Genomic DNA, 57225 nt, shown 5'->3' with positions numbered 1-57225 from the left:
CTCTGCGGCAGATCGCGGAAGCAACCTTCCGGCTTGAAAATCCAACGGTTGCCGATTACTGCGAAAAGTGGCTGACAATGAAGACGGCCAACATTAGGGCAACGACCCTCGCGGATTACCGCTCCAAGGTGAAACAGCATATTATCAAGCCGCTGGGGGATAAGCTCATGGCAGATGTGACGCCGGATGATATCAATCTGGCCATTCTCCCGGCATCGAAGCTGTCGCAGTCGGTCTATCAATCTGTTCAGATGCTCTACAAGCTGATTTTCGAGGCCGCGGTCAAAAACCGCATCATCCAGGACAACCCTGCCGCAGATTTAAACCCCAAAGGTGGAAAACCACCGAAGGAAACGACAGCTTTGACAGACGAGCAGGTAAAAATCCTGCTGGATGCGATTCGCGGCCTGCCTCCCTATCCGTTTGTCATGATTGGTCTATATGCCGGCCTGCGCCGGGAGGAAACACTTGCTTTGAAATGGGACAGCATCGATCTTGACGGGAAGACGCCAACGATTAAGGTCTGCCGCGCATGGCATACCGAGCACAACCGCCCCGTCATATCAGATCAGCTAAAGACAAAGGCTGCACGCCGGAATATCCCCATACCGCCGCAGCTCGTCGAGTGCCTGAAAGAAGTCAAGTTGAAATCGACCTCCGAGTATGTTTTCGCCAGCAGCATCGACGGAGGCCCGCTGTCCTACACGCAATTTGCACGCCTGTGGAAGTACGTCACGGTTCGCTCCACCAAGCCGCGCACCTATACCCGTTATCTTGAAAACGGAGAGAAGCTGAAGCGCACCGTCACCCCTGTTTTGGGTCAGCGCGCCACCCATAACAATACAGTCATCTACAGCATGGATTTTCAAGTCAAGACACACCAGCTGCGCCGTACCTACATCACCAATTTGATTTATGCCAATGTAGACCCGAAGACGGTGCAGTATCTGGCTGGACATGAAAATATCAAGGAGACGCTTGATATCTACGCAAAGGTCAAATATAATCGTCCCGAGGATATTGCGGCAACGATCAACAGTGCCTTTGCCCCGAAGCGGCAGGATGTCTCACCATAGAAAACTCTTCATAAAAGGGCTAAACAAAGGGCTAAATATCAAGATAAATGTGCATAGTCCTTGAAAACAAAGGGCAATTCATCGAAGGAAAATCAGCAGTACGGTCTGAAGGCCGCCCGCCGCGCTCCCCAGTTCTCCAAGCGCTGATTTTACAGTTATCGCATTCAAAAAGCCCGAAACTGCATCAGTTTCGGGCTTTTCTTTTTCGTCCTGGATCCTGCAATCTGCACAGGCAACTTATCTTAATATCTATCCGGCAGTCCCATTGCGCACCGCTCTTTTATTCTCGTAAAAGTTTTGTCCATGTGCATCCAAACAACGCCGAAGGTTCCTCAGGTGAAGAAAGATTGTGATTGACAGATTGACACAGTGCGTGTATAATTTGAAAAAAATGAATAGAAATCTTCAGGGCGAGGTGCGATTCCTCACCGGTGGTAAAGCCCACGAGCCGAAAGGCATGATTCGGTGCAATTCCGAAGCCGACAGTATAGTCTGGATGAAAGAAGATAATTGAGATGCAGGGACTGTTGTTTCTGTGCTCCCATGTCGCTCTGGAATGGTATCATTCCGGAGTTTTGTTTTGCCAGGGGGACGCAGAGACCCATAGCCGTTTCTTTCTCACTTTGATGCCTTGAACAATTCTGTTCAAGGCATTTTTCTTTGGAGGGAATCCCAATGGAGGAACAGGAATACATGCGCCGCTGCGTTGCGCTGGCGAAACAGGGCATCGGCTGGACGTCACCGAATCCGATGGTAGGTGCCGTGATCGTGAAAAATGGCCGAATCATCGGCGAGGGGTGGCATGTTCGCCGCGGTGAACTTCACGCCGAGCGGCACGCGCTGTCCCGCTGCACAGAATCGCCCGACGGCGCAGATCTGTACGTCACGCTGGAGCCGTGCTGTCACCACGGCCGTCAACCCCCCTGTACAGATGCCATTTTGGCGGCGGGGATCAGGCGGGTGCATGTCGGCTCCGACGACCCCAATCCCCTGGCAGCGGGAAAAGGTCTGGAGATCCTGCGCAGCAAGGGCGTGGAAGTGAAAACCGGGATCCTAAAAGAAGAATGTGACGGCCTGAATCAGGTATTTTTCCACTTTATCCGAACCGGCACCCCCTATGTGGTGATGAAGTACGCCATGACTCTGGACGGAAAAATAGCCGCCTACACCGGGAAGTCTCAGTGGATTACCGGCAAAGATGCCCGCAGCCGGGTACATCAGGAGAGGCACCGCCTCCGCGGTATCCTTGTGGGTGTGGGCACGGTACTGGCGGATGATCCCATGCTCAACTGCCGTATGGAAGGGGGGCGCGATCCCGTTCGCATCGTCTGCGACACCCATCTGCGGACCCCGGCGGACAGCCGGCTGGTAAAGTCTGCCGGCCGCATTGAAACCATCCTGGCAACCTGCTGTACGGATCCGGCGCGGCAGCGGCCCTATCTGGAAGCGGGATGTCGGGTTTGGCAGCTCCCCGCAGTCCAGGGCCGGGTCAACCTGTCCGCCCTGATGCAACGCTTGGGACAGGCCGAAATCGACAGCGTTTTGCTGGAGGGCGGCGCGGAGCTGAACTGGTCCATGCTGGAGGCAGGGCTGGTCCAAAAGGTTCAGGTATATCTGGCTCCTAAGCTGCTGGGCGGACTGACCGCCCGATCCCCGATCGGCGGGCAAGGCGTGCCGGAGCCCGGCAGGGGCTGGCGGTTGGAAAACAGTGTGATCCACCCCATCGGGGAGGACTTTTTGATTGAAAGTGAGGTGGCGTATTGTGTTCACGGGACTTGTTGAAGAAATCGGAACCGTTCGTTCCATCCGGCATGGAAGGACTTCAGCGGTGCTTTCTGTCCGTGCCGAGACGATTTTGTCGGATCTGAAGACCGGCGACAGTGTGGCGGTCAACGGCGTATGTCTCACCGCGGCCTCGGTAGACGCCGGAGGATTTACCGCAGACGTCATGCCGGAAACCATAGACCGGTCTTCTCTTGGGACACTGGGCACAGGCAGTCTTGTAAATCTGGAGCGGGCCATGTCTGCGCAGGGGCGCTTTGGCGGACATATCGTATCCGGTCACATAGATGGAACCGGCACCATCACCCGGCTCAGGCGGGATGAAAGCGCAGTCTGGTATACGGTTGCCTCTCCGCCGGAAGTTCTGCGCTACGTGGTGGAAAAGGGCTCCATCACCATTGACGGGATCAGCCTCACCGTGGCAAAAGTGACGGATATCGACTTTTCCGTGTCTCTCATTCCCCACACCTCAGCCGTCACGGTGCTGGGAAAGAAAAAAGAAGGGGCTGTGGTGAATCTGGAAGCGGATATCATTGGGAAATATGTGGAAAAACTGTTGAATTACCGGGAGAGATCACCCCGCTCCGCCACCGGCCTGACTATGGATTTTTTGACAGAAAACGGTTTTTAAGGAGGTACTTATGTTTCAATACAACACGATCGAAGAGGCGCTGGAGGCACTGCGCCAGGGAAAAATCATCATGTGCACAGACGATCCCGACCGGGAGAATGAGGGCGATCTGATCTGTGCGGCGGAGTTTGCCACCACGGAAAACGTCAACTTTATGGCTTGCAATGCCAAGGGCCTGATCTGTATGCCCATGAGCGAGAACTACATCCGCCGCCTGCAGTTTCCCCAGATGGTCTCACACAACACCGACAACCACGAAACAGCCTTCACCGTCTCCATCGACCACATGGATACTTCCACGGGCATCTCTGCCGCTGAACGCTCCATCACCGCCATGAGATGTGTGGCCGATGACGCAAAGCCTTCCGATTTCCGCCGCCCGGGGCACATGTTCCCCCTGCTGGCCAAGCCCCACGGCGTTCTGGAGCGCAGCGGCCATACCGAGGCTACGGTAGACCTGCTTCGCCTGGCCGGGCTGAGGACCTGCGGCCTGTGCTGCGAGATCATGCGGGAGGATGGCACCATGATGCGCACGGCTGAATTGCAGGCGAAATCGCAGGAATGGGGCATGGTTTTCATCACCATCAAGGATCTGCAGAATTACCGGAAACGCCACGAGAAATTGGTGGAGCAGGAGGCCGCCGCCAAAATGCCTACAAGGTACGGCGATTTTGTGGCGTACGGATACCGGAACTTGCTCAACGGCGAACATCACGTCGCACTGGTCAAGGGGGATATTGGAGACGGAAAAGATCTGCTGGTCCGGGTCCACTCCGAGTGTCTGACCGGCGACACCTTCGGCTCCCGCCGCTGCGACTGCGGCCAGCAGCTGGCGGCGGCCATGACCATGATCGAAAGCGAGGGCCGGGGCATCCTGCTGTATATGCGCCAGGAAGGACGCGGCATCGGTTTGCTGAACAAGCTGAAAGCCTACGCCCTGCAGGAACAGGGCATGGATACGCTGGACGCCAATCTGGCATTGGGCTTTGCGGGCGATCTGAGAGAGTATTTCATCGGCGCCCAGATCCTGCGTGATTTGGGTGCAAAGACCCTGCGCCTGCTGACCAACAATCCCGACAAGGTGTATCAGCTGTCCGATTTTGGTCTTGACATCATCGAGCGAGTCCCTATTCAGATGACGGCCACGGCAGAAGATCTGTTTTATCTGCAGACAAAGAAAAATCGCATGGGACATATTCTAGATTATTAATGACTGAAACGGGAGGAAATTGACATGAAAAAATTTGAAGGCAGATTGGTATCCGAGGGTATCAAAATTGGAATCGTCTGCGCGCGGTTTAATGATTTCATCGTTTCAAAGCTGCTGTCCGGCTGTGAGGACACCCTGCTGCGCCACGGCGTGCAGCCTGACGAGATTGCGGTCGCCTGGGTCCCCGGCGCATTTGAGATCCCGCTGATTGCGTCCAAGATGGCCAAAAGCGGCAGGTTCGACGCAGTCATTGCGCTGGGCGCCGTGATTCGCGGCAGCACCACCCACTATGATTATGTCTGCAGCGAGGTATCCAAAGGCATTGCCAATGTGGCGCTGAACAGCGGCATCCCCGTGATGTTCGGCGTAATCACTACCGAAAACATTGAGCAGGCGATCGAACGCGCGGGCAGCAAGGCCGGCAACAAGGGATCTGAATGTGCTCAGGGCGCCATCGAAATGGTGAACCTGATCCGGGCGCTGGACAGTTGATGACCAACCTGCTCTTTGACTACGACGGAACGATCCATGACAGTCTGCATATCTACGTCCCCGCCGTACAGTCCGCTTACGACCGTCTGGCGTCACTGGGATACGCGGCTCCCCGGCGCTGGACCGGCCCGCAGCTGCAAAGGTGGATCGGGTACCCCCCATTGGAAATGTGGAATCAGTTTCAGCCCCGCCTGCCGGAGAATGAAAAACAGTTCTCCGCGGAATTTGTGGGGGAGGAGATATACCGTCTGATCGAAAATGGACAGGCACGCCTGTACCCCCATATTACGCAGGTGCTGGAAACTCTCCATCGGAGGGGATATCGCCTGCTTCTGCTCAGCACCTGTCCCCGGCGCTATCTGGATACCCACGTCGAACACTTTGGGCTGCATCGATGGTTTGATGCCATGTACTGTGGCGAGGCATATTCCTACCGCCCGAAACACGAGATCTGCCGCTTGTTGATGGAGCAATACGATGGCCGCTTTCTTGCGATCGGTGATCGAAAAGGAGATATTGAGATCGGCCGGCAAAATCAATTCCCTGCGATTGGCTGCTGCTACGGGTACGGCGCCAGCGAAGAATTTTGTGGAGCAGCCCGGCTGGTCCGCACTCCGGCAGAACTGGCCGATGCCGTCTGCAGCCTGTGAAAAACAACGGCAGGGCAGATCATTTGATCCACGAGCGGGTTTTAAAAGCGTTGGAGCGCCTGGATCCTGGTTTGAGAAACGCCCCTTCTTTGTCTGTTTTTTTGATTTTCTTAATTTTTCTTAACTTTTTTTCACGCTCCTTGTGTTTTCATCCCATTAGAAGTATAATAATTTTAACCTGAACCACTGAGAGGAGTTTTCTGCCATGAAAAAATTACCACGCCGCGTTCTGGCCATGGGGACTGCCGCCGTTCTGCTGGGCTGTACCCCCGCCGCTCTGGCCGCCGACACCAACTCCGCCATTTCCGTCCAGCTGGACGGTCAGAACCTGACCTTCACCGACGCCGTTCCCCAGGTGAAGGATCAGCGCACCTTCCTGCCCTTCCGCGCCGTTCTGGAGGCCATGGGCGCCCAGGTTTCCAACGAGGGCGACGTCATCACCGCCGTCCGGGGCGGCAAGACCCTGACCATGACCATCGGCTCGGCCGAGGCCAAGGTGACCGAGGGCGGAAAAGAGACCACCCTCACCATGGATGTGGCCCCCTATGTGGACGCCGCCACCTGGCGCACGTACGTACCCGTTCGCTTCGCCGCCGAGGCCTTTGACTGCGCCGTGGGCTGGGATCAGGACGACATGACCGCCGTCATCGTGGACACCGGCAAGCTCCTGGACCAGGCCAAGGAGGGCAAGACCTTCACCTACCTGGAGAAATATCTGGACTACGCCCAGAAGTATCATACCGGCATCTGGGACACCACACTGGCTTTGGACGGCTCCGTGACCCTGATGGGCGCTCCCATCGCCATCAAGGGCTCCGCTTCCGGCACCATGGCCGACACCACCAAGCTGTCCATGGGGATGAACATGACCATGGATATGAGCAAGTTCATTGCTGAGATGAATGCGCTGACCAAGGGTCAGAACGCGGCCTCCACTCCCATCTCCGCCGAGGATCAGGCTATGATCGACGCCCTGGCCAAAGATGGGATCAGCATGCAGATGCGGGGCGACATGGCCGGCGGCAAGCTGTATATGAATATGAGCGGCAAGGCCCTGGAGGCCGCCGGAATGTCTCCCGACGTGTGGTACTCCATGGATCTGGCCGCCCTCACTCAGACTGCCGGCATCGACTTCACCGCTTTGATGGATGCCTCCAAGACCATGAACTATGAGTCTCTGGTAAAAATGGCCCTTCAGAGCGCCGATCTCTCCGACAGCACTACCGCCTATACTGAGGCGCTGAACGCCGCCAAGCAGGTCGCCTCCTTCCTCTCCGACAGCTCCTTTGTGAAAAACGGCAGCGACTACACCACCACCGCCTCCATCACCGAGGACGGTGCCAAGGTGGATCTCTCCCTCACCCTGACCACCAGCGGTGACAAGGTCGTGGGCTACAGCATGAACATGGGGATGAGCGCGGCCGCCGATGCCGAGGACGCCTCTGCCGGCAGTGTCACCATGAACATGACCGCCTCTATGGACGCCAAGGACCAGATGAAGTCTCACGTGACCATGGATATGATGGGCTTCCTGGGCATGGATCTCACAATGACCGGCGGCTACACCAAGGGCGACAAGGCCCCTGAGACCGAGCCTCCCGCCGGCGCCACCGTGGTCCCCTACGAGACGCTCCTCGCCCCCCAGGCTTAAATTTCAGAGCGCGCCTTCAAACAAGCAAAAGGGCGCCCCATTTGCGGGACAGCGCAAGCTGCCGAACGCAAATGGGGCGTCCTTTTGTTCCGCATCATGATGGCTGCCGATACACCGTCTCCCCGCCCTTGACGGTCTCCAGCACCCGGAGATCCCGGATGCGCTCCGGGGCCACGGCGGTGGGATCTCCATCCAGAATCACCAGGTCGGCCCTCTTTCCGGGGGCAATGCTCCCCCGCTCGGCCTCCATGAAATACTGTCGGGCGGCATGGGTGGTGACTCCCCTGAGGGCCGCCTCGGCGGACACCGCCAGTTCGTGTCCCAGCGTTTTCCCCTTCCGGGTCAGGCGGTTCACGGCGCACCACACGCTCTCCAGCGCGTCGGGCGGGATCACGGGGCTGTCCTGGTGAAGCGTGAAGGGAATCCCCAGTTCCTCGGCCCATTTCAGGGGGCTGATGAGAGCGGCCCTGCGGGGGCCGAAGTTGCGCAGATGGGTGTCCCCCCAGTACCAAAGGTGGGCTGCGAAAAAGGAGGGGATCATCTCCAGCTTCCCCATCCGCTCCAGCTGATCCCGACGGACCAGTTGGGCGTGGATCATCACCGGACGGTGGGGATCCTTCGCCCCGGCGGCTGTCAGGGCGGCGTCAAAGCAGCGCAGATATTGTTCGGCGGCGGCGTCCCCGTTGCAGTGGGCCAACAGCTGCCGTCCGTCCCGAAGGGCGGTGGAAATAAACTCGGTCACCTGCTTATCCTCCCAGATGGGATAGCCCCGGTAGGCGGACTCTCCGGCGTAGGGCTCGCTCATCCAGGCGGTACGTCCCTGAGGGGAGCCGTCCAGAAAAATTTTATAGCCTCCCATGGAGAAGTTCCCCACCGGCGGCTCCCCCGCCAGTTCGGGGGCGGCACAGAGATCGGCGTAGCCCACCACGTCCAGCCTCATCCCCGCCCGGGCCCCGGCGGAGAGAAGGGCGTACTCCCGTTTTCCCGTCATACCGTCCTGGGCCAGCACATACCCGTGAGAGAGGTAGCACTCCTCCGCCGCCCGCAGATCCCCCAGCTCCTGTTCAGGGGTCGGCCGGGGCATCGCTCCGGCCGCCAGGCGGGTGAAGGCGGTCTCCTCCAGATAGCCGCTGGGCGTACCGTCAGCCTCTTTGACGATCCTGCCTCCCTCCGGATCCCGGGTGTCCGGTCCGATGCCCATACGGCGCAGGGCCTCGCTATTGGCCACTCCCATATGGCCCGAGGCGTGGGCGATGAGGCAGGGGTTCTCCGGCAGAGCGGTGTCGAGCAGATGTCGGCTCGGGTGGACTCCCTCATTCAGAAGATTATGGTCGTACCCCGTACCGATGACCCACTCCCCCGCCGGGATGCGTCTGCTCTGCCGGAACTGCCGCAGGAGCGCCGTCAAGGTATCAAAATTCTCCGCCGTCCCCAACTGGGCCAGGGAGAGCGTGGAGGCCACGGCGGAGATGTGGCTGTGGGGATCCAGGAATGCGGGCAAAAGGGCACGCCCTTCCAGATCCACAGCCCGGGCGCCGGGATCCAGCGCCTTGAGTTCCTCCTCTGTCCCCACCGCGGTGATCCGGCCCCCGGACACCAGCACCGCCTCGGGGCGGGGTCCGCCCTCCATGGTCAGGATGGGGCCGCCGAAATAACGTATTGACATGTCATCTTCCCTCACTTGCGCATGCGCGCGTAGCGCTCCGGTCTGATCTTAGAATACACGATTTCCTGTGCGCTATACAGCCCTCCGTAGCCGGAGACCAGATAGGACACCGCGCACACCACCGCATACATCCCCAGCCCCCGTCCGCCGAAGAGCTCATAGGCCAGAATCAGGGAAGCCATGGGGCAGTTGGTGACTCCGCAGAATACCGCGGCCATCCCCGCCGCGGCGGAAAAGGAGGCGGGCAGGCCCAGGAAGGGCCCCACCAGACAGCCGAAGGTGGCGCCGGTGAAAAACACCGGGACGATCTCGCCCCCCTTGAACCCTGCGCCCAGGGTAAGGGCGGTGAAGAGCATTTTCAGCAGAAAAGCCGGAGGGACGGCGGAACCGGACACGGCGGCGGCGATGACCTCGCCTCCCGCGCCGTTGTAGTCCCGGGTGCCCACCAGCAGGGTGAGCAGGATAATGATCGCCCCGCCCGCCGCCGCCCGGAGATAGGGATTTGGGAGAAAGCGCTGATAGAAGTCATGAGACACGTGCATGCACTGGCAGAACAGGATGGCCACCAGGGCGCACAGGACCCCCAGCGCCGCGGTCTGCGCCAGGCTCAGAGGGGACAGCTCCGGCACCTGTGCCACGGCGTAGGCGGTGGGGACCAGCCCCAGTCCGCCCGCCAACAGGGCGGCGATCAGGGCGGAGAGGGTGGCGGGGACCAGGGCGGCATAGTGCATCACCCCCACATGGACCACCTCCATGGCGAACACGGCGGCGGTGAGAGGGGTGCCGAAGAGGGCGGAGAAGGCGGAGGCCATGCCGCACACCACCAGGATCCGCCGATCCTCCAGGGCAAACCCCAGCCGCCGTCCCGCGCTGGAGGCAATGGCGCCCCCAAGCTGGAGAGCGGCCCCCTCCCGCCCGGAGGACCCGCCGCACAGGTGGGTCAGCGTGGAGGCCAAAAAGATGAGCGGGGCGGTGCGGAAGGCCATGGGGGTCTCGCCCCGGACGGCGTTGAGCACCAGGTTGGTCCCCTTGTCCTCGTGGATGCCCCCCAGGTGGTAGAGCCCCACAATGGCCATACCGGCCAGGGGCAGCAGATACAAGAGCCACCCGTGGGCCAGCCGCAGCTCGGTGGCCCAGCCGATTGCCATGTGAAAAGCCACCCCCACGATGCCCACCCCAAGGCCCACCGCACAGGCGATCACAGCCCATTTCACCAAAGCCTTCAGGTGGGCGCCCAGATGCTCCACCTCTCCTGAAACAATATCTTTCCACTCTTCCATGTCACACACCAACCTTGTTTGAGGTCAAATCTTCTGTTTTTAAAGCTTCGCCGGAAGTTATTATACCACAGCATGCCCCTGCCGTCACAGGATTTCTCCCCTGACGCCCAAAAATCGACAATTCCCTCTGAAACCGCACTTTTAAAGTCCTCCCATTCCTGTTTCTTGAGTGTTTATTCTTTTTACGTGCATTTTTATCTTCGCTGTGCTATACTGATTTTAAACATACGGTCATTGAAGGAGGAATTCCCCGTGGGCGATCCCACACTGCCCCGATTGTTTCTGGAACTGATCCTGCTCCTGCTGGGTGGAGCGTGCGCCGCCGGAGAGACGGCGCTGAAGGAACTGTCGGGCGAGCCTCTCATCCGCTCCGAGCACGACCCGCTGGCCCGTTTGGCCCGCTCTCCCGCCCACGCGCTGGCGGCCTGCCGCATCGGGCTGACCGCCGAGTCCTTCGCCGCCGCGGTCACCTGTTCCGCCTGGTTCGCCTTTCCCTTCGCCTGGGCCAGGGCTTACCCGGCGCTGAATGCCGCCGTGGTGCTGGCTGTTCTGGGCCTGGCCCACCTGGTGCTGGTGAGCTATCTCCCCCGGTGTCTGGCCGTCCACGCTCCGGAAAAGACGGGGCGCAGCCTGCTGGGCTTTCTCACCCTTCTCTCCGCCCTTCTGCGCCCCCTGTCCTGGCTGGTGAGCGGTCTCACCGGACTGCTGCTGCGGCTGCTGGGGATCGATCCCCGCACAGAGAGCGAAGAGGTCTCTGAAGAAGATATCCGCCTCATGGTGGACATGGGCGAGGAAAAGGGGGCCATCGAGAAGGAGGAAAAAGAGCTCATTGAGAACGTCTTTGAGTTCAACAACTCCACCGCCGGCGACGTGATGGTCCACCGCACCGATGTGGTGATGATCTGGGCGGACGATCCCGACGGCGAGATCCTGGACACCATCCGCGCCTCCGGCCTCACCCGCTTCCCCGTGTACGAGGAGGATCAGGACGACATCATCGGCATCCTCAACACCCGGGACTATCTGCTCAACGCCCGCCGGGAGCCTCCTCTGCCTCTGCGTCAGCTGCTGCGCAAGGCCTACTTCGTCCCCGAGACGGTGCGCACCGACGTGCTGTTCCGGGATATGCAGAGCAAAAAGATCCACCTGGCAGTGGTGGTGGATGAATACGGCGGCACCAGCGGCATCATCACCATGGAGGACCTCATCGAGGAACTGGTAGGCAACATCTACGACGAATTCGACCCCCAGGACGAGCAGGAGATCGTCTCCCTGGGCGACAATCTCTGGCGCATCGCGGGTTCTGCCGACCTGGAGGACGTCTCCGACGCTTTGGGAGTGACCTTCCCCGACGACGAGGAGGCCGAGACCCTGGGCGGGCTGGTCTTTGCCCGGCTGGACGTGATCCCCGCCGACGGCAGCCGCCCCACGGTGGAGGCCGACGGCCTGCGCATCGAGGTGGAGGAGCTCACCGACCGGCGGGTGGAGTGGGCCAGAGTCTCCAAGCTCTCCTCCGCCCCGGCCCAGCCGGAGCACCCCTGAGCGATCGTATTCCCAGCCCCGGTCCGTCCGGGATACATGATACTGGAATCTGGAGGGAACGATATGAAACTCACTTTCTTCGGCGCAGCCCGCGCGGTCACGGGCAGCTGTCACTGCGTGGAATGCGCGGGCCGCAAGTACCTCATCGACTGCGGACTGCAGCAGGGCCGGGACGAAAAGGACAACAGCGCGCTGGACTTCAGCCCCGGCATGGTGGACGCCGTCATTGTCACCCATGCCCACATCGACCACTCCGGACGCCTGCCCCTGCTGGTGAAGCAGGGCTTCTCCGGCAGCATCTACTGCACCCGGCTCACCGCCAAGCTGCTGGGCATCATGCTGCTGGACTCCGCCCACATCCAGGAGAGCGACGCCCAGTGGGAAAACCAGAAGGGCAAGCGGGCGGGCAAGGCCCCGGTGGAGCCTCTCTACACCGTGCAGGACGCCCAGGCCACCCTTGACCTGCTGGTGCCGGTGGAGTACGGACAGCGGGTCAAACTCGCCGACGGCGCGGCGCTGGAGTTTGTGGACGCGGGGCATCTCCTCGGATCGGCCGAGGCCCAGCTCTGGCTCACGGAAGAGGGCGTCACCAGGAAGATCGTCTTTTCCGGCGACCTGGGCAACCTGGATCAGCCCATCATCCGGGACCCCCAGCCCATTCAGGGCTCGGCCGACTATGTGGTCACCGAGAGCACCTACGGCGACCGGCTCCACGCCAAGACCGGCTCCTACAAGGAGGAGCTGGCGGCCATCATCGACGAGACCATGGCCAAGGGCGGCAACGTCATCATCCCCTCCTTTGCCGTGGGCCGTACCCAGGAGCTTCTGTATTTCATGCGGGAGATCAAGGAAGAGGGGCTGGTAAAGAGCGACCCCAACTTCGAGGTCGTGGTGGACTCCCCCCTGGCCAAAGAGGCCACCGAGATCTTCTCAGGCGACCTCAACGGCTACCTGGACGCCGACGCCATCGCCGCCATCCGGCGGGGCCACCTCTTCCAGTTCGACAACCTGACCCTCACCGAGACGGTGGATGAGTCCAAGGCCCTCAACGCCGACCGGAAGAGCCGGGTCATCCTCTCGGCCTCCGGCATGTGCGACGCCGGGCGCATCCGCCACCACCTCAAGCACAACCTCTGGCGGCCGGAGTGCACCGTCGTCTTTGTGGGCTATCAGGCTGAGGGCAGCCTGGGCCGCCGCCTGCTGGAGGGCGCGGATTCCGTCAAGCTCTTCGGCGAGGAGATCGCTGTCCGGGCCCGGATCACCCGGGTGGAAGGCCTCAGCTCTCACGCCGACCAGAATGGGCTTCTGGACTGGATGAGCCACTTTGAACCCAAGCCCCAGCAGGTCTTCGTGGTCCACGGGGACAAAGACGTGACCGTCACCTACGCAGACCTTTTGAAGGAGCGGGGCTTTGCCGCCCACGCCCCCGACTACGAGGAGGTCTACGACCTCTTGGAAAACCGCCTGCTGGCCCCGGGCATCCCCCCCGCAGTCAAGGAGTCTCTCCCCTCCTCCCCCGCGGGCACGCCCGCCTATCGGAGGCTGGAGGAGGCCGGGCAGCAGCTGCTCACCGTCATCCGCCGGAACAAGGGCGGGGCCAACAAGGACCTGGCCCGCTTCGCCGATCAGCTTCTGTCCCTCATTCAGAAATGGGACCGGTAATCATTTTTCTCTCCCCGATCAACGAGGGGCGGAAGGCGCAAACCGCCTTCCGCCCCTCGTTTTTCTCCCCTGTGCGTCAAGGGCAGTAGTACTCCTTCAGCACCCCCAGCAGGCTCACCACCCGGGGGTCGTCAATACGGTAAAACACATGCATTCCCCGCTTTTCCGCCTCCAGGATGCCACCCAGCTTCAGCTGGGACAGGTGCTGGGAGAGGGCGGAGCCGGTGATCCCTGGGAGGAAGGCGTGGATCTCACCCACCGTGCGCTCCCCCTCCGCCAGCGCGCACAGGATGAGCAGACGGTGCTCATTGGCCAGAAGCTTGAGCAGCTGGGCCACTGTTTTCGCATTCTCTTCCATTCTTTCGTATCTCCTTTTGATTTCTCAGTCCGCAGATCCCCTGGGTCATGGTTCCCATGGGGCAGTATACACACCAGGAACGGGGCCGGAACAGGACCATGGTGGCCAGCCCCAGCACGGCGGAAGTGAGCATCACGCCAAAAAAGCCGAACGCGAACTGGGCCGCCCAGGGGCTGGCCATCCCAACCTCCGCCCACTGCCAGGGCAGGCGGAAGGTCCAGAGCAGGGTGACCGTCTGGGACAGAGGCGCGCCCGCGAACACCCGGTAGGTGCCGTACAGCATCCGCCCGAACATGATCAGGAAGAAGGTCAAAAATCCGTATCGAAACCACCGGCTCCGTAAAAACCGGGGAGGCGACGCATTGCGGGAGAGCTTCCACTTCGTCCCCAAAAGGGAGAGGAGCTGCCCCCGGCCGCAGTAGCGGCTGCAGTAAGCCTTGCTCCCGCCAAAGACAGCCACCAGCAGCGGGATGGTGAAAACAGCATCCCCAGCCAGGCAAAGAGGATGTTGAACAGCCCCAGGATCAAATAGAGCAGCTCCCCGATCCACAGGTAGTCGTACCAGTGCTTACGCATGGCTCTCCCCCCTCTCCTCCATCCGAATGACAGCGGCGGGACAGACGGCGGCACACATGCCGCAGCCCACGCAGCGCGCCCCGTCCACCTTCGCCCGCACCCCGTGCAAAACGGCGACCGCTTGCCGGGGGCAGACCCGTTCGCAGCAGCCGCAGGCCACGCACTCTTCCCCCACCAGGGCAATTCTTCTCACAGCAGCCATAATTCCTCCATCAAGTATTTAAGATTTTTCTAATATACTTTATAGTCAGGCCTTTTGTCAAGTCCGTTTTTTATTTTTGCAAACAGCCTGTCTCCCCTTTGGGTCATACTCCCACAGCTCGTCTCATATAGTGGTTCCAAGAACACAAACGGGAGTGTGACACACATGCAGACAAGCAAAAACCTGGCCTCCCTGCGGGGGCGGGCGGGGGCGGAGCCCCGCTATTCCCACACCAACCACGGCCAGAGCTATCTCACCTTCCCTCTGGAGGTGGAACGGCTGAGCGGAGCAGTGGACATTTTGAACGTGGTGGTCTCTCCCCAGCTGCTGGAGCAGTGCCCCGTGGAGCCGGGGCAGGAGTATGAGACCGTGGGCGAGGTCCGCTCCTTCAACAACCGCAGCGGTGTGGGCAGCCGCCTGGTCATCACTTTCTTTGCCCGTACTCTCTCCCCCGCCCAGGGCGAACACGACAACCGTCTGGAGCTCACCGGAGTGCTGTGCAAGGAACCGGTGGTCCGGCGGACTCCCCTGGGACGGGAGATCTGCGACCTGCTGCTGGCGGTCAACCGCCGCTACGGCCGGGCGGATTATCTCCCCTGCATCGCCTGGGGCTCCCTGGCCCGTTCCTGCGGACACCTGGACGTGGGAGACACCGTGCATATGACCGGGCGGCTCCAGAGCCGAAAGTACCGGAAGGTGGAGGGGCTCCGGGAGGAGGAACGCATCGCCTACGAGGTGTCGGTGATGTCCCTGGATCCGGAGACCACCCCGGCCTGACCGTCCGCACCCGCATCAAATGTAAAAGTCGCCCGCATCTTCCGATGCGGGCGACTCCATTCGTTTTAACGGGCCTGTTCCTTGACCCCGTTGGCGTAGACGGAGTAGTCGATGACAGCCTCGTCCAGGCGGCCCAGGTCCTCGGAGGTGATGGCGTAATTTCCGTCCCTGTCCCGCTCCAGCTGCACCGTAACGGTCTGTGCGGCCAGATTGCCCGTCTCGGGCAGCTTCTCCTGATAGAGATCCACCACCAGTCGGGCCCACTGGGCGTCCATGGCCCGGTACGCCTCCTCTTCCATGGCGCTCTGCACCTCATAGGGGTATTCGTCATAGAAAGGCTGCACCGTCTCCGCCCAGTCGGCATCCACCAGCCGGACGATGTCGATGGGTTCCACGTTCACCTTGACGGAAAAGGAGCCGTCGTCCTGCTCCGCAGCCGAGACCACCTCAAACCTGGCGTGCGCATAGATCTCGGCATACATCGCCCTGACCTCCTGCCGAAGCTCCTCGGTGGGGTACTCGATGTTATAAAGGCCCATAAAAAACTCTGTCTCGGCGTCCAGTCCGGAACCGTAGGTCTTGCGGGCCTCTTCCTCGCTGAGATCCACCATCCGGAGGTAATCGGCGTCAAATTCCCCCAGATAGGTCTCCCGCAGCAGGCCGTCCACATAGGTCTCCGCCTCCCGCTTGCTCAGGCCGCTGCTCTCGCCGCAGGCGGCCAGGGTCAGCCCCAGGCCGAGGGCCAGGGCAAGGGCGCCGAGGCGCCGGGTCAGCTCTTTCATCTCACGTATCCTTTTCCCTCATTTGCACAGCCGCGCGATGGCCAGCGTGAAGATCTTGGCGGCCAGCAGCAGGTTGTCCACACTGGCCTGCTCGTTGGCCGAGTGCATCTTGGGGTCGAAGCCGGGAAAGTCGCAGCCGAAGGCCACGCCGCCGGGAATGTCGTGAACGTAAGTTCCGCCGCCGATGGCAATGGGCTTGGCGTTTTCCACTCCGGTGTAGGTCTCATAACACTCCAGCAGGGTCCTGACCAGGGGCGAGTCGGCCTCCACCACATGAACATGGGTCATCTCACCGCCCTTGGTGACGGTGATGCCGTACCGCTCCAGTGCGGCCTCGCAGGCCCCGGCGCAGTTCTCCCGGTCGGCACACAGCGGCACCCGGGCGTCAAACTGGGCGGAAAAGCCCGTCTCGCTGAGGGTGATCAGCGCCAGATTCAGGGTCAGCTCCCCAGACTGCTCGTCAGACTGGGCGATGCCCAGGGCCCGGCCCCGGTTGTCGCCGTAAGGGAAGAGAGTGTGCAGGCCCCCGATGATCCGGGTGCTGTCGCAGTCAGCCAGGGGAAGGGCCGCCAGCACCTCCAGCAGGGCGGCGATGGCGTTGATGCCGTCGTCGGGGCTGGCGGCGTGGGCGTTGCGCCCGGCGCAGTGGATGCGCACACCCCCCACCATGTCGGTGACGGTGAACACTGCCCCGGAGCGATTCTCCACGGCGGGGCACAGGGGGGCGACGTCGGCGGCCCGCAGACCCAGGACCTCGGCCCGGGCCTCAGGGGGCACCACGTTGCGGCGGAAGCCGCCCGTCATGCCGGACACCCGGGGCAGGGCTGCCGTCCGATCCCAGGACGCGCCGAACTCAGGGCAGTAGTGGCCCTTTTCGATGTGGATGACGGGGAAGTCGGCGTCGGGTGTGAAGGTCTGGGGGGCATAGGGCTCCCGGGCGTAGTAGTAGGCGATGTCCTCAGAGCCGGACTCCTCGTCGGTCCCAAGGATGAGCCGGGCGTTCTTGCTCACCGGCAGGCCCAGGTCCCGCACCGCTTTCATGGCCAGCAGGGCGGCGCACACCGGGCCCTTGTCGTCGCTGACGCCCCGGCCGTAGAGCATGCCGTCCTTTTCCACACAGGTGTAGGGATCGGTGGCCCAGCCGGTGCCCTCCCCCACCACGTCCAGGTGGCCCAGGATGTGGAGCTGGGTGGGCTTGTCGTTGAGGTCGCACAGGCCCACATAGTGGTCGTAGTCCTGAACGGCAAAGCCCAGCTCGGCGCACAGCTTCAGGGCCTCGTCCAGGGCGGTGCGGGGGCCGGGGCCGAAGGGCGCGCCGGGCTCGGCGTCCCCCCTGACGCTCTTCACCCCCACCAGCCGGGAGACGGCGGAGATCATCTCGGCCCGGCGGGCGGGGTCGTCAAAATAGGCGCTGATCTTTTCCTGATCCATACGAAATCACTCTTTCCGGGCGCCGGACTTCTCTTCGGCCAGCTCCCCCAAATATTTGTAGACGGTGTATCGGGACACCTTCAGCCTTCCGGCCACGAAGGGCACCGACTTGCGGAAGGAAAAGGCGTTTTTCTGGTCCATGAGCGCCACCAGCTTCATCCGCTCCTTCTTGTTCAGCTCGGCCACCGGCTTCCCCAGGGAGGTGAGACACTCCTCGAAGATCTGGTTGAGCTGGCTCTCCCCTCCCTGCCACATGGCGCTTTGGAGGTCGGCGTCCGCCCTCATCAGGCCCACCAGAGTGCGGTTGGCATAGGCCAGGGAGGTGAAGTCGAAGTTGATGCCCAGGGCCAGGTTGTACTCCTCCGTAATCAGATGGAACGTAGAGGATTTGATCTGTTCCCCCGAGGGTGTGGTGGCGTACAGGTTGACAAAGTCGGTGGTGAGCGCCGTGGTGTCCAGGCTCTTGTCCGAGCCCAGAATATCCAGGGTGGAACCCACCTCCCGGCCGGAGACCTGTCCGTTGTAGATGGACAAAATGGGGTGCTTGGGATTGCCCATATCATGGACCAGAGTCTCGCAGGAGGTGCCGAACATCTCGGCGATCCCACGGGCGGTCCGGTCCAAAAATTCAAAAGCCTCGTCCTTGGTCACGGCGGCTGTCCTCCTTCTGTCTTTGGGAATCAATGTGATTTTAACATCCACGCCATGGGAAATCAAGTAATTTCCCCCTTTCCTTTGCACAGCGCGCCCGGACATGCTATACTCATGTCAAGTCCGATTCGATTCATCAGGAGGAATGACCCATGGACAGCATGGATGGACAGGCTCGCCGGGAGGAGATCCTCCGCCGGCTGGGAGAGGGCTCCGCCCCCGTGAGCGCGGCGTCCCTGGCACGGACACTGGGGGTCAGCCGTCAGGTCATCGTGGGGGATGTGGCGCTGCTCCGGGCGGCGGGACACCCCATCTCCGCCACCCCCAGGGGGTATGTGAAAGAGCGCGCCCCCGGACTCACCCGCACGCTTGCCTGTATCCACCCTCCCCAGGGGATGGAGGCCGAGCTCAACGCCCTGGTGGACACGGGCTGTGAGGTGGTGGACGTGGTGGTGGAGCATCCCCTCTACGGCCAGCTCACCGGAGTCCTGCGGCTGCGCTCCCGCTACGACGTGGGGCAGTTTTTGGAGCAGGCCCGCAGAAGCGACGCCAAGCCCCTCTCCGACCTCACCGGAGGGATCCACCTCCACACCGTCCGCTCCCCCGACCCGGCCGCTCTGGACCGGGCCGCCCAGGCCCTTCGGGCCCTGGGCTATCTTCTGGAGTGAGCTTTCCCCCGCGCCGCCCAAAACATACCGGCGCGGGGCCGCCCTCCGGTATCCCCTTCAGGTAAAAACCGCCCCGGCAGCCATGTGGCTGCCGGGGCGATCTGCGTTTTTATTTGGCGTAATCCACCGCTTTGGTCTCCCGGATAATGTTGACCTTGATCTGGCCGGGATATTCCATCTCGTCCTCGATCTTCTTGGCCACATCCCGGGCCAGGATCACCATCTGATCCTCGGTGATCTTCTCCGGCTCCACCATGATGCGGATCTCCCGGCCGGCCTGGATGGCAAAACACTTTTCCACGCCGGGGAAGGAGGAGCCGATGCCCTCCAGCGTCTCCAAGCGCTTGATGTAGTTCTCCAGGTTTTCCCTCCGGGCGCCGGGACGGGCGGCGGAGACGGCGTCGGCCGCCTGCACCAGCACCGCCACCAAGGTCTTGGGCTCCACGTCGCCGTGGTGGGCCTCGATGGCGTTGATGATCTCTTCGCTCTCATGGTACTTCCGGGCCAGTTCCACGCCGATGGCCACATGGGAGCCCTCCACCTCGTGGTCGATGGCCTTGCCCAGGTCGTGAAGCAGGCCGGAGCGCTTGGCAGCCGTGACGTCGCCGCCCAGCTCGGCGGCCATGAGGCCCGCCAGATGGGAGACCTCGATGGAGTGGCTGAGCACGTTCTGACCGTAACTGGTACGGTACTTCATCCGGCCCAGGAGCTTGACCAGCTCCGGGTGCAGGCCGTGGACGTTGGTCTCAAAGACAGCCCGCTCGCCCTCGGCCTTGATGGTGGCATCCACCTCACGCTTGGCTTTCTCCACCATTTCCTCGATGCGTGCGGGGTGGATACGGCCGTCCTGGATGAGCTTCTCCAGGGCAATGCGGGCAATTTCCCGGCGGACCGGGTCGAAGCAGGAGACCGTGATGGCCTCCGGGGTGTCGTCGATGATGAGATCCACGCCGGTAAGCGTCTCCAGGGTGCGGATGTTCCGGCCCTCCCGGCCGATGATGCGTCCCTTCATCTCATCGTTGGGCAGGGGCACCACAGACACGGTGGCCTCGGCCACATGGTCGGCGGCGCAGCGCTGGATGGCCAGACCGATGATCTCCCGGGCCAGGGAGTCGGACTCCTCTTTATAGTGCAGCTCCGCCTCCTTGATCTTGGCGGCCGATTCATGGGTCACCTCGGCCTCCAGCTGACTGATGAGCAGATCCTTGGCCTCTTCAGCGGTCATGCCGGAAATGCGCTCCAGTTCGGTGCGCTTGCGGTTCTCAATGGCCTCGATCTCTTCCCGGGTATGCTCCAGGTCGGCCAGCTTGTTCTGCAGGGTCTCCTCTTTTTTCTCGATGTTGTCGGTCTTGCGGTCGAGGTTCTCTTCCTTCTGCTGCAGGCGGTGCTCCTGCTTCTGGAGATCTGCCCGACGCTCTTTTTCTTCCTTTTCCCACTCATTACGGGCGGTGAGGATGGCCTCCTTGGCCTCCACCATGGCCTCCCGCTGCTTGTTTTCCGCGTTCTTGATCGCCTCGTTGAGGATGCGCTTGGCCTCCTCCTCCGCGCCGAAGATCTTCTTCTCGGCCACGCTCTTTCGGATGGCAATGCCCACAAAAACGCCAATGACCAGGGTGACGATACCCACGATCACACAGAGCAAATTAAATTCCATACTGTTCTTGTCACACCTCCGTATCGGTTCTTTTTTCATTTCAATTTCAATCGCGGGGGAATGGGTGAGCCGCTGTCGCGGCCCGCGAAAACAAAGAAAAGCGCCCATACTGGCGCTTTTCCAAAAATGCACCTAACATATTTTAAGTCCCAACCGCTTTTCTGTCAAGGAATTTCCTATGCGAAACGCAAATCCGCTTCCTCCGGTCTCGGGTTTCCCCGCAGATCGGGCAGAATGGCGGAGGAGCAAAACCCGCCGGAGCGATGCTCCGGCGGGTTTTGTTCAATCGATGCGCACTGCGGCGGGGTAAATCTCATTCATCCGCTCGTCCGGGTAATGGTCGTCCAGGTACTCCTCCCAGGCCGACTGTGGGGCCTCCCCCCGGGCCCGGGCGTCACAGCGGGCCAGCGCCCCGGCGCTGACGGCGATGTCGCAGAGGAAGAACGCCGCCAGGGCCCAGGTCAAAATCTGCCCCGGCCGTTTGGGCAGCCGCTCGATGAGTGCAGAGAGCTTAGGGTAGAAAATGCGGAACCAGGCCACCGCGGCAAACCCCCAGAAAAAGCAGTAGAGCAGGTTCACCCGTCCGCCCAGGTTGAAGGGGATGTGGCTGTAATCCCAGAACACCGTGCCGAACACCACTTCCGTAAAGACGCTGCACAGATATTCGTAAGCGCCGCCCAGCAGGGTCCCGGCCACAAAGAGGAAGCTGACGGGCCTGTCCTTGTACTGATAGAGCAGCAGGGTGGCCAGCGCCATGGCGAGGCCCCAGACGATGGAGAAGGGCCCCCACACCACACTGCTCCGGCTCATCCACACGCCCACGGTGACGCGGCAGAAAATCGTCTCGGTCACGTCCCCCAGAAACGCGCCGATGAGAAACAGCCAGAAAAGCTTGTAAAAGCCGCAGCCCTGGGCGAACACCGCCGATCTCTCCCGGGGCCCGGCCCGGAAGGTGGCCTCCGGATGGGCCTTCCGGATACGGCCCTCGGTCTTGCCCAGCACCCAGGTCCCCATCCGCACGGTGAGGGCGGCCAGGCGGTTCCCCGCAGCCTCCACCCGGGGCAGCTTGCCGGACACGCCGCCCAAGGTCAGGCCGGTGGCCAGAATGTCCAGCGCCAGGACCGCCAGCAGCACCCAGAGGAGGATCCGCCCCGCCAGCGGGGGCAGCAGCTCGTACAGGCCCGCCAGGAGGGGATTCCCCCACCGGACCAGTGCCAAGCCCAGAAGGCCCCAGAGGGCGGAGGAACGCAGGCTGATATAGCCGTCCAGATTCCAGCGGTGGCCCGAGTAGTCCCACCAGCGGGTGTGGGTCAGCTTTTCCAGCATGTGGCCCGCCAGCCACTCCACCACCGTGGCGTAGATGGCGCTGCCCAGGAAGAGGAAGAACCAGCTTCCGGACAGCTCCCCCAGGCTGGCCGAGATGAGCAGCCCCGCCGCGCCGTACACCACGCAGACCGGCCCGAAAAGCAGGCTGCGGTCCACGTATTTCCGGGTGCGCACGGCGGCCAGAGCGGTCTCCGCCAGCCAGCCCAGGAAGGAATAACAGAAAAACAGCCACAGGGCCAGATCGAAAACATGCATCCGATTTTCTCCTCTCTCTGCTGCCCGGACTGCCGCCGGGCGTTCAAAAAGCAGATGGGACGGCATTGCTGCCGTCCCATAATTTACTCCTGCGTTGCCGGTTCAGGCAGGGAGTCGTCCTCCCGCACCCAGTCCTCCACATGGACCACATCATACTCCCGCTCGCTGCGGCGGATCACCACCCGCTGGATCCCGGCGTTGATGACCAGCCGGCGGCACATGGAGCAGGAGGTGGCGTCCCCCAGAAGGTCCCCGGTCTTGGCGTCCCTCCCCACAAGGTAGAGGGTCCCGCCCAGAATGTCGCTGCGGGCGGCGGAGATGATGGCGTTGGCCTCCGCGTGGACCGAACGGCACAACTCATAGCGCTCCCCGGAGGGGATGCCCATAGCCTCCCGGGTGCAGAAGTTCAGATCCACACAGTTTCTCCGGCCCCTGGGGGCGCCGTTATAGCCGGTGGCCACGATCTCATCGGATTTGACGATGATGGCCCCATAGCAGCGCCGCAGACAGGTGGACCGCTCCAGCACCGTCTCGGCAATATCCAAATAGTAGTTTTCCTTGTCGATCCGCTTCATAGTCGGCCCTCCCGATTTTTTTCAACAGTATATCTGCTTTTTCCCCCCGGCGCAAGCCCTTCCGTTTAAAATGGTCCTGTGTCGGCACACAATTCACATTTTGTTTACGTTTCCATTCTTGACGTTGCCCGGAGAAACCGCTATCATGAATTTTGTAAAATAAGATGTAAATGCAAAGGCGGCGGATAGAATGAACTGGCTGAGACGGGTGATGTATGGGAGATACGGAACAGATTCCCTCAATTATGCCCTGATTGCCGTCTACTTTGTGCTCTATCTCCTCTCCTCCCTGCTTCGCAGCCACCTGATGAGCCTTCTCTCCACCGTCTGTCTGATTCTGGCCTTTTACCGGATGTTCTCCCGGCAGATCGACCGGCGGCAGGCGGAAAACGCCCGCTTTCTGGACGCGGTGCAGCCCATCGTACGGTGGTACAACGTAAACAAGTGCCGCCGCCGGGACCGGGACCACGCCTACTTCCGCTGCCCCAACTGCGGCCAGCAGCTCCGGGTGCCCAAGGGAAAGGGGAAAATCTCCATCACCTGCCGCAACTGCGGCGCATCCTTTGAGGAAAAAACCTAAAGCTTTTTTGAGCCCCGCACAAGGTGTGATACCTTGTGCGGGGCTTTTTTTGCCTTCATGGGCGGCATTTTTTCGGCGCTCTGTCCAAATTTTCAATGGCCTTTTTTGCCGCTTTTAACAAACTGATCCGTGTTGTGCAGGTTTCTCTTGACTCCTCCGTTCTTCGCACTATACTGTTTATTAGTAAAACTGTTTATCTATTAAACTTTATAGACAAAAAGGAGGAAATGACATTGGCCTACGATTTTGACCGCCTGGTGGACCGGCACGGCACCAACTGCGGCAAATGGGAGTTTCAGCCTGTGCAGAACCCCAACGCCGGGCTGTCCACCCTGCCCTTCTGGGTGGCAGACATGGACTTTCCCTGCCCCGACGGGGTCATCGAAGCCCTGCACCGGCGGGTGGACCGGAAGATCTTCGGATACAGCGCCAACTTTACCGGGGAGTTCTTCCGCAGCGTGTGCGGCTGGTTCTGGCACCGCTTCGGCTGGTATGTGAATTCCAGCGACATCTTCTATTGCAACGGCATTGTCCCTGCCATCAGCTATCTCATCCAGCTCATGACCCACGAGGGGGATCAGGTGGTGATCCAGCCCCCCATTTACCGCCCCTTCTATAAAAAGATCGAGTGCAACCACCGCACCGCCGTGTCCAGCCAGTTGGTGCTGAAGGGCGATCGGTATGAGGTCGACTTTGCCGACTTCGAGCGGAAGGTCAAGGACCCCAGGACCACCCTCTTTATCCTCTGCTCTCCCCACAACCCCACCGGCCGGGTCTGGTCCGAGGACGAGCTGCGCCGGATGGCCGAGCTGTGCTTTGCCAACGGTGTGCGCATCATCGCCGACGAGATCCACCACGACATCGTGGCCCCCGGCGTGAAGCACACCCCCCTGGAAAAGCTCTTCCCCGACCACAAAAACGAGATCATTACCTGCGCCTCAGTCTCCAAGACCTTCAATCTGGCGGGCATGGCCTACTCCAATATCATCATCCACGACCCCCATCTCAAGGCGCTCTGGGCCCAAAAGGTACAGGGGGACTGCGGCGTGATGTATCCAAACCCCCTCTCCATCACCGCCATCCAGTCGGCCTACGCCACCGGCGAGCCCTGGCTGGACCAGCTCAACGTCTACCTCCACGACAACCTGGTCTTTACCCGGGACTACCTGGCCGAGCACCTGCCCAAGGCCCGGATGACCGTCCCCGAGGGGACCTACTTCGCCTGGGTGGACGTAGCCCCCTACCTCCAGGGCGCGGCCCGGGCCGACGTGGACAGCTATCTGGTCAAGACCGCCGACATCCTCATCGAAAGCGGACCCGAGGGCTCTCCCACCTTCGGCCCCGGCGGTGAGACCCGCCTGCGGATCAACGTGGCCTGCCCCCGCTCTCTGCTGGAGGAGGGCCTGCGCCGGATGTGCACCGCTCTGGACCGGCTCTTCCCCGGCGCGGCACTGGACGACACGCTGTGTGTCACTCCCTGGCGGAGCGCCCGGCTCTCCGAGCTGGTGGACCGCCCCACCGTACTTCTCTTCCTGCGCTACTACGGCTGCACCATCTGCCAGCTGGATCTGCGCCGCCTGAAGGAACACTACGATGCCATCACCGCCGCCGGTGCCAAAGCCCTGGTGGTCCTCCAGAGCGACCCCGCCGGGATCCGGGAGCAGATCGACGAGCATTTCTACCCCTTCGAGATCCTCTGCGATCCCGGGCAGAAGCTCTATGAGCGCTATCACATCGCCCCCGCGCTGTCCATGGAGAAGATGGCCAACGCCGCGGTCCTTCAGAAGATCGGTGCGGCCCGTCAGGCCGGCCTGACCCACGGCGCCTACGAAGGCAACGAGCTCCAGCTTCCCGCCGCCTTCCTGGTGGAGCCCGGGCTCACGGTCCGCAAGGCGCACTACGCCGCCCATCCCGCCGATCTGCCCGCCCCGGACGAGCTGGCGGAATGGTGCAAAGAAACGGAGGTACACTGAGATGGAGATCAAACGTGTCGTCACCCTCACCTTCAGCCCCACCGGCGGCACCCGCAAGGCGGCGGACGCCGTGGCACGCGGGGTAAACGCCCCGGAGCGTCTGGACCTGGACCGGACCTCTTTTGAGAGCCGCTGGGCCGGAGCGGAGCTGCGGGAGGGAGATTTTGCCGTCATCGGCATGCCCGTCTACTACGGCCGGGTGCCCGCGCTCCTGACAGAATTTTTCCGGCTCATTGAGGCCCGGGACATCCCCGCCGCCCTGGTGGTCACCTACGGCAACCAGAACCTGGGCGACGCCCTGCTGGAGCTCTCCGATGAGAGCGCTGCCCACGGCTTCCGCCCGGTGGCCGGCGCCGCCTTCATCGCCCGGCACAGCTTCACCGACAAGCTGGGCACCGGGCGGCCCAACGACAGTGACCTGGCTCTGGCCGTCCAATTCGGCCAGACGGCCGCCCAGCTGGTCCGCTCCACCGCCGACCTCTCCGCCCTCTCTCTGACGGTGCCCGGCAGCTTCCCCTACCGCCCGGCCATGGATCTGCCCATCGCCCCCGCCACCGACCGGAGCAAGTGCACCGGCTGCATGCTCTGCCAGCAGCAGTGCCCCGTGCAGGCCATCAATCCCCTGGACCCCGCCGAGATCGATGCCTGGCGGTGCCTGGACTGCGCCCGGTGCATTCAGAACTGCCCGGCCGGAGCCAAGGCCATCGCCGTCCCCGCCCTGCGGGAGAAGATCGCCGTGATGGAAGCGGTGGCCGCGGCCCCCAAAGCTCCCGAGCTCTTCTACGCCAACTGACCTGGCTTGGCAAACAGCCCCGCACAAATTGAATGGAGGTATTTCCCATGAGTGAGAAAGTGACCCCCGCAGCCGGCGAACTCAAGCGCAACATGGGCCGGATGGACCTGGTGTCCATCGCCGTGGGCCAGATCATCGGCGCCGGCATCATGGCCATGACCGGCACCGCCATCGGCATGACCGGCCGCAGCGTCAACCTGGCCTTCGTCATCGCAGGCATTCTCTGCATCCTCACCGCCATCCCCCAGATCCTGGTGGGCGGCACCGCCCGGTTCAAGGGCGGCCAGTATACCCAGATCGCCGCCTTCGGCGGTCAGCGCCTGGCGGGCATCTTCATCATCATCAACTTCTTCACCGGCCTCGGCATCTCCATGTACGTCCTCTCCTTTACCGAGTACCTGCTGGCCCTGGTCCCCGGCGCTCCCGACAAGCTCATCTCGGTGGCGGTGCTCACTATTCTGTTCCTGATGAACATTCTGGGCGCCAAGCAGGCCGCCGTGCTCCAGACCGCCATGTGCGCCGTCATGGCCGCCGCTATCGCCCTCTTCATCGCCTTCGGCATCCCCAACATTCAGCCGGGCTATCTGGATCCTCCCGACTTCATGACCAAGGGCGTCACCGGCGTGCTGATGGCCTCCGCCTACCTCTCCTTTGCCGCGGGCGGAGCCACTTATGTCATCAACTTCTCCGGCGAAGCCAAGAACCCCACCCGGGACATTCCCTTCGCCATCATTGTTCCCACGGTGGGCATTTCCATCATCTACGCCGTCATGGGCACCATCGCCGCCGGCGTGCTTCCCGTGGCCGGCGTGGCCAACAAAAGCCTGGCTCTGGTGGCCGAGGCCATCATGCCCCACCCGGTGTATGTGTTCTTCATCGTGGGCGGCGCCATGTTTGCCCTGCTCACCACGCTGAACGCCTCCATCGGCTGGATGTGCCGCCCCTTCATCCAGGCCTCCAAGGACGGCTGGCTGCCCTCCCTCTTTGCCAGGGTCCACCCCAAGTTCGGCACCCCCGTGGCCGTGCTCCTCATGTTCTACATCCTGGGTCTGGTGCCCATTCTCCTGGGTCTGGACATCTCCACCGTCTCCAGCTCCACCGTCATCCTCACCGCCGTGGTGAAGATCATGCTCTGCTTCACCGCCATGCGCCTGCCCAGTGTGATGCCTGAGCTGTGGAACAAATCCAAGTTCCATATGGGCAAGGGCGGGCTCTACTTCTTCTGCATCCTGGGCGGCGCGGTGGCCACCCTGCAGGTGGTCCTCCTGCTGGTCACCTCCTCCGCCCCCGAGCTCATCGGCAACGTGGTCATTCTGGCCGTATCCGTCATCTACGCCCTCATCGCCAACAGGCGGGTAAGAATGGAAGTCAGCTACGAGGACTGCGACTGAGAAAGGACCGTCTTTATGGCGCTTTACAAGCTGTTCTTCAGTCCTACGGGCGGGACACACCGGGTCGCAGATCTCCTGTGCGGCGCGTGGGACTGTCCCAAAATCGAAGTAGATCTCTCCGATCCGGAACAGGATCTCTCTGCACTCTGCTTCCGTCCGGAAGATCTCTGCGTGGTGGCCGTTCCCAGCTTTGAAGGCCGCGTTCCGCCCGTGGCACTGCCGTGGCTGAAAGCGCTCCGGGGCAACGGTGCGCGAACGATTGCCGCAGCAGTATTCGGCAATCGGGCTTACGACGACACGCTGGTGGAGTTGACCGATTTACTGCGGAGGCAGGGCTTCCGATGCTGTGCGGCGACCGCCGCCGTCGCGCAGCACTCGGTCCTGTCCGCCTATGGCGCCGGACGTCCGGATGCACAGGATGCGGCGGAGCTGGCCGCCTTTTCCAGCCGTTGCCGGGAGGCTTTTCAGTCCCCTGCACTTCCCGAGGTCTCCGTTCCCGGCAATCATCCCTACCGGGCCCCCGGCGGCCTGCCCGGCCTGATCCATCCTGTGGGCGGGCCGGGGTGCACCGCCTGCGGCCTATGCGTCCGAAGCTGCCCTGTGGGGGCCATTCCTGCAACCAGGCCCCGGCAGGTGGATCGGAGCAGGTGCATCGCCTGTATGCGCTGCGTCTGCGTCTGTCCCCTCCATGTCCGTCATGCCAACGGCGCACTTCTCGCCATTGGAACCCTCCTTTTGAAAAAAAAGTGCAAAGAACGAAAAGAAAACGAATTTTTCCTTTCTGAATCCTTTTGATGTTAGGTTGGCATTTCCGGCAGATTTGTGATACAATGTCTCCATCAGTGGCCGCGGTACGGGATAGCCGCAACCCGCCCCGGGGCGTATCTCTCAAGAATTGCCGGAAGGAAATTTACTATGCCCACCGTTGAAGAGATCTCCAAAATGATCGAGCAGCTCTATACCATGGATCGGATCATCTCCGCCATGCAGAAAAAGCCCCACGACTACGGCGGCGAGCTGCTCTATGCCAACGAGGCCCACACGCTGAAAGCCATCGCCCAGAGCGAGGGCATCAGCCAGGCTGAGCTCAGCGGGCAGATGTTCCGCACCAAGGGAGCCACCTCTGTGGTGGTGGACAAACTGGTGGAAAAGGGATTGGTGGTTCGGACCCGGGAGGACGGCAACCAGCGCCGCTATCTCCTTACCCTCACTGAGCGGGGCTGGGCCGTCCATCAGGCCCACCTGGCCTATGACGAGGCCCACGCCGCCTGGGCCGCCCAGCATCTGGGCCTGAGCGAGGCCGACCTGGCAGGAGTGAACCGCTCTTTGGAACAGGTGATCCAATTCTACTCGGAGCACTACCTGCGCAGCGGTCAGCCCGTAACGCCGGAAGTCTAACTTTTTTCTCCCCATCAAAAAGACCGGAGGCCGGTCCGCACTGCGGACCGGCCTCCGGTCTTTTTGCCTGAAAAGGGACTCTCCTCTCCTTATTTCCCCACACAAAAACGCTGAAAGATGCGGGCGGTGACATCCTCCCGCACCGTGCGGCCGGTGAGCTCGCCCAGGGCGGAGAGCGCCTCCTCCACGTCGGTGAGCACGGCGTCCGGGGTGACCCCCGCCGCCAGTGCCGCCGCCGCACGGCGCAGGGCCTCCAGCGCCCGCCCCGCCGCCTCGGCCTGCCGGGCGTTGGTGAGCAGCTCGCCCTCCGTCCCGCCGGCGGGCGCGGGGAGGCTCCGGGCCACTTGCTCCCCCAACCGTTCCAACCCCGCCCCCGTCCGGGCGCTGAGTTCCACCACAGGCGGCAGCTCCCCCCGCACGGCAGGTGTCCCCGCCGGGGGCAGATCGGCTTTGTTCCACACCAGGATGGTGGGGGCCAGCGCCATCGCCTCCTCCACCAGCGCCAGATCCTCCACCGCCACCGGCCGTGACCGATCCAGTACCACCAGGATCAGTCCGGCCTCCGCCATGGCCGCGCGGCTGCGGGCCACACCGATCCTTTCCACGGTGTCCCGGGTCTCCCGCAGTCCGGCGGTGTCGATGAGCCGCAGCAGCACGTCCCCCAGCACACACCGCTCCTCCACGGTGTCCCGGGTGGTGCCGGGAATGTCGGTAACGATGGCCCGCTCGTAGCCCACCAGGGCGTTGAGGAGGGTGGACTTGCCCGCGTTGGGGGGGCCTACAATGGCGCAGGGCACCCCCCGGGTGAGCATGCTCCCCCGGCGGTAGGTGGCCAGGAGGGCCTCCAGCGCCCCATCCGCCCCCTCCAGGGCCTCCCGGATCGTGTGGGCAGTGAAGGGATCGATGTCCTCATCCGGGTAGTCCAGCACGGCGTGGAAATGGGCCATGACGTCCACCAGGGCGGCGTAAACCTTTTCCACCCGGCGGGAGAGGGCCCCCGAGAGCTGCCCCGCCGCCTGCCGCACCGCGCCGGGAGTCTCGGCGTCGATGAGGTCCATCACCGCCTCGGCCTGGGCCAAATCCAGCTTGCCGTTCAAAAAGGCCCGCCGGGTGAACTCCCCCCGCCCGGCCTGCCGGGCGCCGTGGGCAAAGAGGCTGTCCAGCGCCAGCTGCAGCACCGCCGGGGATCCGTGGCACTGGAGCTCGGCAGTCTCCTCCCCGGTATAGCTGTGGGGCGCGGGGCTCCAGGTGGCCAGCACCCGGTCGATCTCCCGCCCGTCCCGGTCGGAGAGCGCTCCGTACACCAGCGTCCGGGGCGGGTGCTCCGCCAGCGCCCGCCCGTCGGACGCCCGAAACACCGCCCCCGCGCACCGGGCCGCGCCGGATCCAGACAGCCGGATCACACCGATGGCGCACCGGGCCGCGCCGGTGGCGACGGCCGCAATGAGCTCTCCCTCCATGTTTCCACTCCTTTTCCCACCTGCCGCAAAACTTTCTCTGTTTTGCCGGTCGTTTTCCCCTTGACAGGTTTTTATGTCCACCAATCCTGCATAGAGTTTTCCACCTGGTTGACAGAACACAGTGTGGATAACCTTGTGGATATTGTGGAAAACCCCGCGATATCTTGGTTTGTTATTTTCTGTAACTTTTTACAAAGTGCATATTTCCCTGTATAATTGCCGTCAAATCATGGTTACGTTTTTACCGTTTCTTTACCGGCTGTTCTTCAGCCGCCGGGAGATGACCTGGGCCACCTTCACGCCGGAGGCGCCCGCCTGGGCCAGGCCCCGGGTCACGCCCGCGCCGTCGCCGATGGCGAAGAACCGGGGCAGGGCGGTCTCCAGCTCCCCGGAGAGCGCCAGCCGGGAGGAGTAGAATTTCACCTCCGCGCCGTAGAGCAGGGTGTCGTAGTTGGCGGTGCCGGGGGCCAGCTTGTCCAGCTGATAGATCATCTCGATGATGTCGTCCAGCTGACGCTTGGGCAGGGCCAGGGACAGATCGCCCGGGACGGCGGCGGTGAGGGTGGGCCGGGTAAAGGACTTGCTCATCCGGTGGTCGTTGGAGCGCACGCCCTTCACCAGATCCCCAAACCGCTGCACCAGCACGCCGCCGGCCAGCATGTTGCTCAGGGAGGCGATATGCTTGCCGTAGCGGTAGGGCTCGTTGAAGGGCTCGGTGAACCGGTTGGAGACCAGCAGGGCGAAGTTGGTGTTCTCGCTTTGAAGGGCGGGATCGGCGTAGGAGTGGCCGTTGACCGTGTTGATGCCCTCCACGTTCTCGGCCACCACGTGGCCGTAGGGGTTCATGCAGAAGGTGCGCACCTGGTCGCCGTACTGCTTGGTGCGGTAGACCAGCTTGGACTCATACACCACGTCGGTGATGTGCTCAAAGACCCGGGCGGGCAGTTCCACCCGCACGCCGATGTCCACCTGGTTGTTGATGAGCTGGATGCCCAGATCCTTGCACTGATCGGAGAACCACTCCGCGCCCGAGCGGCCGGGACCGGCCACCAGCCAGGTGCAGTCCACCTCGTCCCCCTTGGCGGTGGTGAGGCGGTAGCCCGCCTCTCCCAGGGACTCGATCTTCTCCACGGCGGTGTTGAAGCGGAATTCCACCCGCTCCTTCATATCCTCGAAGATATTCTGAAGAATGCGCAGGTTGTTCTCGGTGCCCAGATGCTTGACCTTGGCCTGGAGGAGGTGGAGGTCGAACTCCAGGGCCTTCTTCTCCAGGGCCCGGGCCTCCGGGGAGGAGGTGGAGTAGACCTCTTCCGTGGCCCCGTGGGCGACATTGATGTCGTCCACATAGCCGATGAGCTCCATGACCTCTCTGGCGGGCATAAAGTCGGTGAGCCAGCCGCCGAAGGCGGTGGTGAAGTTGAACTTTCCATCGGAGAAGGCCCCGGCGCCGCCGAAGCCGCACATGGTGTCGCACACAGAGCACTGGATGCAGGAGCGCACCTTCCCGGCCACGATGGGGCAGCTCCGGTTGTATATGTCTCTGCCCTGCTCCAGCACCAGCACGTTCAATCCGGGGTTCTGACGGGTGAGCTCGTAAGCGGCGTAGATCCCCGCCTCGCCGCAGCCGATGACCGCCACGTCTACTGTTTCTCGCATGACCATTCTCCTTTGTATGGTTGTTTTCGGTGTTTACAAGGTATTTTACCACATTCCTTCCGAAAATGCTATAATGGCCCCACAGAAAGGAGGTCCGGCCATGCTGATGTTTTATCTCTCCCTCCTGGAGGGGGACGACAACAAGGCGCTGTTTACGGCGTTTTACACCCGCTACCGGGCCAGGCTCTACGCGGTGGCCTTGAACATTCTGAAGGACCCCGCCCTGGCGGAGGACGCGGTACACGAGGCGTTTTTGCGGGTCATCGGCCACTTTGAAACCTTTTTAAAAATTTTTGAAAAAGAGCGTAACAAAATCGGCCCCTGGGCCGTTACCATAGTGAAGAACATCTCCCTGGACCTGCTCAGGAAGAAAAACCGGAGCGAGTTCCTGCCCGAGGACTGGGACGCCCCCGCGCCGGGAGGGACCGAGGGCGAGGCGGGCTACCGGCGGCTGGTGGAACCCATCTCTTCCATGCCGGAGGCCTATCTCCGGCCTCTGGAGCTGAAATTCATCTGCGAATATTCCGACCGGGAGATCGCCGACGATCTGGGGATCACCCTGGGGGCGGCCCGACAGCGCATCCGCCGGGGGCGCGTCCTGCTCATTCGGAAATTAAAGGAGGAGGGGTACGACCATGAGACCGTTTGACGCGCCGGAAGAGGACAATGTCGGCGGGGACTTTGACCGCGTCCTCCGCGCCGCCCTGCTGGACGCCCAGCGGATCAAGTGGGCCCCCCTGCTGGACGACCCTGTCCCGGAGCCGGATTTTTCCCGGCGCTACCTCCGGTTTGAGCAGAAACTGCTGAACGACCCCTTCGGCTATGCCCGCGCCTGCGCGCGGCCGGTGTGGCAAAAGGCCCTGCGGGCGGCAGTGTGGCTGCTGGTGGCCGCCTCGGTGGCCATCGGTGGGCTGTGGCTCAACCCCAGCACAAGGGCCTGGGTGGAGCAGTATATCTTTCGGCGTCTGCCAGAGGTGGACGAATATCGGTTTCAGGGAGACCCGGCGGACGGCGGTGACCTGAGCGGCATCCGCCCCAGCTATGTGCCCGAGGGGTTTGTGGAGACAGAGACCCTTGAGCTTGCGGGCGACTGGTATGTAACCTATCAAAATCAAGAGGGAATTTCCATTGAGTTTGGAGTGCTCTCCACCGCTCCCGGTGGTCTGATTGGCTTTGACAATGAACACTCCTCCCGTTCGGATATTAAAATCAACCAATGGAACACAGTTCTGTACACCGCAACCGCTCCTGAGTATGGCAACTTCCTTTTGGTTTTTGACGGACAGCGCAACTGTGTTTATACTTTTTTCTCCCTTGCCGATGCAGACAGCCTCGTCCAAATGGCGGAAAGCGTTAAAAAGACGAACTAAACAGCCCAGAAAAAATATTTTTAAAATTTTTATAAAGCTGCGTAACAAAACCGCCTTCTGAATCGTTATGTCAGTGAAGGGCAATTTCAAAGGGCCCTATCCTATACGAAAGAAGGAGATTCCCATGAAGAAACGCATCTTCCCCCTGACATTGGTTCTGGCCTTGTGCCTGACCCTGTGCGCCAATGCCGCCGTCCTCCGCACAAAAACAGCTTTACCTATTCTCCCACAGTAACCGTATCCGGCAGCTCCGCCGCCTGCACCCTCAGGGTCAGCGCCACACAATCCACTGTCAAGATCACGGCAAACATCTTACCTAACTGTGTGGGAAAAATTTACTTGGGTTAGTTTATGGTTTGTTTTAAACTGCACCTAAATTTAAGCAGGTAATATTATCCCATAAATTGGCGAGGGGCAATGTTATGAAGAAAACTCACCGTACGCTCTTTCAACGTATATTGCCGATCATTTTCATCGCTACTATTCTCATTTTCCTATTTTTCCCCCGACCGCTAAGTGCCGTTATCCGTGCGCAACCTTCCATGTTATACACATACAGGACAGAATACGGCGCTCAACCTGTCAACGGTGATCATGCAGATGAAATTGTCTCTGCCATGAACAGTATTATTGTCATTTTTTCAGGATGGAGCAAGGGTATTCCTGATGATGGTCCAGTGCTCATTTTACGCACGCAGGACAATAACATAATAGAGATATTAAGTACCGTCAATGGCGAATCCAGCATTTATAGAAAAGTCCTTTGGGGGCAAAGCAGGTATAAAATTTTGAGTGGGGTGAAGGAGACTGTTTTTCCGCCCCACTAACCACAAGAGCCCCCGGCGGCGCTTTTGCGCCGCCGGGGGGCAGTTCCCCATTCTCCCGGCGCCCTTCATTTCAGCGACACCCACACCGATTCCCGCATCTCCAAGGGCGGCGCCCGCCTGTCCTACACCGTCACCGTCTCCGGCTCCAACGGCACCGATCCCGTGAGCGGGTATGTGTATGGGTAAAATAACTAATTAAACTGCAAATGAGGCCAATATTAATTCTGCAATAGACTTTGTCCAGTCTCTTGATTTGACCGAACAAGGCTATGGGTACATTGAAGAATCTTGCCTAACTCAACTGCAAGATTTTAAAAATTTGGAAAACTTCTCACTGGACTCGTACACCGTTCTTGTTCCATTAGAAATTGACGCAACACTCGCTTATTATGGCACATACAATGGCTTTACATTTTATTCTGCTGATTATGCTAAATATACTGCAACAGTTCATGGCAATAGGACTAAAGTCTTCAATGACACCAGCGATGTGCAAAAATTCATTTCCGAAGTAACAGATATTGCTTTTCTTTTTGTTGAAAACACGGCTGCCTCGCTTGCATATTCCACTGTCGCTATACTGGTGGACGCTTCATCTAAAAATTTCGAAGTAACAACACAAGATACTGTGGAAGGTGTCATCAAGCTTGACTGGGCATATTGCCGAGGCATCTACACCAAGAGTGGCCCAAATGGAAGTTATGCTAGATTCTATTCTTCTGAACGGGCCATAATCCATCCAACAGAGATATATTTTCCTATGGCTCACGGACTGCCAACTTCCGTTACCATTGAATCCCCTGCTCGTTCTATTGCCATGCCTAATTACTATAACAAAACATACCAAATGCAACAGGCATATAATTGGATCATGAATGGTGGCATCGAATATCCTGAACGTCAATACATGGGTTCCTATGTCGGAACATTTTGTCTCAAATGATCTGTTTTAATTTGCTCAAATAGCGAGGAGTCTTCTCCATGAAGTTGCCCTTCAAAAAGAGATACGCTCTCTTGGCACTTTTCTGTGCCGTCCTCTTGTTTCTATTTTGTCCCAGAAAACTGAGCTGGCTCATTCCGTCCGATTCCATAATTGGGTATTATTATAAGCTATCTTACTATGAAGATGAGACCTATACAGAGGACGTTGCTCCGCTTCTTGAAGCACTGGATAACACATATGTGGTTTGGACTGGATGGACGCACTGCGTAATGGGCCCAGGAAATGACATTTTTGTTCGAGTTTGCACTGAAAACCGCTATGTTGGAACTTTCTATGCCCTCGGCAATTCAAAAAATATCTATTACAAGGATATGGGACCCCTTCAAAGATACTACTCCTTTGGTGGCAGTTTATTGGAGCTGTTGGAGCAAAGTGGAGTGCCCAAGGGACACGGGGACGGCTCTTCTGTCCCGCCTACCAACGCCCCCGACAACCTTCCCCCGTCCCCCTGACCGCCTCTCCGCCCCCGGCGGCGCTCCCACGCCGCCTGGGGGCGGCTCCCCAATTTTCCCCCCCGGCGCCGGGTTGAATGCCACGGAGAGAGTTCTTTTGTCTCAACGGAGGCTATCATGACGCATCCATGGAAACCGATCCCGCTCCGCTTGATCCCCGCCGCACGGTCGATAGCCCTCTGCTTTGGACTCTACCTACGCGCAGAAGCCGGTGCAAAGGACCTCTGTCTGTTCTTGTTCAACGTTATTTGAATCGTTACGCTTCTCTCCTTCCGGCGGCGAAGCTGACCCTTCAGCAAGACGGGGGATGCCCCTTTGGTAAGCCATGGTGCCCCCCCTTCCCGCTCGCCGGGCGAAGCCTCCAACCACATCCCCCCTCCCTCTGACCGCCCTTCAGGGCGGTCCTTTTTCTTCGAAATTTCAGCATGTCTGGATTATAAACACGCAGTCTACGAGCAGGACAGTCCACCGTGACTCTAAACAAAAAGGAAAATCATCGGTTTAAAAAAATCCTACTTTTTCTATTTTTATGAAAAATGAGCGCACTTTAGACAAAAAATCGTCCTGAGAATTTGAGAAGGAGGTTTACAAATTACAAACCAGGTGATAGAATAAGGACGCTGCTAGAAGATTCATATTGTCCCAGCGAAATACCTGAAGGAGGAATCGTTCAAAATGGCGAGACAATTCAAATCCATGGACGGTAACACCGCCGCGGCGCACGTGTCCTACGCGTTCACCGAGGTGGCCGGCATCTACCCCATTACCCCGTCCAGCCCCATGGCCGACAACGTGGACCAGTGGGCCGCCGCCGGACGCAAGAACATCTTCGGTAACCCCGTCCGGGTCATCGAGATGCAGTCTGAGGCCGGCGCTTCCGGTACCGTTCACGGCTCTCTGGCCGCCGGCGCCCTGACGACCACCTACACCGCTTCCCAGGGCCTTCTGCTGATGATCCCCAACATGTACAAGATCGCGGGCGAGCTGCTGCCCTGCGTGTTCCACGTGTCCGCCCGTACCGTGGCGACCCACGCGCTGAACATCTTCGGCGATCACTCCGACGTCATGGCCTGCCGCCAGACCGGCTTTGCCATGCTGGCCGAGACCAATCCCCAGGAAGTGATGGATCTGGGCGCTGTCGCCCATCTGGCCGCCATCAAGAGCCGCGTGCCTTTCATCAACTTCTTTGACGGCTTCCGCACCTCCCACGAGATCCAGAAGGTCGCCATCTGGGATTACGACGATCTGAAGGACATGGTGGACATGGACGCCATCGACGCCTTCCGTGCCCGCGCCCTGAACCCCGAGCATCCCACCATGCGCGGCTCCCACGAGAACGGCGACGTGTTCTTCCAGCACCGCGAGGCCTGCAACAAGTTCTACGAGGCCGTCCCCGGCATCGTGGAAGAGTACATGGGCAAGGTCAACGCCAAGCTGGGCACCAACTACCAGCTGTTCAACTATTACGGCGCCGAGGACGCTGACCGCGTCATCGTCGCCATGGGCTCCATCTGCGACGTGGCCGAGGAGGTCATCGACTACCTGAACGCCCACGGCGAGAAGGTGGGCCTGGTGAAGGTGCGTCTGTACCGCCCCTTCCGCGCTGACAAGATGATCGCCGCCCTGCCCAAGACTGTGAAGAAGATCGCCGTGCTGGACCGCACCAAGGAGCCCGGCTCCCTGGGCGAGCCTCTGTACCAGGACGTTGTCACCGCCCTGGCTCAGGCCGGCATCAACGACAAGGTCGTCATCGGCGGCCGTTACGGCCTGGGCTCCAAGGACACTCCTCCCCGCAGCGTGTTCGCTGTCTATGAGGAGCTGGCCAAGGACGCTCCCCGCCGCGAGTTCACCATCGGAATCGTGGACGACGTCACCAACCTGTCCCTGCCTGAGCACGACTGCCCCAACACCGCCACTCCCGGCACCATCGAGTGCAAGTTCTGGGGTCTGGGCGGCGACGGCACCGTGGGCGCCAACAAGAACTCCACCAAGATCATCGGCGACCACACGGAGAAGTACATCCAGGCTTACTTCCAGTACGACTCCAAGAAGACCGGCGGCGTGACCGTCAGCCATCTGCGTTTCGGCGACAAGCCCATCCGCGCCCCCTACTACATCAACAAGGCCGACTTCGTGGCCTGCCATGTGCCTTCCTACATCGTCAAGGGCTTCCCCATGGTGCGTGACGTGAAGGACGGCGGCATCTTCCTGATCAACTGCCAGTGGAATGACGAAGAGCTGGATCAGCACATGCCCGCCGTGGCCAAACGCTACATCGCCGAGCACAATGTCCAGGTCTACACCATCAATGCCATCGACGCCGCCATCGAGATCGGCATGGGCAAGCGGACCAACACCATTCTGCAGTCCGCCTTCTTCTCCCTGGCCAACATCATCTCCAAAGATGAGGCCATCGGCTACATGAAGGACGCCGCCACCCACTCCTACCTGAAGAAGGGCCAGGACGTGGTGGACCGCAACCACAAGGCCATCGACATGGGCGCTTCTCTGCTCCATAAGGTGGAGATCCCCGCCTCCTGGGCTACCGCGCAGGACGCTCCCAAGGCCAGCACCCTCACCGGCCGTCCCGAGCTGGTCAAGATGGTGGAGAACCTGATGGAGCCCATCGGCCGTATGGACGGCGACAGCCTGCCCGTGTCTGCCTTCTATGAGGACGGCCATGTGGACGGCACCTTCCAGCAGGGCGCTGCCGCCTATGAGAAGCGCGGCGTCGCCGTCACCGTCCCCGCCTGGGACGGGGACAAGTGCATCCAGTGCAACCAGTGCGCCTACGTCTGCCCCCACGCCACCATCCGTCCCTTCGCTCTGACCGCCGAGGAGGCCAAGGCCGCCCCCGCCGCCGCGAAGATCGTGGACATCAAGGCCGGCAAGGGCAAGGGCGTGTACCAGTACACCATGGCCGTCTCCCCCCTGGACTGCATGGGCTGCGGCGTGTGCGTCGGCATCTGCCCCACCAAGGCCATCACCATGGAGCCCCAGGAGAGCCAGTCCGCTCAGCAGGACGTGTTCGACTACTGCGTGGCCAATGTGGCTGAGAAGGACGACATGGTCAGCGTGGCCAGCGTGAAGGACAGCCAGTTCAAGCAGCCCCTGCTTGAGTTCTCCGGCTCCTGCGCCGGCTGCGCCGAGACCAGCTACGCCCGCCTCATCACGCAGGTCTGCGGCGACCGGATGTACGTTTCCAACGCCACCGGCTGCTCCTCCATCTGGGGCGGTCCCGCCGCTACCTCTCCCTACACTGTGGACAAGAACGGCCACGGTCCCGCTTGGGCCAACTCCCTCTTCGAGGACAACGCCGAGCACGGCCTGGGCTTCTACTACGGCCAGAAGGCGATCCGTGACCGCCTGACCGAAAAGACCGAGGCCCTCCTGGCTGTCGCCTACGCCGACGCCGACCTGAAGGCCGCCGCTCAGGCCTGGCTGGACACCATCAACGAGGGCGACGCCAACAAGGCTGCCGCCGCCAAGTACGCCGCAGCTCTGGCCGACGCCATCGTCCCCAACTGCACCTGCGAGGCCTGCACTCTGGCCCGCGAGGTCCTGGCCCACAAGGAATTCCTTGCCAAGAAGTCCATCTGGATCTTCGGCGGCGACGGCTGGGCCTACGACATCGGCTTCGGCGGCCTGGATCACGTCCTGGCTTCCGGGGAAGACGTGAACGTCATGGTCTTCGACACCGAGGTGTACTCCAACACCGGCGGGCAGGCTTCCAAGGCCACCAACTTCGGCGCAGTTGCTCAGTTTGCCGCTGCCGGCAAGAACACCGCCAAGAAGTCTCTGGCCGAGATCGCCATGAGCTACGGCTACGTCTACGTGGCTCAGGTCGCCATGGGCGCCAACCCCAACCAGACTCTGGCCGCCATCCGTGAGGCCGAGGCCTATCACGGCCCCTCCCTGATCATCGGCTACTCTCCCTGCGAGATGCACTCCATCAAGGGCGGCATGCTCCACTGCCAGGACGAGATGAAGAAGGCCGTCGAGTGCGGCTACTGGAACCTGTTCCGGTTCAACCCCGACCTGAAGAAGGCCGGCAAGAGCCCCTTCACCCTGGATTCCAAGGAGCCCAAGGACGGCTATCAGGAGTTCCTGATGAACGAGGCCCGCTACTCCGCTCTGACCCGCTCCTTCCCCGAGCGCGCCAAGGAGCTCTTCGCCAAGAACGAGGAGTCCGCCAAGGCCCGTTACGAGCACCTGGTCAAGCTGCAGGAGCTGTACAAATAAATTTCAGGCAACTGTAACTACCGGGAGCGCCCCGCCGATCGGCGGGGCGCTCCCTTTTTATGCGCCTCTTCCTCTGCTCCCCGGTATAGCAGGCGGCATATTTGTCCATACTTTCCATACAATGGTGGAAGAAAGGAGCGTGGCATGGATGGAAAAGCGCGGAAGATTTTGGGGACGACGGACAGCGATGCCTGAGGAAGAGGCCGCCGAAATTTTAGAGGAGAGCCTGGGAGCCACCCGCGTCCTTATCGCTCAGGCCTACGCCGGATTCAACGCCGCCGCCGACCCGGAACTGGTGGAGTCCTATGTCTATGAGATCCAGGCCCTTCAAGCCCGCTATTCTTACCTGCTGCGCCAGAGGAAGGCGCTGGAGTCCGGCGTGGAGCAGCCCGCCTTCCCGGCGGCGCGTCGGTCCACCCTTCCTGCCGTATGACCATGCCGGGTATTGTGGAAAGCCTGCCATGGCTGCTGGGGAGTCTGGGCCTTGTGATCGCGCTGGCTCTGCTCAAGCGGCCGCTGAGCGGACTGCTGCGCCTGCTGGGCCGCACGGGGGCGGGGCTGGCCTGTCTGGCGTTCTTCGCTCCCGTGGGGCAGTTTCTGGGGGCAGGCCTTGGAGTCAACCTGATGAACGCCCTGGTCCTGGGCGTCCTGGGCGCCCCCGGCTTTGGCCTGCTGCTGATGCTGCGGTGGGTCCTGCGGTGAGAATCTCTTTCGAACTGTTAAACTGACCCTCTTAAAAGTTTCAAGACTGGAACTTTTAAGAGGGTCAGTTCTGTTTTATAATAGCACTGTAAAAAAGGAGTGGATCTGGGATGAAAGAACGTTTTACCACACAAAAGCTGGTCTTGCTGGGAATGATGGCGGCATTGGTCTTTGCCAGCAACTATGCCCGCATCACCATGCCCATTGCCATCGGCGGAAAAACCTCGTTTACCCTGGCCAACATTGTCTGCTGCCTGTCCGGACTGATCCTCGGCCCGGTGGGCGGCCTGGCCTCCGGGCTGGGCTCTGCGCTCTACGATCTGACCAACCCGCTCTTTGCCGCCGAGTGCTGGATCACCTTCCTCACCAAGGGCGCCATGGGCCTGGTGGCCGGGCTGGCTGTAAAAGGAAGTCTCAGCCGGGGCGAGCTTACATACGGCCGCAGTCTGCTGGGGGCCGCGTGCGGCTGCGCGGCCTATTATGTCCTCTACTTCACCAAATGCTTTCTCTATGACGGCATCCTCCTGGAGGGACTGCAGCCCATGGTGGCTCTGGGCATTCTGCCGCTGAAGCTCCCCGCCTCCATCTTCAATGCGGCCGTGGCCCTGGTGGCCGCTCCGCCCCTGGCTCTGGCCATCCGCCGGGCGCTCCGGAACAGCGGGTTGTCTGTTCCGTCCGGCTCTTGACTCTCCGCCGAGGCCTCAGGCGGCCAATCGGCGCCGGTTCCTTTAAAAAAGGCCGAAGGACCTTGTAAACCAAGATTGAACCGCCCCAAATTGTGCGGACAGCACAATTTGGGGCGGTTCAAAGTCTTTTGTTTTGTTCTGGAGGGAAATTTCGGGCTTTTTTGAATGGGCACAGTGCACATAACACAGAATTGCGGTTTGTACTATTTTGTGATACAATCACCAGTAAGAACATCCGGAAAGGGGGATATTCCCGTGGGCAAGCTGCCGCAAAAAGAGATTATTTCTGCGTTGGAGAGCGCCCATGATGGGTTTATGATTGCGGATTCCACTGGTAGGATCCTCTACTTCAATCAGGCCTATGCCCGGCTTACAAAGCTGGAGAACATTCTGAAAACGGGGATGCAGCTGCAAAAGCTCCAAGAATTAGGAATGGTTCCCAGCGCCAGCTGCCTGGAGGCGGTTTCCACCGGGCAGCAGGTCAGCCAGATCCATTTCACCGCTGAACGCAAGACCGCCATCGTCAGCGTGTCCATGCCTTGCTTTGATGACGCCGGACAGATGCTGCGCATCATTACGAACGTGCGGGATGTGTCGGAGTTTTTGGATATGCGGGAGCAAATCGAGGCGGTACAAAATATTCTCTCTCGCTTTTCCAAGCAGATGGAGCAGCCTCAGGATGCCTGCCGACGGGAGGTGTTGGCCGCCAGCGGGGAGATGCAGGCACTTTTGGATATGGCTGAGCAGGTGGCCGCGGTGGATGCGAACGTACTGATCCAGGGGGAGTCCGGCACAGGGAAAGAAGTGGTGGCCAAATTCATCCACGGCACCAGCCCCCGCCGGGAAAAGCCCTTTTTGGCGGTCAACTGCGGGGCTATTCCGGAAAATCTCTTGGAGTCGGAGTTGTTTGGCTATACAGAGGGGACCTTCACCGGGCAGATCAAGGGTGGGAAGAAGGGACTGATCGCCTCTGCCGAAGGGGGAACCCTGTTCCTGGATGAGATCGGGGACATGCCAATTGCTTTACAGGTGAAACTGCTCCGCTTCCTGGATACGAAGACCTACGCCCCGTTGGGCGCCTCAAAAACGGTCTCGGCCGACGTACGGATCCTCTCCGCCACCAAGCGGGACCTGAACCAAATGGTCCAAGAGGGGTCCTTCCGTGAGGACCTCTACTATCGTTTGAATGTGGTCAATTTGGTGGTCCCTGCCCTGCGGGAGCGGCGGGACGACATCATTCCCCTGGTCCTCTTTTTCCTGGAGCGGGCCAACCGGACCTATTTTCAGAAGAAACACATTCCCCCCCTTCTTCTCCAGGCGCTGTATCAATATGACTGGCCTGGAAATGTGCGGGAGCTTCGGAACGTGGTGGAACGCATGGTCGTCCTGGGTCAGGGGGATACCTGCGAGCTGCCCCCCGGCTTTTCCAAAAAGCTGGACACCCAGGTTCGCCGGTCCTATAACGAGGGCGTCCACCCTTTGGCGGACTATATGGCTCAGCAGGAGCGCTCTTATCTGATCGACGCCTATCGTCAGTGCGGAACCACCCGAAAGACCGCCCAAGCCCTGGGGATCGATCACTCCACACTGATTCGCAAAATGAAGCGATACGGCATTTGCGCCACCAAAGAGTAAAAAAACGCAGGGGGACGCCAGGGGGAAAGAAAGCAAACGAAAGATTTTCCCCATCGCTCCGTCGGCAGTTTCTCTGGAAAAGACTGCTCAAAGCCTTGAAGCACAATCAATGCAATGAAGAATGCTCCGCGCCGCGGATCCTCGACTCCATCGAGGAGAGCGGCGTGGAGCGTTTGCTTTTATAGGGTGATTTTGTGAAAACGCTTTATTCAAAGCAAATCGCACAAATAATCTCCACGCAAAAGGCGAAGTGATTGCCATATTGCAACCATTTTGATTGCGTTTTTGCAACCATATAAGAAGGTGATGGTGAGCAACGGGGGAGAGAAACCGCTTAAGAACAGTGGTTCGGGAGGCCTGTGGAACATTGGCATGAAACTTGCTTAACAATATGGTGTCAGCATCGGCCGATGTGAATAAAAACATTTGAGTGAGGATGGGATTTTTTGAAACGACCAATCCCCGCGGCGAGGCTCGTATCGTATGGCTTGGGAATGGTGTTCTATGCCAGCGGAGCCTGCTTAGCGACCAAGGCGGCGTTGGGGCTTACTCCCGTGACCAGTGTGTCCTATGTTTTATCTCTGAGCTCAGGACTCTCTCTGGGGACTGTGATGCTCCTGTACAATGTTTTTATGCTGTTGGTCGAGCGAGCGGTCTATGGCAAAGACTTTCAGCGAAGGGTCTACTTGCAGCTCCCACTCAGCATCGTTTTTAGTGGCATCGTGGATATTTTTGTGTACCGATTCCGCGAGTTGACCCCTGTTGGGCTCCCGGCCCGGTGCGCCGTGTTTGCTATCGCACTTATCCTGATGGCCTTAGGGATCACCGGGACGATCTGCGGCAATTTTATCCCCCTGCCGGCGGAGGGTGTTGTGCAGGCGTTTGTGTTTTGGCTGAAGGCCGACTTTGGCCCAACAAAGCTGGCCCATGACTGTACGCTGGTGGCGGCGACGCTTGTCCTTTCCCTGTTGTTCCTGGGCTACGTCGAAGGCATTCAGATCGGGACTTTAGTGGCGGCACTCTCTCTGGGACCGCTGTCCCGGATGTGCATTGGCATTGTTCAGCCGGTCGTCCATCGCTTGGATTGCCGGGCTGAATCGGTTTGATGAAGAAAGGAATGTGAACGTTAATGGATAAGAAAAAGGGCGCAACCCTGGCAGCTGCCTTCAGCGTTGCCGCCACATGGTTCAGTGTGCACGCCGGCGGCGGCTTCGCCAGCGGCAGCCAGACCATGGGCTTCCTGACAAGATTCGGCTTCCACGCGATTTGGACCCCAGTGTCCATGGTGGTCATTCTGGCCCTCGCCTACCGTGAGCTGTTCATCATGGGCAAGAACCACAACCTGAACAATTTCCGGGCTTTGACCAATGAACTCTATCACCCCTATGAGAAGGTGCTTTCCCCCATCTACGAGGTTTTGTCTATCATCGCCAGCGTCATGGCCATCGCCTCCTGCGTGGCCGGCGGCGCCACCGTGCTGGAGAGCTATCTCGGTGTTCCCTATTTCGCCGGCATCGTGGTCATCGGCGTGGGTATGCTGCTGCTGAGCATCTTCGGAAGAGACTTGGTGCTGAAGGCCGGTACGGCGCTGTGCATCATCATCTTCGTGGCCCTGGTGCTGATCTGCGGCGTAGCCCTGACCAACGGCAACGGCCATCTGGGCACCTGGATGTCCTCCCCCGAGGCCAACTCCACCAGTTTTGGATACGTGCTGCTGAAGATGTTCTCCTACGTAGGCTTCCAGTGTTGGGGTCCTGTGGGTGCCCTGATCGGCGTCACCGGCGTGCTCAAGACCAACAAGGACATTAACCTGGCCCTGGTCATTGGCGTTTTCATCAACGCCATCATGCTCTGGCTCACCAATGTGGCCATGATGGCCTATATGCCTGAGTGCACCGCCTCCGCCCTGCCCCTTTACTGGGTCTGCGAGAGCACCGGCCAGCAGGCGGTCCTCATCGCTTACGTAGTGGCCCTGCTGGCGGCCTATGTCTCCACCGGCGTGGGCGTGGTCTACGGCCTGGCCGTGCGGTACACCCCCCTGGTCACCAGCCGGAGGCCAAACGCCAACCCTACCGTTATCAACGCCATCGTAGGCGCTCTGTTCATCATTGCCACCGTGCTGGTCTCCACCGTGGGCCTGACCAACATCATCAACTACGGCTTCGGTTATATGGGCTATGTGGGCATCGTGGTCCTGTTCATCCCCGCCATCACCGTGGCCCATATCAAGAACAAGAAGTTTGCCAAGGAACACCCTAACTTTGACGAAGAACAGCTGAGTAAGTCCAAGTAATTTGGAACCGGTGAAGTAAGGCGGTAAGAATATGTTTTTCTCTTTCCCGAACATGCACGTTCCGGTCCAGGGCATGGACGAAATCAGGCTGCCCCAGATGGTACCGATCCGCCAGCTCTATGACCGCAGTTACATTCAAGACCCTTCGGGAGAGATCGTCCGTCAGATGGACCAGGTCTTCCCGGAGCGCAGTCGCTTTTCGGGGAAAAGAATCGCCGTCACCGTGGGCAGCCGTGGGATCCCCGGTTTGGCCGGCATGGTCAAAGGTATATGCAGCACACTGCGGGCGTGGGGTGCGGAGCCTTTCATCGTGCCAGCCATGGGGAGCCACGGCGGAGCCCGAGCCGAAGGTCAACTGGAGCTGATTACAGGATACGGCATCACGGAGGAGGCTATCGGGGCGCCAATCCGGACCTCCATGGCCGTGGTCCAATACGGAAAGCTGGAGGGCATCCCCCTCTACTGTGACAAGCTGGCCTTTCAGTCAGACGGTATCGTGATCTTCAACAAAGTCAAGCCCCACACCGATTTTCGGGGAACTCACGAGAGCGGCCTAAGCAAAATGATCGCCATCGGCCTTGGAAATCACAAGGGAGCGTCCTGTTTCCACAACGCGGGCTTCCAACGCTTCCCAGAACTCCTCCCCAAGGCGGCTCAGACATTGGTGGACACCGGAAAAGTGGCCTTTGGGGTAGGGGTGGTACAAAATGCCTATGACCGGATCAGCGACATCCGGGTCTGTCCCCCGGAGTATCTGGTACCCACTGACGCGGAACTTCTGCGGATTGCCAAACAGAAGCTGCCCCAATTCAAATTTGACAACATCAATCTGCTCATTGTGGACGAGATGGGCAAAAACATCAGCGGCACGGGGATCGACCCCAACGTGGTAGGCCGCAACCTCTCCAATACCTTCCATAATACGCTGAAACTGGATAAGCTTTTTGTCCGCAGGCTGACTCCAGAGAGCCACCATAGCGGCGTGGGGCTGGGAATGGTAGACATAACTACCCGGGCCTGCCTCAACGAGGTAGACTGGGAAACGACTTGGGCCAATGTGATGACCACGGGCTCCATGGCCGGCGGCCGGATCCCCATGTACGCCAATACGGACGAGGATGCCATTCGGCTATGCCTGCGCTCCAGCTGCCCCAGAGGCGCCGAGACGGCCCGGGTGGCACGGATTCGAAACACCTTATGTATGGAAGAAATCCAGGTCTCTACGTCCATCTCCCGGGACCTTGAAAACCATCCGGAGGTGGAGATCATTGGGGCGCCGGCTCCCATGGAGTTCGGCCCCAATGGAGATCTAGTTTGAGTTAAAAAACAGGAAAGGATGGATAGAAAATGATCATTACCGAAGAGCAAATGAGCGTCGCCGCCATGGTGGGGGACTGGCTGAAAAAAGAAGTGGCTCCTGTCTGCGCTGAGTACGACGTCAAGGGGGAGTTTCCCCAACAGTTCTATGATGGCATGGTGGAACTGGGGCTCAACCTCATATCCGCTCCCGAGGAGTTCGGCGGGCTTGGCCTGAGCTGCCTGGAGCAGACCCTTATTGCCGAGCAGTTGGGCAAGTATGAGCCGGGCCTGGGCTCCGCCGTGGGTGTCAACGCCTCTGCCACCCACCTGATGACCCTTTTTGCCAACGACGCCCAGAAGAAGATCTTCTTTGACATCCTGGTGAACGGCGGCTGGGCCGGTTTCTGCCTCACCGAGCCCGGCGCCGGCTCCGACGCCGCCGGGCTATCCACCACCGCTGTGGAAGACGGCGGCGATTACGTGCTCAACGGCACTAAATGCTTCATCACCAACGGTGCCATCGCCGGGGCCTACACCGTATTCGCCACCGTGGACAAAACCATGGGGCTGAAGGGCATCACCTGCTTCTTGGTGGAACGCGACCGGGCCGGCATCAGCATCGGCAAGCACGAGGACAAGATGGGCATCCGCCTGTCCAACACCACCGAGGTAGTCTTCGAGGACGTGCGGGTCCCCAAGGACCACATCATCGGCGAGATCGGCCAGGGCTTCAAGATCGCCATGGGGACCCTGAATGAGTCCCGCATCAACGTGGGCGCCATGGGCGTGGGCTTGGCCTCCCGGGCGCTGGAAGAGGCCATCCGCTACGCCAATACCCGCGTCCAATTCAAAAAGCCCATCTCCAATCTGCAGATGATCCAGGGGATGTTGGCCGACATGGCCATGGACGTGGAAAGTACCCGGCAGTTGGTGTATCACACCGCCGAGCTGGTGGATGCCAGGCTGCCCTACACCAAGTTCTCCTCCATGAGCAAGTGCCGGGGCAGTGACGTGGCTATGAAAGTCGCTGTGGATGCCCTCCAGATCTTCGGCGGCTACGGATACATGAAAGAGTACCCTATGGAGAAGATGGTCCGTGACGCCAAGATCTTTCAGATCTACGAGGGGACCAATCAGGTCCAGCGCACGGTCATTGCGAAAGAGCTGCTGAAGTAATCCGCTGGGAAAGGAGAAAAATCCATGCTCACATTGGGGATCGACATTGGCTCCGCGTCCTCCAAGGCGGTCATTATGGGGGACGGCAAAGAGCTGGTCGCCACTGCCGTAGTCCAGGCGGGCACCGGAACCAGCGGCCCGAAGCGGGTGACGGCCGAGATCTTTGAACGCTCCGGTGTTCTGCCGGAGCAGATCTCGGCGACCATAGCCACCGGCTATGGTCGCTACGGGGTGGACATGGCAGACGGGCAGATTAGTGAGATCACCTGCCACGCCAAGGGGGTCCACTTTCTCTTTCCCGCCGCCCGGACCATTCTGGACATCGGCGGGCAGGACGCCAAGGCCATCTCCATTAATGAGAACGGCCGGGTACTCAGCTTCTTTATGAACGAAAAGTGTGCCGCGGGAACAGGCCGTTTTTTAGAGGTCATGGCCCGCATTCTGGAGATCCCCCTCAGCGAGATGGGAGACTGGGACCGCAAGTCGGAGCACCCCGCCGTTGTGAGCAGCACCTGTACGGTGTTCGCGGAATCCGAGGTTATCTCCCAGCTTTCCAATGGCGCCCGGCGGGAGGATGTGATCCGAGGGGTCCACAACTCGGTCATCAGCAGGGCCATGGCCCTGCTCTACCGGACCCATATGGAGCCGGCTTTCGTCTTCACCGGCGGCGTGGCGCAGAACAGCGGCGTGGTGGACTCGCTGCGGCGGGAGCTCAGGCAAGAAGTGTTGGTCAGCCCCCAGGCGCAGCTGACCGGGGCGATCGGAGCTGCCTTATTGGCACAGGAAAAAGCCGATCAGAAGGGAGTATGACATGAGCGAAATAAATTTCGATGAAATGACGTCAAAACAAATGCTGGAGTATCTGGTCGCCAAAAACATGGAGGACGCCCGTCAGGCCAAGGCCAAGGGCGGGCTTGTGTGCTGGTCCAGCTCCATCGCCCCCTGCGAGTTCTGTGAGGCCATGGGGATCTATACAGTGTACCCCGAGAATCATGTGGTGGGCATTGCTGCCCGCGGCGGTGCCCCCGAGCTTTTAGAGCATGCGGAGCGCAAGGGCTATTCCAACGACATTTGCGGCTACGCCAGAGTCAACTTGGCCTACATGGATGTGCAGAAGTGTATCTCCGAGGAGATACCCCTGCCGGACTTGGTGCTGCTGTGCAACAACATCTGTGAGACCCTGCTCAAATGGTATGAGAACATTGCCCACACCCTGAACATCCCCCTGCTCATCGTGGATGTGCCCTACAACCACGAGTCTGAGGTGACGGAGGAGAACGTGGCCTATGTGGAGGCCCAGTTCAAGCGCATCATAGAGCAGTTGGAGGACATCACCAACCGCCCCTTCGACTATGACAAGTTTGAAGAAGTAATGAAGATCGCCTCTCAAAATGCCAAGGATTGGTATGATGCCACGGCCCTTTGTTCCGCCGTGCCTTCTCCGCTGTCCGGTTTTGATATGTTCAACTACATGGCTTTGATCGTCTGCATGCGGGGCAAAGCCGAGTGCGGCATAACCTTCCGCAAGCTAAAAGCCGAGTTGGAGGAAAAGGCCGCCAACAAGATCTGCGGACTGAAGGGTGCGGAAGAACAACACCGGATCATGTGGGACGGGATCGCCTGCTGGCCCTATCTCTCTCACACCTACAAGGTGCTGAAAAACCATGGGGTCAACATGGTGGGCTCCACCTATCCCTCCGCCTGGGCTCTGATGTACACGCCCGGGGACCTAAACGGCATGGCCAGAGCCTATACCAGCATGGGCAACAACCTCTCCCTGAAGGGGCAAATCGATCTGCGGGAAAGCATTATTCGGGACACCAAGTGCGGTGGGGTCATCATGCATATGAACCGGTCCTGTAAAATGTGTGATTTTCTGCAACATGAGATCGGCGAGGCCGTGACCTCCGACATGAGAGTGCCCATCACCACCTTCGATGGGGATCAGGCCGACCCGCGCAACTATTCCAAAGCCCAATACGAGACCCGAATCGAGGCCTTGGTGGAAATGATGAACGAGCAGAAACGGGAAGGGGGCGACCAGTGATGAAACGCAGCGTCAATGAAATCATTGAGAAGCTGATGGCAGTAGCCGCCAATCCCGGCCAGGCGGTAAAGGCAGCCTGCGCCAAGAGCGGCAAGCAGGCGGTTGGTATTGTGGCCCCCTACGGGCCGGAGGAGATCGCTTACGCCGCCGGCTGCCTGCCTGTTGGACTGTGGGGAGGCCAGGTGGAGCTGAAGCGGGTGCGGGCCTATCTGCCTGCCTTTGCCTGCTCCATCATGCAGTCCGTTGTGGAGCTTGCCGCCGCCGGCACCTATGATGAACTGTCCGCCGTGGTGATCCCCGCTCCCTGCGACACCCTGAAGTGCATCGGCCAGAAGTGGAAGGGCAAGTGCCCCGCCATCCATTTCACCCACCCTATGAACCGCAAGCTGGACTGTGCCAACGACTATCTGACCTTTGAATATCAGACTATCCGCACCAAGTTGGAGGCCATTTTAGGCCGGAAGATCACTGACGAGGCCCTGGCCGACGCCGTGCTCTTCTACAACCATTACCGCGCCGTCATGCGGGAATTTACCCTGGTGGCCCGTGACCATTTGGCTACCATTTCCCCCACCGTCCGGCACAGCATCCTGAAGGCCTCTTACTTTATGGACAAGGCCGAGTATACCAAGGATATCGAAGATCTGATCTATGCTCTGAGAAGGGCGGGACCGGAGAACTGGAACGGCAAACGGGTGGTGCTGACCGGTATCACCTTCGAACCCCGGGAACTCTTGGAAATTTTAGAATTTTATCATGTGGCAGTGACGGGAGACGATATCGCCCAGGAATCCCGTCAGTTCCGCACGGACGCTCCTTATCACAAGAGCCCCCTCCAGAGTCTGGCCGCCCAGTGGCAGAACCAGCAGGGCTGCTCCCTGGCTTTCGATCCCTTCAAGCGTCGGGTCCACGACCTTGTGGATCTGGTACGCACCACCCAGGCCGACGGCCTTGTTGTCGGCTTGATGAAGTTTTGCGACCCGGAGGAATACGATGTGCCCATCCTGATGGAGGCCTTTGAGAAGGCCGGCATCCCCCTGCTGTGCATCGAGGTAGACCAGCAGACCACCGCCTTCGAGCAGATCAAGACCCGCCTCCAAGGCTTCGTGGAAGCTTTGTAAACTGCAAAAGGAGAAACAGATTTATGAGTGAACAGCCTTACGCCCTTTTGAAGGGCGTGCGTATCATCGAACTCACGACCTACGTGGCGGCTCCCTCCGCCGGACGGATTCTGGCCGACTGGGGTGCTGATATCATCAAGGTGGAACCCACTCCCCACGGGGACACCACCCGCTTTGCCGTGCCCCTGCCCGGCATGAAGTATATCACCTACGATGTTCACAACGCCAACAAGAAAAGTATCGCCCTAAACCTGAAGACTCCGGAGGGCCAGGAGATCATGGCCAAGCTGCTGGAGACGGCGGACGTCCTGCTGACCAATACCCGGGGCAAGGCCCTGAAGAAGCTGGGGATGGACTACGAGACTCTCGCCAAAAAGCACCCCCGTCTAATCCACGCCCACATGACCGGCTTTGGCGAGACCGGCCCCCTGGCCAATGATCCCGGCTTTGACAACGTGTGCTTCTGGGCCCTGGGCGGCCCCATGGTGGCCTCCATGGAAAAGGGCACCGCTCCCGTAATCCCCCCCAGCTCCTTTGGTGACAACTCCACCGCCTGCACCATGGCCGCCGCTGTCAGCGCCGCCCTATACAAGCAGAAGTGCACCGGCGAGGGCAGTAAGGTCGTAGTCTCCCTCTACGGCCAGGCTATCTTCAACATGACCGAGCCTGTTCTTTCCATCCAGTGCAGCGACCTGGACAAATATCCCAAGTCGCGCCTGGAGAATACCCCGCTGAACAATACCTATCAGTGCAAGGACGACAAGTGGATCATGGTCTGCTGCCATGAGTACGAGCGGTATTTCCCCTTCTTTATGAAAATCATCGGCCGGGAGGAACTTATCACCGATCCGGAGTACAACACCTTTGCCAAGGGGAACGAGCGCAGCCGGGAGATCGTGGGCATCATTGCTGCAGGCTTCGCCAAATTCGAGCGGGACGAGCTGGACCACATTCTCCAGCAGTACGATGTTCCTCACGCCATCGTGGCCAACGTCTATGATCTGATGGATTCCAGGCAGGCCCAGGAGAATCTGTTTTTCAATGATTTCACCATCAACGGCGAGAAGTTCACCGAGTGTGCCACCCCCGCGAAATTTGGCGGCGTGACCCTGCCCCCCCGCAACAGAGCCCCCTTCCTGGGTGAGCAGACTTCTGAGATCATGCGGGAGTTGGGCTATCAGGACGGCCAGATCAAAGAGCTTCTGGACAGGGGGATCCTTGTGGAAGAGAAAACCCACGCCCCGCTGAAGAAGCAAAAGTAAACCGGGGCGAAAAAACCGATCACAGCAACTTCCGCCCCGGGAACTCAAGGAGGGCGCTTCACGTATGGAGCTATTAGATATTACGCTCTCGGACGCTTTGGCTTACAACGCCAAGCACTACCGGGACAATACAGCATATATTTTCGAGGATACCGTATACACTTGGGGCGCGACGGAGGCGATCACAGATCGTATGGCTTCCATGATGCTCCAAAGCGGGATCAGAAAGGGGAGCCGCCTGGGCCTGTGGAGCGTCAACACCGTGGCACTAGCATTTACGCTGTACGCGGCGATGAAGGTGGGGGCTGTTCCCGTCATCTTTAACTATTCCTACAAAGAGTTGGAGCTGGGCAGCGTCCTGGCCTATTCGGACACCCAGTTCATGTTCTACGGCAGCTCCACCGGTTCCCTCTCCTACCCTGACATTTTGGCGCGGGTAAAGGAAAAATCCCCCTCCCTTCAAGCGTGCTTGGACATGGAAGCTCTGCTTCGGGAAGAGGAAACCCGCTTCCTGGAGGGGACGGCTATGGAGGATAAGGCCCGGGAGGAACTGAATCGGGCCAAGGCCGCCGTCAAAAGCGGAGACACCGCCTGCATGCTGTTTACCTCCGGAACCACCAAGCGGCCCAAGGGCGTGCTCCTCTCCCACCACGGAGTCCTAAACAACGCCCGGGAGATCAGTGCGCTCATGCACTGGGACCGGGAGCAAGACCGCCTGCTCAGCGCCATGCCCATCTTCCACTGCTCCGGCATGACCTGTGGACTGATGCTGGGAGTCGTGATGGGCATGACCGTGGTGCTGATGCGCACCTTCAAGGCGGAACAGGCGATGGAACTGATCCAACGATATCGCTGTACGGCCTTTAATGTAGTCCCCTCAATGATCCTGCAGATCATCCAGCATCCCCGGTTTGGGCAATACGATCTCAGTTCCTGGCGTTCTGGTACGGCTTCCGGCTCCGGCATCACGGCAGAACGCTATGAGGCCATTATGGAGAAACTCAACGTTCCCTATCTTCAGATGGCCTACGGTCAGACCGAGACCTCCCCTCTGATCACCTTCTCCAAGTACGAGGACGACGCCCATACGAAGGCCACCACCATTGGCGTCCCCATCCCTAACATGGAGGTGCGTGTGTGGAACGAGAACGAGGGCAGAGAGGCCGAAGTCAACGAGGTAGGCGAGCTCCAGGCCCGTGGCTTTTGTGTGATGCAGGGCTACTACAAGTTAGAAGAAGAAAACAGAAAAAAATTTTGGGGAGACGGCTGGATGCGGACCGGCGACCTGGGCTTCCGTGATGAGGCAGGCTACTTCCACTTTACCAGCCGGATGAGCGATATGATTATCCGCGGCGGGGAGAACATCGCCCCCGCGGAAATCGAGTGCGTAATCCGAAACGCCAGCTCTGACATCAGGGAGACAAAGGTGATCGGCTTAGAGGTCAACACGGCCATCCAGGAGGAGATCGTAGCCTTTGTTCAGGCGGCTCCCGGGGTCCAACTGGACGGAAAAATGATCTCCGGCTATGTGAAGCAGCACCTGGCGTCTTTCAAGGCGCCCAAATATGTCTGGCAGCTGGAAGAATTTCCCGTTACAGGCTCCGGGAAGATCGACCAAAAAGCGCTAAAGCTCATTGCGATGGAAAAATTTGCGCTCGAGGTCGAAGGGGGAATGGCGAGCCCCGACAGTCCCGCGCACATTCCATATGCGGTCGGAAAACCCGAATCTGACACAAAAAGAGGTAAATATCTATGAACATTCTCGTCTGTGTGAAACAAGTTCCTGACACCACAGAGATCAAAATCAATCCGGAGACCAACACTCTGATCCGTGACGGGGTGCCCTCCATCGTGAACCCGTTTGACGGCTACGCTCTGGAGGCTGCCGCCCGGATCAAGGACGCCGATCCTGACACCAAGATCGTGGTCGTGTCCATGGGCCCCGAGCAGGCAAAGTCCGCTCTAAAGGAGTGTTTGGCCATTGCCGCAGACAAGGCTTATCTGGTCACTGACCGGGCTTTCGGCGGGTCTGATACCCTAGCCACCAGCTACATCCTCTGCAATGCAGTGAAGAAGCTGGAGGAACTGGAGGGTCCGTTCGATGCCATCTTCTGCGGCAAACAGGCCATCGACGGTGACACCGCTCAGGTGGGCCCCGAGATGGCAGAGCACATGGGACTTCCCCAGGTGACCTACGGCCTGGAGGCCGTTGTGGACGGAGGCATTCTGAAGGTAACCAAGGAGATGGAGGACGGGAAGTCCGTCATCGGCGTGAAGATGCCCTGCGTGGTCACCTTCACCAAGCCGGCCTGGGACCCCCGCTATCCCACCATCAAGCGGAAGATGGCCGCCAACCGGGCCGAGATCCCCAATATCACCGCCGCAGAGCTGACCACCATTGATCTGGCCCAGGCCGGACTGAAGGGCTCTCCCACCAAGGTGAAGAAGACCTTCGTACCCCAGAAGAAGACCGGGGGCGTGAAGATCCAGGAAGAGACCAACGAGGATTCCGCCAAGAAACTGTTCGCCACATTGAGCGCGGCCAGCATCATCTAAGGGAGGCAACGGAAATATGGAAGCAAAGACGAAAGACCTCTGGGTATTTATAGAGACCAACGAAGACGGCTCCGCCAAGAATGTGGGTCTGGAGCTGCTGACCCCCGGCCGGATGATGGCTGATAAGCAGGGGGGCAAGCTGGTGGCGGTAATCATCGGCAGCGGTGTAGACCCTGCCGTGGGCGCGGCCAACAGCCACGGTGCCGACCAGCTCCTGGTGGTGGACAGCGCCGAGTACGCCTCCTACACCACCGACGCCTACACCAGCGCCCTGTGCGCCCTGGTGGAGAAATACGGCCCCACCACCATCCTTATTGGGGCCACCAACAACGGCCGGGACCTGGGCCCCCGAGTGAGCTGCCGTCTGAAGACCGGCTTGACCGCGGACTGTACCGCGTTGGATATTGACGAGGAGAGCGGAAACGTGGCCTGGACCCGTCCTGCCTTCGGCGGCAACCTGATGGCCACCATCCTCTGCCCGGACCACCGCCCCCAGATGGGCACGGTGCGTCCCGGCGTATTCAAGAAAGGCAACATTGCCCCCGGAAAGGCCGAAATCATCAAGGAATGCATCCATGTGGACGCCAAGGACATCCGCACCCAGGTGTTGGAAATAATTCGGGACATGGACAGCGAAAAGGTGGACCTGGAGGGCGCGGAGATCATCGTCTCCGGCGGCCGTGGCGTGGGCGGCCCCGAGGGGTTCGAAACCCACATCAAGCCTTTGGCCGCCGCCCTGGGGGCCACTGTGGGTGCCTCCCGCGCCGCTGTGGACTCCGGCTGGATCGCCCACAGCCATCAGGTGGGCCAGACAGGCAAGACCGTGGCTCCTAAGGTATACATCGCCTGCGGCATCTCCGGCGCCATCCAGCACTTGGCCGGCATGTCCGGCTCTGACTGCATCGTAGCCATCAACAAGGACCCTGACGCCCCCATCTTCGATGTGGCGGATTACGGCGTGGTAGGAAACCTGTTTGAGGTGCTGCCAGTGCTCACCGAGGAGATCAAGAAATCTCGCGCCTGAGGGGTCTTCTCCTGACATATGTTTGAAACGGTCAAAGATCGAGAATCCAGATTGATGCCTTCCTCCTGCAGGTGTCTGTGGGCCGTTTCACCTTTCTTCAGACTTTGGACTGCCTCTTGCCGGGCAGTCCAAAGTCGTATCAGGGCATTGTTACAAAATTCACAACAAGCTTTCTATAAAATCAAACACAGAAAAGGAGAGACAACTATGGACTTTTTCCAGGATGAAATGCATGAGGAACTGCAAAAGATGTACCGTGAGTTTGCCCAGGGCGAGGTGAAGGCCCTGGCGGCGGAGATCGACAAAGACGAGCGCTTCCCCGAGGAAACCGTGGCCAAGATGGCTGGGATGAATTTGCTGGGCATCCCCTTCCCCGAAGAGTACGGCGGGGCCGGGATGGATAATCTCTCCTATGCCCAGTGTGTGGAGGAGCTGAGCAAGGTCTGCGCCTCCACCGGCGTCATTGTGTCTGCCCATACCTCACTGAGTGCTTGGCCCATCTACAACTTTGGCACCGACGAGCAGAAGAAGAAATACCTGACCTCCCTGGCCTCCGGGCAGAAGCTTGGAGCTTTCGGCCTCACCGAGCCAGGGGCCGGCACCGACTCAGCCATGCAGAAGACGGTGGCTGAGGACAAGGGAGATCACTGGCTGCTCAACGGCTCCAAAGTGTTTATCACCAACGCCGGCCCGGCGGACATCTACGTGGTCTTTGCCATGACGGCAAAGGAGCTTGGGAACAAGGGCATCTCCGCCTTTATTGTGGAAAAGGGCTTTCAGGGCTTCTCCATCGGCAAGCACGAGGAGAAGATGGGTATCCGTGGCTCCGCCACGGCGGAGCTGGTGTTTGAGGACTGCGTGGTGCCCAAGGAGAACCTGCTGGGTGAGCTGAACAAGGGCTTCAAGATCGCCATGATGACTCTGGACGGCGGGCGGATCGGTATCGCCTCCCAGGCCCTGGGCATCGCCCAGGGCGCCATCGATGAGACAGTGGAGTACGTCAAAACCCGGGTGCAGTTCGGCAAACGGCTGAGCCAGTTCCAAAACACCCAGTTCGAGCTGGCCCAGATGCGGGCCAACACTGAGGCGGCCCGACTGCTGGTGTACCAGGCGGCCTGTGCCAAGGATGCCCACGAGCCGTACAGCCATCTGGCGGCCATGGCCAAGCTCATCGCGGCTCAGAACGCCAGTGACGTGACCCGCCGGTGCGTGCAGCTCTTCGGCGGTTACGGCTACACCCGGGACTATCCCATGGAGCGGATGATGCGGGACGCCAAGATCACCGAAATCTACGAGGGCACCAGCGAAGTCCAGAAGATGGTCATTTCCTCCTGGATGGGTGTGAAGTAAAAAACAAAACCAAGCGGCGGGACACCCAAACT

The 57225-nt window shown here is 60.1% G+C and carries 52 protein-coding genes, 1 pseudogene and 1 riboswitch (1 of these 54 only partly in view); of the genes and pseudogenes, 40 read left to right on the top strand and 13 right to left on the bottom strand.

The features are described from left to right. The 7 genes from ACQRD3_RS05810 to ACQRD3_RS05780 all read left to right on the top strand — a co-directional run. Nucleotides 1-1076: the 3' portion of a tyrosine-type recombinase/integrase gene (locus tag ACQRD3_RS05810; protein WP_427780357.1), read on the top strand. The gene continues 151 nt to the left of window position 1, outside the view; only the last 1076 of its 1227 coding nucleotides appear in the window; the start codon falls outside the window, past its left edge; its stop codon occupies nt 1074-1076. Nucleotides 1077-1473: 397 nt separating this feature from the next. Beyond that, nucleotides 1474-1588: riboswitch (FMN riboswitch) on the top strand. 163 nt (nt 1589-1751) lie between these two features. Beyond that, nucleotides 1752-2858: a bifunctional diaminohydroxyphosphoribosylaminopyrimidine deaminase/5-amino-6-(5-phosphoribosylamino)uracil reductase RibD gene (ribD, locus tag ACQRD3_RS05805; RefSeq protein ID WP_427780355.1), complete on the top strand. Its 1107-nt coding sequence runs from the start codon at nt 1752-1754 to the stop codon at nt 2856-2858. Further along, on the top strand, nt 2839-3489 hold the full coding sequence (locus tag ACQRD3_RS05800; protein ID WP_080906182.1) for a riboflavin synthase: 651 nt from the start codon (nt 2839-2841) through the stop codon (nt 3487-3489). Before ribD ends, ACQRD3_RS05800 begins: the two co-directional genes overlap by 20 nt. A gap of 10 nt (nt 3490-3499) precedes the next feature. After that, a complete protein-coding gene (locus ACQRD3_RS05795; protein WP_427780353.1) occupies nt 3500-4699 on the top strand; it encodes a bifunctional 3,4-dihydroxy-2-butanone-4-phosphate synthase/GTP cyclohydrolase II in 1200 nt (399 codons plus the stop codon). Nucleotides 4700-4723: 24 nt separating this feature from the next. Further along, nucleotides 4724-5191 (top strand): 6,7-dimethyl-8-ribityllumazine synthase, encoded by a 468-nt coding sequence (gene ribH, locus ACQRD3_RS05790; protein ID WP_080906180.1) that lies wholly within the window; start codon nt 4724-4726, stop codon nt 5189-5191. Continuing rightward, nucleotides 5191-5841 carry an HAD family hydrolase gene (locus tag ACQRD3_RS05785; RefSeq protein ID WP_427780351.1) on the top strand — a complete coding sequence of 217 codons (651 nt, stop codon included), beginning with the start codon at nt 5191-5193 and terminating at the stop codon, nt 5839-5841. The genes ribH and ACQRD3_RS05785 overlap by 1 nt, the downstream gene beginning before the upstream one ends. 205 nt (nt 5842-6046) lie before the next feature. Beyond that, nucleotides 6047-7492 (top strand): stalk domain-containing protein, encoded by a 1446-nt coding sequence (locus ACQRD3_RS05780; protein WP_427780349.1) that lies wholly within the window; start codon nt 6047-6049, stop codon nt 7490-7492. 94 nt (nt 7493-7586) lie between these two features. Here the strand turns inward: ACQRD3_RS05780 and ACQRD3_RS05775 are convergent, their stop codons facing one another. Both ACQRD3_RS05775 and ACQRD3_RS05770 read right to left on the bottom strand, forming a co-directional pair. After that, nucleotides 7587-9158 carry an amidohydrolase gene (locus tag ACQRD3_RS05775; protein ID WP_080906177.1) on the bottom strand — a complete coding sequence of 524 codons (1572 nt, stop codon included), beginning with the start codon at nt 9156-9158 and terminating at the stop codon, nt 7587-7589. Between the two features lie 11 nt (nt 9159-9169). Then, nucleotides 9170-10438 (bottom strand): chloride channel protein, encoded by a 1269-nt coding sequence (locus ACQRD3_RS05770; protein WP_427780347.1) that lies wholly within the window; start codon nt 10436-10438, stop codon nt 9170-9172. A 252-nt stretch (nt 10439-10690) separates the two neighbouring features. On the opposite strand from ACQRD3_RS05770, the gene ACQRD3_RS05765 reads away from it, so the two are divergent. Both ACQRD3_RS05765 and ACQRD3_RS05760 read left to right on the top strand, forming a co-directional pair. Continuing rightward, nucleotides 10691-11980 carry a hemolysin family protein gene (locus ACQRD3_RS05765; protein WP_427780345.1) on the top strand — a complete coding sequence of 430 codons (1290 nt, stop codon included), beginning with the start codon at nt 10691-10693 and terminating at the stop codon, nt 11978-11980. Between the two features lie 63 nt (nt 11981-12043). Next, nucleotides 12044-13642, top strand: a complete 1599-nt coding sequence (locus ACQRD3_RS05760) for an MBL fold metallo-hydrolase RNA specificity domain-containing protein (RefSeq protein WP_427780343.1) — start codon at nt 12044-12046, stop codon at nt 13640-13642. Between the two features lie 76 nt (nt 13643-13718). On the opposite strand, the gene ACQRD3_RS05755 is transcribed toward ACQRD3_RS05760, so the two are convergent. From ACQRD3_RS05755 to ACQRD3_RS05745, 3 genes and pseudogenes are all read right to left on the bottom strand, one after another. Further along, on the bottom strand, nt 13719-14000 hold the full coding sequence (locus ACQRD3_RS05755) for an ArsR/SmtB family transcription factor (protein ID WP_080906174.1): 282 nt from the start codon (nt 13998-14000) through the stop codon (nt 13719-13721). Beyond that, nucleotides 13948-14576: pseudogene (locus ACQRD3_RS05750) on the bottom strand (4Fe-4S binding protein). Before ACQRD3_RS05750 ends, ACQRD3_RS05755 begins: the two are co-directional and overlap by 53 nt. After that, nucleotides 14569-14778: a 4Fe-4S binding protein gene (locus tag ACQRD3_RS05745; RefSeq protein ID WP_080906172.1), complete on the bottom strand. Its 210-nt coding sequence runs from the start codon at nt 14776-14778 to the stop codon at nt 14569-14571. Before ACQRD3_RS05745 ends, ACQRD3_RS05750 begins: the two are co-directional and overlap by 8 nt. A 165-nt stretch (nt 14779-14943) precedes the next feature. Here ACQRD3_RS05745 and ACQRD3_RS05740 point away from each other — a divergent pair, with 165 nt between their 5' ends. After that, nucleotides 14944-15555, top strand: coding sequence for a single-stranded DNA-binding protein (locus tag ACQRD3_RS05740; protein WP_080906171.1), 612 nt, complete (start codon nt 14944-14946; stop codon nt 15553-15555). 65 nt (nt 15556-15620) lie between these two features. Here the strand turns inward: ACQRD3_RS05740 and ACQRD3_RS05735 are convergent, their stop codons facing one another. The 3 genes from ACQRD3_RS05735 to ACQRD3_RS05725 are packed head-to-tail and all read right to left on the bottom strand — an operon-like array spanning nt 15621 to nt 18419. Beyond that, nucleotides 15621-16337: a hypothetical protein gene (locus ACQRD3_RS05735; RefSeq protein WP_080906170.1), complete on the bottom strand. Its 717-nt coding sequence runs from the start codon at nt 16335-16337 to the stop codon at nt 15621-15623. An 18-nt stretch (nt 16338-16355) separates the two neighbouring features. Then, the gene (locus tag ACQRD3_RS05730) at nt 16356-17768 is read right to left on the bottom strand and encodes a Sapep family Mn(2+)-dependent dipeptidase (RefSeq protein ID WP_427780340.1); all 1413 of its coding nucleotides are present in this window, start codon (nt 17766-17768) and stop codon (nt 16356-16358) included. 6 nt (nt 17769-17774) lie between these two features. Continuing rightward, nucleotides 17775-18419, bottom strand: a complete 645-nt coding sequence (locus ACQRD3_RS05725) for a PAS domain-containing protein (protein WP_080906168.1) — start codon at nt 18417-18419, stop codon at nt 17775-17777. A gap of 152 nt (nt 18420-18571) precedes the next feature. On the opposite strand from ACQRD3_RS05725, the gene ACQRD3_RS05720 reads away from it, so the two are divergent. Continuing rightward, nucleotides 18572-19087 carry a transcription repressor NadR gene (locus ACQRD3_RS05720; RefSeq protein ID WP_080906167.1) on the top strand — a complete coding sequence of 172 codons (516 nt, stop codon included), beginning with the start codon at nt 18572-18574 and terminating at the stop codon, nt 19085-19087. A 109-nt stretch (nt 19088-19196) separates the two neighbouring features. Here ACQRD3_RS05720 and rny read toward each other — a convergent pair whose 3' ends face one another. The 3 genes from rny to ACQRD3_RS05705 form a co-directional block, all read right to left on the bottom strand. After that, nucleotides 19197-20741 (bottom strand): ribonuclease Y, encoded by a 1545-nt coding sequence (gene rny, locus ACQRD3_RS05715; RefSeq protein ID WP_080906166.1) that lies wholly within the window; start codon nt 20739-20741, stop codon nt 19197-19199. Between the two features lie 282 nt (nt 20742-21023). Beyond that, complete coding sequence (locus ACQRD3_RS05710) at nt 21024-22322, bottom strand: putative ABC transporter permease (protein WP_080906165.1); 1299 nt, start codon at nt 22320-22322, stop codon at nt 21024-21026. Between the two features lie 83 nt (nt 22323-22405). Further along, the gene (locus ACQRD3_RS05705; protein WP_080906164.1) at nt 22406-22897 is read right to left on the bottom strand and encodes a deaminase; all 492 of its coding nucleotides are present in this window, start codon (nt 22895-22897) and stop codon (nt 22406-22408) included. Between the two features lie 190 nt (nt 22898-23087). Between ACQRD3_RS05705 and ACQRD3_RS05700 the strand changes: the two genes are divergently transcribed. From ACQRD3_RS05700 to ACQRD3_RS05675, 6 genes are all read left to right on the top strand, one after another. Beyond that, on the top strand, nt 23088-23477 hold the full coding sequence (locus ACQRD3_RS05700; protein ID WP_080906163.1) for a hypothetical protein: 390 nt from the start codon (nt 23088-23090) through the stop codon (nt 23475-23477). Between the two features lie 233 nt (nt 23478-23710). Beyond that, on the top strand, nt 23711-25450 hold the full coding sequence (locus ACQRD3_RS05695) for a PatB family C-S lyase (protein WP_158082890.1): 1740 nt from the start codon (nt 23711-23713) through the stop codon (nt 25448-25450). Between the two features lies 1 nt (nt 25451). After that, nucleotides 25452-26243 carry a 4Fe-4S binding protein gene (locus tag ACQRD3_RS05690; RefSeq protein ID WP_427780336.1) on the top strand — a complete coding sequence of 264 codons (792 nt, stop codon included), beginning with the start codon at nt 25452-25454 and terminating at the stop codon, nt 26241-26243. Nucleotides 26244-26290: 47 nt separating this feature from the next. After that, on the top strand, nt 26291-27634 hold the full coding sequence (locus ACQRD3_RS05685) for an APC family permease (RefSeq protein WP_427780334.1): 1344 nt from the start codon (nt 26291-26293) through the stop codon (nt 27632-27634). Nucleotides 27635-27649: 15 nt separating this feature from the next. Continuing rightward, nucleotides 27650-28429 (top strand): 4Fe-4S binding protein, encoded by a 780-nt coding sequence (locus tag ACQRD3_RS05680; protein ID WP_427780332.1) that lies wholly within the window; start codon nt 27650-27652, stop codon nt 28427-28429. Nucleotides 28430-28549: 120 nt separating this feature from the next. Then, on the top strand, nt 28550-29032 hold the full coding sequence (locus ACQRD3_RS05675) for a MarR family winged helix-turn-helix transcriptional regulator (protein ID WP_427780330.1): 483 nt from the start codon (nt 28550-28552) through the stop codon (nt 29030-29032). Nucleotides 29033-29121: 89 nt separating this feature from the next. Here ACQRD3_RS05675 and mnmE read toward each other — a convergent pair whose 3' ends face one another. Both mnmE and ACQRD3_RS05665 read right to left on the bottom strand, forming a co-directional pair. Then, nucleotides 29122-30492: a tRNA uridine-5-carboxymethylaminomethyl(34) synthesis GTPase MnmE gene (gene mnmE / locus ACQRD3_RS05670; protein ID WP_080906158.1), complete on the bottom strand. Its 1371-nt coding sequence runs from the start codon at nt 30490-30492 to the stop codon at nt 29122-29124. A gap of 252 nt (nt 30493-30744) precedes the next feature. Further along, nucleotides 30745-32148, bottom strand: coding sequence for an NAD(P)/FAD-dependent oxidoreductase (locus ACQRD3_RS05665; RefSeq protein ID WP_427780328.1), 1404 nt, complete (start codon nt 32146-32148; stop codon nt 30745-30747). Nucleotides 32149-32248: 100 nt separating this feature from the next. Here ACQRD3_RS05665 and ACQRD3_RS05660 point away from each other — a divergent pair, with 100 nt between their 5' ends. The 23 genes from ACQRD3_RS05660 (at nt 32249) to ACQRD3_RS05550 (ending at nt 57193) form a co-directional block, all read left to right on the top strand. Next, entirely contained in the window at nt 32249-32797 is a 549-nt protein-coding gene (locus tag ACQRD3_RS05660; protein ID WP_427780326.1) for an RNA polymerase sigma factor, read from the top strand. After that, the gene (locus ACQRD3_RS05655) at nt 32784-33518 is read left to right on the top strand and encodes a DUF4367 domain-containing protein (protein ID WP_427780324.1); all 735 of its coding nucleotides are present in this window, start codon (nt 32784-32786) and stop codon (nt 33516-33518) included. Before ACQRD3_RS05660 ends, ACQRD3_RS05655 begins: the two co-directional genes overlap by 14 nt. 422 nt (nt 33519-33940) lie before the next feature. Continuing rightward, nucleotides 33941-34345 (top strand): hypothetical protein, encoded by a 405-nt coding sequence (locus ACQRD3_RS05650; protein ID WP_427780322.1) that lies wholly within the window; start codon nt 33941-33943, stop codon nt 34343-34345. A 24-nt stretch (nt 34346-34369) separates the two neighbouring features. Continuing rightward, nucleotides 34370-34531 carry a hypothetical protein gene (locus ACQRD3_RS05645; RefSeq protein ID WP_427780320.1) on the top strand — a complete coding sequence of 54 codons (162 nt, stop codon included), beginning with the start codon at nt 34370-34372 and terminating at the stop codon, nt 34529-34531. Between the two features lie 67 nt (nt 34532-34598). Beyond that, nucleotides 34599-35288 carry a hypothetical protein gene (locus ACQRD3_RS05640; protein ID WP_427780319.1) on the top strand — a complete coding sequence of 230 codons (690 nt, stop codon included), beginning with the start codon at nt 34599-34601 and terminating at the stop codon, nt 35286-35288. Between the two features lie 38 nt (nt 35289-35326). Continuing rightward, nucleotides 35327-35800 carry a hypothetical protein gene (locus ACQRD3_RS05635; RefSeq protein WP_427780317.1) on the top strand — a complete coding sequence of 158 codons (474 nt, stop codon included), beginning with the start codon at nt 35327-35329 and terminating at the stop codon, nt 35798-35800. 675 nt (nt 35801-36475) lie between these two features. Further along, nucleotides 36476-40042 carry a pyruvate:ferredoxin (flavodoxin) oxidoreductase gene (nifJ, locus tag ACQRD3_RS05630; RefSeq protein WP_427780315.1) on the top strand — a complete coding sequence of 1189 codons (3567 nt, stop codon included), beginning with the start codon at nt 36476-36478 and terminating at the stop codon, nt 40040-40042. Nucleotides 40043-40229: 187 nt separating this feature from the next. Further along, nucleotides 40230-40475, top strand: a complete 246-nt coding sequence (locus ACQRD3_RS05625) for a DUF2508 family protein (RefSeq protein WP_427780313.1) — start codon at nt 40230-40232, stop codon at nt 40473-40475. Next, the gene (locus ACQRD3_RS05620) at nt 40472-40744 is read left to right on the top strand and encodes a pro-sigmaK processing inhibitor BofA family protein (RefSeq protein ID WP_427780312.1); all 273 of its coding nucleotides are present in this window, start codon (nt 40472-40474) and stop codon (nt 40742-40744) included. The genes ACQRD3_RS05625 and ACQRD3_RS05620 overlap by 4 nt, the downstream gene beginning before the upstream one ends. Before the next feature lie 110 nt (nt 40745-40854). Continuing rightward, nucleotides 40855-41430, top strand: a complete 576-nt coding sequence (locus ACQRD3_RS05615) for an ECF transporter S component (protein ID WP_080906148.1) — start codon at nt 40855-40857, stop codon at nt 41428-41430. A gap of 255 nt (nt 41431-41685) precedes the next feature. Beyond that, nucleotides 41686-43065: a sigma 54-interacting transcriptional regulator gene (locus tag ACQRD3_RS05610; RefSeq protein ID WP_158082888.1), complete on the top strand. Its 1380-nt coding sequence runs from the start codon at nt 41686-41688 to the stop codon at nt 43063-43065. Between the two features lie 446 nt (nt 43066-43511). Then, entirely contained in the window at nt 43512-44171 is a 660-nt protein-coding gene (locus ACQRD3_RS05605) for a DUF6198 family protein (protein WP_427780310.1), read from the top strand. 23 nt (nt 44172-44194) lie between these two features. Further along, nucleotides 44195-45358: a YkvI family membrane protein gene (locus tag ACQRD3_RS05600; RefSeq protein ID WP_427780308.1), complete on the top strand. Its 1164-nt coding sequence runs from the start codon at nt 44195-44197 to the stop codon at nt 45356-45358. A gap of 73 nt (nt 45359-45431) precedes the next feature. Continuing rightward, nucleotides 45432-46676: a hypothetical protein gene (locus ACQRD3_RS05595; protein ID WP_427780307.1), complete on the top strand. Its 1245-nt coding sequence runs from the start codon at nt 45432-45434 to the stop codon at nt 46674-46676. Between the two features lie 29 nt (nt 46677-46705). Next, nucleotides 46706-47833, top strand: coding sequence for an acyl-CoA dehydrogenase family protein (locus ACQRD3_RS05590; protein WP_427780305.1), 1128 nt, complete (start codon nt 46706-46708; stop codon nt 47831-47833). A gap of 24 nt (nt 47834-47857) precedes the next feature. Continuing rightward, a complete protein-coding gene (locus ACQRD3_RS05585) occupies nt 47858-48643 on the top strand; it encodes an acyl-CoA dehydratase activase (RefSeq protein ID WP_080906142.1) in 786 nt (261 codons plus the stop codon). Between the two features lies 1 nt (nt 48644). Further along, nucleotides 48645-49880 carry a 2-hydroxyacyl-CoA dehydratase subunit D gene (locus ACQRD3_RS05580; protein ID WP_427780303.1) on the top strand — a complete coding sequence of 412 codons (1236 nt, stop codon included), beginning with the start codon at nt 48645-48647 and terminating at the stop codon, nt 49878-49880. Continuing rightward, nucleotides 49880-51001 carry a 2-hydroxyacyl-CoA dehydratase subunit D gene (locus ACQRD3_RS05575; RefSeq protein WP_427780302.1) on the top strand — a complete coding sequence of 374 codons (1122 nt, stop codon included), beginning with the start codon at nt 49880-49882 and terminating at the stop codon, nt 50999-51001. Before ACQRD3_RS05580 ends, ACQRD3_RS05575 begins: the two co-directional genes overlap by 1 nt. Nucleotides 51002-51024: 23 nt before the next feature. Further along, on the top strand, nt 51025-52263 hold the full coding sequence (locus ACQRD3_RS05570; protein WP_080906139.1) for a CaiB/BaiF CoA transferase family protein: 1239 nt from the start codon (nt 51025-51027) through the stop codon (nt 52261-52263). Between the two features lie 64 nt (nt 52264-52327). Continuing rightward, on the top strand, nt 52328-54019 hold the full coding sequence (locus ACQRD3_RS05565) for a class I adenylate-forming enzyme family protein (protein ID WP_427780300.1): 1692 nt from the start codon (nt 52328-52330) through the stop codon (nt 54017-54019). Next, nucleotides 54016-54819: an electron transfer flavoprotein subunit beta/FixA family protein gene (locus ACQRD3_RS05560; protein WP_080906137.1), complete on the top strand. Its 804-nt coding sequence runs from the start codon at nt 54016-54018 to the stop codon at nt 54817-54819. Before ACQRD3_RS05565 ends, ACQRD3_RS05560 begins: the two co-directional genes overlap by 4 nt. Before the next feature lie 16 nt (nt 54820-54835). Further along, nucleotides 54836-55843, top strand: coding sequence for an electron transfer flavoprotein subunit alpha/FixB family protein (locus ACQRD3_RS05555; RefSeq protein ID WP_080906136.1), 1008 nt, complete (start codon nt 54836-54838; stop codon nt 55841-55843). A 207-nt stretch (nt 55844-56050) separates the two neighbouring features. After that, nucleotides 56051-57193, top strand: coding sequence for an acyl-CoA dehydrogenase (locus ACQRD3_RS05550; RefSeq protein ID WP_427780297.1), 1143 nt, complete (start codon nt 56051-56053; stop codon nt 57191-57193). The last annotated feature ends 32 nt before the right edge of the window (nt 57194-57225 follow it).

Source organism: Candidatus Pseudoscillospira sp. SGI.172 (assembly GCF_050313575.1).
Classification (GTDB): Bacteria; Bacillota; Clostridia; order Oscillospirales; family Oscillospiraceae; genus Vermiculatibacterium.
This window is presented reverse-complemented; position numbering and strand designations above follow the sequence as displayed.

Bases quoted from the DNA above. Each gene is read 5' to 3' on its own strand.
- rny (WP_080906166.1), bottom strand. From the start codon at position 20,741: ATGGAATTTAATTTGCTCTGTGTGATCGTGGGTATCGTCACCCTGGTC.
- ACQRD3_RS05700 (WP_080906163.1), top strand. From the start codon at position 23,088: ATGAACTGGCTGAGACGGGTGATGTATGGGAGATACGGAACAGATTCC.
- ACQRD3_RS05735 (WP_080906170.1), bottom strand. From the start codon at position 16,337: ATGAAAGAGCTGACCCGGCGCCTCGGCGCCCTTGCCCTGGCCCTCGGC.
- mnmE (WP_080906158.1), bottom strand. From the start codon at position 30,492: ATGGAGGGAGAGCTCATTGCGGCCGTCGCCACCGGCGCGGCCCGGTGC.
- ACQRD3_RS05625 (WP_427780313.1), top strand. From the start codon at position 40,230: ATGCCTGAGGAAGAGGCCGCCGAAATTTTAGAGGAGAGCCTGGGAGCC.
- ACQRD3_RS05755 (WP_080906174.1), bottom strand. From the start codon at position 14,000: ATGGAAGAGAATGCGAAAACAGTGGCCCAGCTGCTCAAGCTTCTGGCC.
- ACQRD3_RS05760 (WP_427780343.1), top strand. From the start codon at position 12,044: ATGAAACTCACTTTCTTCGGCGCAGCCCGCGCGGTCACGGGCAGCTGT.
- ACQRD3_RS05550 (WP_427780297.1), top strand. From the start codon at position 56,051: ATGGACTTTTTCCAGGATGAAATGCATGAGGAACTGCAAAAGATGTAC.
- ACQRD3_RS05705 (WP_080906164.1), bottom strand. From the start codon at position 22,897: ATGAAGCGGATCGACAAGGAAAACTACTATTTGGATATTGCCGAGACG.
- ACQRD3_RS05600 (WP_427780308.1), top strand. From the start codon at position 44,195: ATGGATAAGAAAAAGGGCGCAACCCTGGCAGCTGCCTTCAGCGTTGCC.
- ACQRD3_RS05710 (WP_080906165.1), bottom strand. From the start codon at position 22,322: ATGCATGTTTTCGATCTGGCCCTGTGGCTGTTTTTCTGTTATTCCTTC.
- ACQRD3_RS05590 (WP_427780305.1), top strand. From the start codon at position 46,706: ATGATCATTACCGAAGAGCAAATGAGCGTCGCCGCCATGGTGGGGGAC.
- ACQRD3_RS05785 (WP_427780351.1), top strand. From the start codon at position 5,191: ATGACCAACCTGCTCTTTGACTACGACGGAACGATCCATGACAGTCTG.
- ACQRD3_RS05770 (WP_427780347.1), bottom strand. From the start codon at position 10,438: ATGGAAGAGTGGAAAGATATTGTTTCAGGAGAGGTGGAGCATCTGGGC.
- ACQRD3_RS05635 (WP_427780317.1), top strand. From the start codon at position 35,327: ATGAAGTTGCCCTTCAAAAAGAGATACGCTCTCTTGGCACTTTTCTGT.
- ACQRD3_RS05685 (WP_427780334.1), top strand. From the start codon at position 26,291: ATGAGTGAGAAAGTGACCCCCGCAGCCGGCGAACTCAAGCGCAACATG.
- ACQRD3_RS05585 (WP_080906142.1), top strand. From the start codon at position 47,858: ATGCTCACATTGGGGATCGACATTGGCTCCGCGTCCTCCAAGGCGGTC.
- ACQRD3_RS05745 (WP_080906172.1), bottom strand. From the start codon at position 14,778: ATGGCTGCTGTGAGAAGAATTGCCCTGGTGGGGGAAGAGTGCGTGGCC.
- ACQRD3_RS05690 (WP_427780336.1), top strand. From the start codon at position 25,452: ATGGAGATCAAACGTGTCGTCACCCTCACCTTCAGCCCCACCGGCGGC.
- ACQRD3_RS05680 (WP_427780332.1), top strand. From the start codon at position 27,650: ATGGCGCTTTACAAGCTGTTCTTCAGTCCTACGGGCGGGACACACCGG.
- ACQRD3_RS05595 (WP_427780307.1), top strand. From the start codon at position 45,432: ATGGACGAAATCAGGCTGCCCCAGATGGTACCGATCCGCCAGCTCTAT.
- ACQRD3_RS05780 (WP_427780349.1), top strand. From the start codon at position 6,047: ATGAAAAAATTACCACGCCGCGTTCTGGCCATGGGGACTGCCGCCGTT.
- ribH (WP_080906180.1), top strand. From the start codon at position 4,724: ATGAAAAAATTTGAAGGCAGATTGGTATCCGAGGGTATCAAAATTGGA.
- ACQRD3_RS05580 (WP_427780303.1), top strand. From the start codon at position 48,645: ATGAGCGAAATAAATTTCGATGAAATGACGTCAAAACAAATGCTGGAG.
- ACQRD3_RS05575 (WP_427780302.1), top strand. From the start codon at position 49,880: ATGAAACGCAGCGTCAATGAAATCATTGAGAAGCTGATGGCAGTAGCC.
- ACQRD3_RS05620 (WP_427780312.1), top strand. From the start codon at position 40,472: ATGACCATGCCGGGTATTGTGGAAAGCCTGCCATGGCTGCTGGGGAGT.
- ACQRD3_RS05775 (WP_080906177.1), bottom strand. From the start codon at position 9,158: ATGTCAATACGTTATTTCGGCGGCCCCATCCTGACCATGGAGGGCGGA.
- ACQRD3_RS05565 (WP_427780300.1), top strand. From the start codon at position 52,328: ATGGAGCTATTAGATATTACGCTCTCGGACGCTTTGGCTTACAACGCC.
- ACQRD3_RS05655 (WP_427780324.1), top strand. From the start codon at position 32,784: ATGAGACCGTTTGACGCGCCGGAAGAGGACAATGTCGGCGGGGACTTT.
- ACQRD3_RS05555 (WP_080906136.1), top strand. From the start codon at position 54,836: ATGGAAGCAAAGACGAAAGACCTCTGGGTATTTATAGAGACCAACGAA.
- ACQRD3_RS05615 (WP_080906148.1), top strand. From the start codon at position 40,855: ATGAAAGAACGTTTTACCACACAAAAGCTGGTCTTGCTGGGAATGATG.
- ACQRD3_RS05720 (WP_080906167.1), top strand. From the start codon at position 18,572: ATGGACAGCATGGATGGACAGGCTCGCCGGGAGGAGATCCTCCGCCGG.
- nifJ (WP_427780315.1), top strand. From the start codon at position 36,476: ATGGCGAGACAATTCAAATCCATGGACGGTAACACCGCCGCGGCGCAC.
- ACQRD3_RS05730 (WP_427780340.1), bottom strand. From the start codon at position 17,768: ATGGATCAGGAAAAGATCAGCGCCTATTTTGACGACCCCGCCCGCCGG.
- ribD (WP_427780355.1), top strand. From the start codon at position 1,752: ATGGAGGAACAGGAATACATGCGCCGCTGCGTTGCGCTGGCGAAACAG.
- ACQRD3_RS05740 (WP_080906171.1), top strand. From the start codon at position 14,944: ATGCAGACAAGCAAAAACCTGGCCTCCCTGCGGGGGCGGGCGGGGGCG.
- ACQRD3_RS05650 (WP_427780322.1), top strand. From the start codon at position 33,941: ATGAAGAAAACTCACCGTACGCTCTTTCAACGTATATTGCCGATCATT.
- ACQRD3_RS05560 (WP_080906137.1), top strand. From the start codon at position 54,016: ATGAACATTCTCGTCTGTGTGAAACAAGTTCCTGACACCACAGAGATC.
- ACQRD3_RS05660 (WP_427780326.1), top strand. From the start codon at position 32,249: ATGCTGATGTTTTATCTCTCCCTCCTGGAGGGGGACGACAACAAGGCG.
- ACQRD3_RS05570 (WP_080906139.1), top strand. From the start codon at position 51,025: ATGAGTGAACAGCCTTACGCCCTTTTGAAGGGCGTGCGTATCATCGAA.
- ACQRD3_RS05675 (WP_427780330.1), top strand. From the start codon at position 28,550: ATGCCCACCGTTGAAGAGATCTCCAAAATGATCGAGCAGCTCTATACC.
- ACQRD3_RS05795 (WP_427780353.1), top strand. From the start codon at position 3,500: ATGTTTCAATACAACACGATCGAAGAGGCGCTGGAGGCACTGCGCCAG.
- ACQRD3_RS05665 (WP_427780328.1), bottom strand. From the start codon at position 32,148: ATGCGAGAAACAGTAGACGTGGCGGTCATCGGCTGCGGCGAGGCGGGG.